General features: G+C 61.1%; 48 protein-coding genes (1 of these 48 running past the window's edge). 9 read left to right on the top strand and 39 right to left on the bottom strand.

Annotation, left to right across the window (positions count from 1 at the left end):
- Positions 1-571 carry the 5' portion of a MinD/ParA family ATP-binding protein gene (locus tag CH274_RS30095; protein ID WP_441344163.1) on the bottom strand. It extends 185 nt beyond the left edge of the window, so only the first 571 of its 756 coding nucleotides appear in the window; its start codon is at positions 569-571; the stop codon falls past the left edge of the window.
- Between the two features lie 1,066 nt (positions 572-1,637).
- Between CH274_RS30095 and CH274_RS21095 the strand changes: the two genes are divergently transcribed.
- Positions 1,638-2,504 (top strand): phosphoadenosine phosphosulfate reductase domain-containing protein, encoded by an 867-nt coding sequence (locus CH274_RS21095; protein ID WP_052049301.1) that lies wholly within the window; start codon positions 1,638-1,640, stop codon positions 2,502-2,504.
- 134 nt (positions 2,505-2,638) lie between these two features.
- Here the strand turns inward: CH274_RS21095 and CH274_RS21090 are convergent, their stop codons facing one another.
- The 3 genes from CH274_RS21090 to CH274_RS21075 form a co-directional block, all read right to left on the bottom strand.
- A complete protein-coding gene (locus CH274_RS21090; RefSeq protein WP_141215919.1) occupies positions 2,639-3,643 on the bottom strand; it encodes a DUF6615 family protein in 1,005 nt (334 codons plus the stop codon).
- A 52-nt stretch (positions 3,644-3,695) separates the two neighbouring features.
- Positions 3,696-4,265, bottom strand: a complete 570-nt coding sequence (locus CH274_RS21085) for a MerR family transcriptional regulator (protein ID WP_303396048.1) — start codon at positions 4,263-4,265, stop codon at positions 3,696-3,698.
- 681 nt (positions 4,266-4,946) lie between these two features.
- Positions 4,947-5,804: a LysR family transcriptional regulator gene (locus CH274_RS21075; protein ID WP_176460259.1), complete on the bottom strand. Its 858-nt coding sequence runs from the start codon at positions 5,802-5,804 to the stop codon at positions 4,947-4,949.
- A gap of 92 nt (positions 5,805-5,896) precedes the next feature.
- Here CH274_RS21075 and CH274_RS21070 point away from each other — a divergent pair, with 92 nt between their 5' ends.
- The 7 genes from CH274_RS21070 (at position 5,897) to CH274_RS21040 (ending at position 13,882) form a co-directional block, all read left to right on the top strand.
- Positions 5,897-6,889: a DMT family transporter gene (locus CH274_RS21070; protein WP_230591638.1), complete on the top strand. Its 993-nt coding sequence runs from the start codon at positions 5,897-5,899 to the stop codon at positions 6,887-6,889.
- A complete protein-coding gene (locus tag CH274_RS21065) occupies positions 6,840-7,676 on the top strand; it encodes a hypothetical protein (RefSeq protein WP_052049299.1) in 837 nt (278 codons plus the stop codon). The genes CH274_RS21070 and CH274_RS21065 overlap by 50 nt, the downstream gene beginning before the upstream one ends.
- A gap of 22 nt (positions 7,677-7,698) precedes the next feature.
- Positions 7,699-8,010: a hypothetical protein gene (locus CH274_RS21060; protein ID WP_032364824.1), complete on the top strand. Its 312-nt coding sequence runs from the start codon at positions 7,699-7,701 to the stop codon at positions 8,008-8,010.
- Complete coding sequence (locus tag CH274_RS21055; RefSeq protein WP_052049298.1) at positions 8,007-9,485, top strand: pyridoxal phosphate-dependent decarboxylase family protein; 1,479 nt, start codon at positions 8,007-8,009, stop codon at positions 9,483-9,485. Before CH274_RS21060 ends, CH274_RS21055 begins: the two co-directional genes overlap by 4 nt.
- The gene (locus tag CH274_RS21050; RefSeq protein ID WP_052049297.1) at positions 9,482-10,489 is read left to right on the top strand and encodes a cupin domain-containing protein; all 1,008 of its coding nucleotides are present in this window, start codon (positions 9,482-9,484) and stop codon (positions 10,487-10,489) included. Before CH274_RS21055 ends, CH274_RS21050 begins: the two co-directional genes overlap by 4 nt.
- Positions 10,486-11,220, top strand: a complete 735-nt coding sequence (locus tag CH274_RS21045) for a type 1 glutamine amidotransferase domain-containing protein (RefSeq protein WP_052049296.1) — start codon at positions 10,486-10,488, stop codon at positions 11,218-11,220. The genes CH274_RS21050 and CH274_RS21045 overlap by 4 nt, the downstream gene beginning before the upstream one ends.
- A 757-nt stretch (positions 11,221-11,977) precedes the next feature.
- Entirely contained in the window at positions 11,978-13,882 is a 1,905-nt protein-coding gene (locus tag CH274_RS21040; protein WP_032364823.1) for a hypothetical protein, read from the top strand.
- 516 nt (positions 13,883-14,398) lie between these two features.
- On the opposite strand, the gene CH274_RS21035 is transcribed toward CH274_RS21040, so the two are convergent.
- The 23 genes from CH274_RS21035 to CH274_RS20930 all read right to left on the bottom strand — a co-directional run bounded on the left by CH274_RS21035 (position 14,399) and on the right by CH274_RS20930 (position 46,444).
- The gene (locus tag CH274_RS21035; protein ID WP_032364822.1) at positions 14,399-15,472 is read right to left on the bottom strand and encodes a GAF domain-containing protein; all 1,074 of its coding nucleotides are present in this window, start codon (positions 15,470-15,472) and stop codon (positions 14,399-14,401) included.
- Positions 15,469-16,509 (bottom strand): sporulation-delaying protein SdpB family protein, encoded by a 1,041-nt coding sequence (locus CH274_RS21030; RefSeq protein WP_141214631.1) that lies wholly within the window; start codon positions 16,507-16,509, stop codon positions 15,469-15,471. The genes CH274_RS21035 and CH274_RS21030 overlap by 4 nt, the downstream gene beginning before the upstream one ends.
- Positions 16,506-17,165: an SdpA family antimicrobial peptide system protein gene (locus CH274_RS21025; RefSeq protein WP_052049294.1), complete on the bottom strand. Its 660-nt coding sequence runs from the start codon at positions 17,163-17,165 to the stop codon at positions 16,506-16,508. The genes CH274_RS21030 and CH274_RS21025 overlap by 4 nt, the downstream gene beginning before the upstream one ends.
- 116 nt (positions 17,166-17,281) lie before the next feature.
- Entirely contained in the window at positions 17,282-17,941 is a 660-nt protein-coding gene (locus tag CH274_RS21020) for a hypothetical protein (protein ID WP_141215920.1), read from the bottom strand.
- Positions 17,942-18,319: 378 nt separating this feature from the next.
- Complete coding sequence (locus CH274_RS21015; RefSeq protein ID WP_143544376.1) at positions 18,320-18,577, bottom strand: hypothetical protein; 258 nt, start codon at positions 18,575-18,577, stop codon at positions 18,320-18,322.
- A 50-nt stretch (positions 18,578-18,627) separates the two neighbouring features.
- Positions 18,628-18,957, bottom strand: coding sequence for a transcriptional regulator (locus CH274_RS29525; protein WP_032364819.1), 330 nt, complete (start codon positions 18,955-18,957; stop codon positions 18,628-18,630).
- The gene (locus CH274_RS29520) at positions 18,954-19,400 is read right to left on the bottom strand and encodes a hypothetical protein (protein ID WP_206539365.1); all 447 of its coding nucleotides are present in this window, start codon (positions 19,398-19,400) and stop codon (positions 18,954-18,956) included. The genes CH274_RS29525 and CH274_RS29520 overlap by 4 nt, the downstream gene beginning before the upstream one ends.
- Before the next feature lie 289 nt (positions 19,401-19,689).
- Positions 19,690-20,526, bottom strand: coding sequence for a hypothetical protein (locus CH274_RS21005; RefSeq protein WP_052049293.1), 837 nt, complete (start codon positions 20,524-20,526; stop codon positions 19,690-19,692).
- Between the two features lie 390 nt (positions 20,527-20,916).
- Positions 20,917-21,069, bottom strand: coding sequence for a hypothetical protein (locus CH274_RS29365; RefSeq protein ID WP_155290193.1), 153 nt, complete (start codon positions 21,067-21,069; stop codon positions 20,917-20,919).
- Positions 21,066-22,265, bottom strand: a complete 1,200-nt coding sequence (locus CH274_RS20995; RefSeq protein ID WP_032364816.1) for a hypothetical protein — start codon at positions 22,263-22,265, stop codon at positions 21,066-21,068. Before CH274_RS20995 ends, CH274_RS29365 begins: the two co-directional genes overlap by 4 nt.
- Positions 22,266-22,473: 208 nt before the next feature.
- The gene (gene mce, locus CH274_RS20990) at positions 22,474-22,908 is read right to left on the bottom strand and encodes a methylmalonyl-CoA epimerase (RefSeq protein WP_015586177.1); all 435 of its coding nucleotides are present in this window, start codon (positions 22,906-22,908) and stop codon (positions 22,474-22,476) included.
- Positions 22,909-23,220: 312 nt separating this feature from the next.
- Positions 23,221-23,976, bottom strand: coding sequence for a methylmalonyl Co-A mutase-associated GTPase MeaB (meaB, locus tag CH274_RS20985; RefSeq protein ID WP_015586176.1), 756 nt, complete (start codon positions 23,974-23,976; stop codon positions 23,221-23,223).
- Positions 23,973-24,428 (bottom strand): cobalamin B12-binding domain-containing protein, encoded by a 456-nt coding sequence (locus CH274_RS20980; RefSeq protein ID WP_015586175.1) that lies wholly within the window; start codon positions 24,426-24,428, stop codon positions 23,973-23,975. The genes meaB and CH274_RS20980 overlap by 4 nt, the downstream gene beginning before the upstream one ends.
- On the bottom strand, positions 24,425-25,747 hold the full coding sequence (gene ccrA / locus CH274_RS20975; RefSeq protein ID WP_015586174.1) for a crotonyl-CoA carboxylase/reductase: 1,323 nt from the start codon (positions 25,745-25,747) through the stop codon (positions 24,425-24,427). The genes CH274_RS20980 and ccrA overlap by 4 nt, the downstream gene beginning before the upstream one ends.
- Positions 25,731-27,575: a condensation domain-containing protein gene (locus CH274_RS20970; protein WP_015586173.1), complete on the bottom strand. Its 1,845-nt coding sequence runs from the start codon at positions 27,573-27,575 to the stop codon at positions 25,731-25,733. Before CH274_RS20970 ends, ccrA begins: the two co-directional genes overlap by 17 nt.
- A complete protein-coding gene (locus CH274_RS20965; RefSeq protein ID WP_015586172.1) occupies positions 27,572-29,155 on the bottom strand; it encodes an AMP-binding protein in 1,584 nt (527 codons plus the stop codon). The genes CH274_RS20970 and CH274_RS20965 overlap by 4 nt, the downstream gene beginning before the upstream one ends.
- Positions 29,152-29,412 carry a phosphopantetheine-binding protein gene (locus CH274_RS20960; RefSeq protein WP_032382025.1) on the bottom strand — a complete coding sequence of 87 codons (261 nt, stop codon included), beginning with the start codon at positions 29,410-29,412 and terminating at the stop codon, positions 29,152-29,154. Before CH274_RS20960 ends, CH274_RS20965 begins: the two co-directional genes overlap by 4 nt.
- Positions 29,413-29,510: 98 nt before the next feature.
- Positions 29,511-30,974: a methylmalonyl-CoA mutase family protein gene (locus CH274_RS20955; RefSeq protein ID WP_032364855.1), complete on the bottom strand. Its 1,464-nt coding sequence runs from the start codon at positions 30,972-30,974 to the stop codon at positions 29,511-29,513.
- On the bottom strand, positions 30,943-42,555 hold the full coding sequence (locus CH274_RS20950; protein WP_254923896.1) for a non-ribosomal peptide synthetase: 11,613 nt from the start codon (positions 42,553-42,555) through the stop codon (positions 30,943-30,945). Before CH274_RS20950 ends, CH274_RS20955 begins: the two co-directional genes overlap by 32 nt.
- A 108-nt stretch (positions 42,556-42,663) precedes the next feature.
- The gene (locus CH274_RS20945) at positions 42,664-43,848 is read right to left on the bottom strand and encodes an NAD(P)/FAD-dependent oxidoreductase (RefSeq protein WP_015586168.1); all 1,185 of its coding nucleotides are present in this window, start codon (positions 43,846-43,848) and stop codon (positions 42,664-42,666) included.
- A gap of 346 nt (positions 43,849-44,194) precedes the next feature.
- A complete protein-coding gene (locus tag CH274_RS20940; protein ID WP_202902192.1) occupies positions 44,195-44,857 on the bottom strand; it encodes an FMN-binding negative transcriptional regulator in 663 nt (220 codons plus the stop codon).
- Positions 44,854-46,128, bottom strand: coding sequence for a lysine N(6)-hydroxylase/L-ornithine N(5)-oxygenase family protein (locus tag CH274_RS20935; protein WP_015586166.1), 1,275 nt, complete (start codon positions 46,126-46,128; stop codon positions 44,854-44,856). Before CH274_RS20935 ends, CH274_RS20940 begins: the two co-directional genes overlap by 4 nt.
- Positions 46,129-46,132: 4 nt before the next feature.
- Positions 46,133-46,444 (bottom strand): MbtH family protein, encoded by a 312-nt coding sequence (locus CH274_RS20930; protein ID WP_015586165.1) that lies wholly within the window; start codon positions 46,442-46,444, stop codon positions 46,133-46,135.
- A gap of 203 nt (positions 46,445-46,647) precedes the next feature.
- Here CH274_RS20930 and CH274_RS20925 point away from each other — a divergent pair, with 203 nt between their 5' ends.
- On the top strand, positions 46,648-47,601 hold the full coding sequence (locus CH274_RS20925; protein WP_080730065.1) for a UbiA family prenyltransferase: 954 nt from the start codon (positions 46,648-46,650) through the stop codon (positions 47,599-47,601).
- A gap of 12 nt (positions 47,602-47,613) precedes the next feature.
- Here the strand turns inward: CH274_RS20925 and CH274_RS29790 are convergent, their stop codons facing one another.
- The 12 genes from CH274_RS29790 to CH274_RS28935 all read right to left on the bottom strand — a co-directional run bounded on the left by CH274_RS29790 (position 47,614) and on the right by CH274_RS28935 (position 57,205).
- The gene (locus tag CH274_RS29790) at positions 47,614-47,874 is read right to left on the bottom strand and encodes a helix-turn-helix domain-containing protein (RefSeq protein ID WP_080730074.1); all 261 of its coding nucleotides are present in this window, start codon (positions 47,872-47,874) and stop codon (positions 47,614-47,616) included.
- 611 nt (positions 47,875-48,485) lie between these two features.
- Complete coding sequence (gene def, locus CH274_RS20915; protein ID WP_015586162.1) at positions 48,486-49,052, bottom strand: peptide deformylase; 567 nt, start codon at positions 49,050-49,052, stop codon at positions 48,486-48,488.
- 145 nt (positions 49,053-49,197) lie between these two features.
- Positions 49,198-49,365, bottom strand: a complete 168-nt coding sequence (locus tag CH274_RS29360) for a hypothetical protein (protein ID WP_155289036.1) — start codon at positions 49,363-49,365, stop codon at positions 49,198-49,200.
- Positions 49,366-49,390: 25 nt separating this feature from the next.
- Positions 49,391-50,281 carry a hypothetical protein gene (locus CH274_RS20910; protein WP_015586160.1) on the bottom strand — a complete coding sequence of 297 codons (891 nt, stop codon included), beginning with the start codon at positions 50,279-50,281 and terminating at the stop codon, positions 49,391-49,393.
- 168 nt (positions 50,282-50,449) lie between these two features.
- Positions 50,450-50,758: a hypothetical protein gene (locus CH274_RS20905; protein WP_015586159.1), complete on the bottom strand. Its 309-nt coding sequence runs from the start codon at positions 50,756-50,758 to the stop codon at positions 50,450-50,452.
- A gap of 36 nt (positions 50,759-50,794) precedes the next feature.
- Positions 50,795-51,226, bottom strand: a complete 432-nt coding sequence (locus CH274_RS20900) for a hypothetical protein (protein WP_015586158.1) — start codon at positions 51,224-51,226, stop codon at positions 50,795-50,797.
- A 78-nt stretch (positions 51,227-51,304) separates the two neighbouring features.
- Positions 51,305-52,054, bottom strand: a complete 750-nt coding sequence (locus CH274_RS20895; protein WP_015586157.1) for a hypothetical protein — start codon at positions 52,052-52,054, stop codon at positions 51,305-51,307.
- A gap of 76 nt (positions 52,055-52,130) precedes the next feature.
- The gene (locus tag CH274_RS20890) at positions 52,131-52,910 is read right to left on the bottom strand and encodes a hypothetical protein (RefSeq protein WP_015586156.1); all 780 of its coding nucleotides are present in this window, start codon (positions 52,908-52,910) and stop codon (positions 52,131-52,133) included.
- Positions 52,900-53,592 (bottom strand): hypothetical protein, encoded by a 693-nt coding sequence (locus tag CH274_RS20885; RefSeq protein ID WP_052047787.1) that lies wholly within the window; start codon positions 53,590-53,592, stop codon positions 52,900-52,902. Before CH274_RS20885 ends, CH274_RS20890 begins: the two co-directional genes overlap by 11 nt.
- 715 nt (positions 53,593-54,307) lie before the next feature.
- Positions 54,308-54,640: a hypothetical protein gene (locus CH274_RS20875; protein WP_015586153.1), complete on the bottom strand. Its 333-nt coding sequence runs from the start codon at positions 54,638-54,640 to the stop codon at positions 54,308-54,310.
- 40 nt (positions 54,641-54,680) lie between these two features.
- A complete protein-coding gene (locus CH274_RS20870; RefSeq protein WP_015586152.1) occupies positions 54,681-56,933 on the bottom strand; it encodes an FtsK/SpoIIIE domain-containing protein in 2,253 nt (750 codons plus the stop codon).
- Positions 56,930-57,205 carry a hypothetical protein gene (locus tag CH274_RS28935; protein WP_141214633.1) on the bottom strand — a complete coding sequence of 92 codons (276 nt, stop codon included), beginning with the start codon at positions 57,203-57,205 and terminating at the stop codon, positions 56,930-56,932. The genes CH274_RS20870 and CH274_RS28935 overlap by 4 nt, the downstream gene beginning before the upstream one ends.
- Positions 57,206-57,671: the final 466 nt, after the last annotated feature.

Below are 57,671 nucleotides of genomic sequence, written 5' to 3'. Positions count from 1 at the left end.
CTGCGAAGTAGGACTTGAGTTGCTCGACATCGAGGGCGGTCGAGCCCTTCCGTGATTCGTTGATGACGACGACGGTGCGTTTGACCAGGTCGTCGAAGCCGTGTCGCGACAGCCATTCGAGGGTCGCCCCAGCGCTGCGTGCTCCGTCCTTGGCTGCGGAGGAGACCAGGACCAGTGCGTCGGCTTCTTTGAGGACGCCTGCCATGGCCGAGTTCATGAGACCGGTGCCGCAATCGGTCAAGATGATGTTGTAGAACTGTTCGAGGATGCGCAGTGCGGCGGTGTAGTCGTGCTCGTTGAATGCTTCGGAAACGGACGGATCACGCTCGCTTGCAAGAACTTCGAGCCTGCTTCGCGCTTGCGAGGTGTAGCTCCGTACGTCGGAGTAGCTGTGTACTTCTTTGTCCGCGAGCAAGTCTCGCACTGTGCGGTCACTGTCTCGGTGAATGCGGTACGCGAGCGTCCCGAAATCTGGGTTGGCGTCATAGGCAATGACGCGGTCGCCCCGCAGTGCTGCGAAGGTCGATCCAAGCCCTGTTGTCGTGGTTGTTTTTCCGACCCCGCCCTTCATGGAGAGGACTGCGATCTTGTAGTTCCCTCGAACCGGTTGCCGTACGCGGCGCAGGAGCTGCTCGTACTCGAGTTCAGCCGGCGACTGGCCGGGATTGGCTGAACCGAAGGAGAGTCGGTAGAGCCATCGTCGCCAACCTTTGCTAGGTGGCAGTTGCGCACGGCGGATCAGCTCCAGTTCGTCGATCGACCGCGGAGGGGCAACAGCTGCTGTCGGCCTTGCTGTCGGAATTGCTGTGGGCACTGGTTCTACCAACTGAACGGGCTGCGAGGTGAAGGGGCGATGAGCTGTCACTGCCGGAGAGTCGGGGGCGCTTGTTGGCTCCGGGTGAGATGTCGGTGCTGAACTGCCGGCCGACTTGTTGGTGTGCCATTGCTCAACAGCGGGTGCGGAGCCGCCCTGCCCTGGCCAGGCCGAGGGCCGGTCCGGTATTGGTACCTGACCATCGTTGACGCGCGGCGGCCGTGGGGCCGGCTCCGAGGTGGGTCGATGAGCACCAGAATTGGGCTGGCTCGCCGAGGGGGAGCTGCTGGGTGCGGCGCTGGGCCGGTCTCTCGGCACGATTTCGGATGCGACTTTGGACCGGGCTTGGGGTACGTTTTTTGACACGTTTTCATCAGCGTTGTCGGCTGCGATTCTGGGTGCGTCGATTGGCACGAATTCGCTGGCTACAGGCTGTTCACGGGCGGGTTCTGGCTGACCTGCACCTGAGTCCTGGAGGAGGTCACTGTCCTGCCCATCGTGGCGATCTTCCGACCCCCCTTCTGGCTCGGAATCGTTCGACTGATCGGTCGCATTGTTCGCCGCCGACGGATCAACTACCCACCGGGGCAACGCGCTGCCTGGGTCGGACTCTGTGGGACTCATCGGTCGCCACCTCTTCCTCTTGCTCATTCAACGGACGATATCCGGGCGAACATAACACCGGCACCGGACACCTCGAACAACCCGAAAACTGCTGCCGAGCGACCACACGGACGCCCATTGTGTAACCGGTAATTCCGCCTGTTCGGGGTAGCAGCTTCTGCTTCGTCCAGTCTGAAGTGTCCGTGTCCCGACTATCGTTGTGGCGGTGCGTAGCAACGATTTCGACGGCCTCGATCTCACTCGCCTGCGGTCCCTTCGATCCTCGCGACATGACATTTCGACGATCGTCGATCGCGTGGCCGAACACCTCGACGAATTCGATGGGTACGTCGCATTCAGCGGTGGAAAGGATTCCGTCGTTGCTGTTGATCTCGCCCGTCAGGCGGACCCAGATGTCCCGGTAGCTTTTTTCGATTCCGGTCTCGAATACCCCGAGACCTACGCCTACGTCGAGCAGATTGCGACGAAGCTGGGACTGGACCTGCACATCATTCGCGCTGAACCAACGCTGTTGACTGTGATGGCCCGGACCGGGGAATGGGACCACGGCGGTAGCCCGTCGGCTCATGTACCCGCGCGAGGCTTCGAGACCTTGATTGCGCAGCCTGCCCGGGCTGCGCACACCAAATTCGGTGACGGGGAGGTCTGGGGCGTGCGGGCAGACGAATCCAGGAAAGGAACCGGCAGGTGGTCGATGTACTACTCCGCTCTCGCACGTGAGATCAACGAGCGCTGCCAAGGCGCGAGCTGCTGCAGCAACAAAGCGGAGCAGCGTCGACACCACGGGGGGACGGTTCGCCGCAACGATGGAACTGTGGCCTATGGTCCGGTGTGGGACTGGTCCGCGGACGATGTGCTGGCCTATTCCCATCAGCACGAGCTTCCGAGCAACCCTGTCTACGCCAAACTGGCCGCGCTGGGCGCACCTGCAGCGAATCTGCGGGTTTCACACATTCTCGACGGAAATTTTCTCGAATCGGGCAGGGTCACTCGTCTGCGTCGAGGTTGGCCGAGCCTGTTCGAGGAGATCGCCGCAGTGCTCCCTCGAATACGCGAGTTCGTGTAGATCGCCATATCGACTGTGCGCGTGTAGCATTCCTGGTACTGAGATTGCACAGGGTGAGTCGGAGGCACACCACACGGTGGCCTCCGACTACTTTTTCGTGTCGAACCAGGAGATCTCACATCCGGCGACCGCCGCTATCCCTGGCTCATGAAAAATGAGCTTTCAGGGTTGAGCTCCAACAACAGTCGATATCCCGGTCCTGTCCGCTCGGTCTCATCTGTCAGGTTCAGCATCCGACCCACGAGATCGTCTCTGCCGATCTCGCGAGCGAATTCCCTCGCGGTGACGAGACGTTCAGCATGGCGCGCTTCATCGACTGTGGTGAGAGATTTCCGGATCGAGAACCCGCCGTTGTAGGCGGCCTGCTCGGCTGCTCTTGACGGCAGAGGATGGGTCATTTCCTCGAAGGCGTCGTCGGTGAGCGGCGATCTGTTTCCCTCCATATGGTGAAGATTTTCGGCCACCTGTCGAATTGTGGGTGTCGCGCCTCCAGATCCGGAGTGCAGGAGGTATGCCCAGGGGGTCGAGTGCACGAGATAGCGGGGGATGTAGCGCTTGTTTTTGCGGCGTCTCCTGGGGATGAGAGCCGCCGGGAAGTCCGATACCGATGGATCGCCGTGGATCGCTTTGACTTTCTGCGCCGCGGCTATTGCACACCCCCAGTCCAACGAGCCCCACAACGGGTACGGAACGTGCCCACCGTGCACCGCTCTGAGGTTTTGTGCGATCGCATCGTGATAGTGGCCTCCCACGAGAAACCTGTCCTCGGGCCACCCGTTGAAAAAGACGTACAGCGGAATTGCATCTTCGGTCAGGCTCTTGAAGATCAGGTTGTCGTATTGCTTGACTCCCTTCACTGTGTGTCCGAGCTGCTCGTACATGTCGGCATCGTGACTTGCGCGTTTCGCTTGAATTCGGAGCTTGATCCACCGCTCCTCGGCCGAAGAACCGATCCACCACTCCCAATCTGCGCCGTTTCCCGCTTCGACAGCCTTGTCGAACTTCGTCACTCGCAACGACGGAATGTGAGTCTGCAACCGAATCAAATTGAGATCGGTGAGCGTCTCTTCTCCAGGTCCGATGCCGCCTGCAATTCCCGTCTCCATCAGGTCCCACGTGTCGGAAGCAGCGAAATTCATTGCATGGACCATATGGTTGGTCCGAGGGTGTCTACTCATTCCGTAGTCGATTTCAAGCGGTCCTGCGGTCGCGTCGCGATCGCAGTTCGTCGATCCCGGCGACCTTGCCGCTTCCCGCAGCGACTGCAGGGAGCGCACGGATATCGGCAGCCACGTCCGCGACTGTATGCCCGAGCGCGATGCCGAACACGCCCTGCCCACCGCGTAACAAGTCCACAATCTCGTCGTCAGATGTGCACTCGTACACCGAAATACCGTCGCAGAGCAGGGTCACAGATGCCAGACCCTGGGCGTCACGCGCACGCAGGCACTCGATCGCAATGCGTACATTTTGCAAAGACACTCCGGCCTCGAGCAGGCGACGAATCACTTTGACCACCACGATATCGGAGAAGGCATACATCCTTTGCGATCCCGAACCGGATGCAGCGCGGATCGACGGTGACACAAGCCCTGTACGGGCCCAGTAGTCGAGCTGGCGGTACGTTACCCCAGTCACTTGCTGGACCTGGGGCGATTTGTACCCCGGACACCCGTTCACGGCGTCGTCGGCGATGCCGTTCGAGGTCTTGAAAAGCCCCGGCACGATGTCCTCGAACGAACCCTGTTCGCTGCAGCTCACAACTCGCACCCACCCTTTAATCGATCGTTCGATGCACGATACCGCTCGACATCACTCTCCTTTCTCTCCCGGCCAGCGGGCCAGCTCTGCACGTTTGGCCCGCACCGTTACTCGGTGGACAAACCGAGCAGCCATCCGATGAACGGCGTAAGACGAGGAACACCGAACCTGAAGAGCAGAAACACCGCGAGGAAGACGGCTATCGTGACCCGCCTGGATCGGAACTCCGTGAAGGAACGGATCGCTATAACGGCAGTGACTGCCACTACCAGGGAGCAGAAGTTCAGCACGTCGTCGCCGCTCGTCCGAGCAAACCTGCCGATGCAATCGGGCTGAGTGGGGTCATTTCATGGGGCGTGATGCTGTTCATCGCCGCACCGTAACGATTGTGGCACCGATGGCGGAGGTCTTGAACGGAACGTAGAATTCCCCGAATAGGGGAATTCTACGAAGCTTGATCCCACGGGCGTGTCGGACAGTGTTCGGCCACCACCGTCGCCCTGCCGACGTTCAGCATTCGCGATCTCCCGCGCTTCCGGTGGCCGTGAACCCGGATCTAGCGCATACCTGCGCCCTGACAATCACTGCCATACAACCTGTTTCGCAGATGTCATATGCCTGCCCGTTACCTTTTGAGCAGTCCTGAGAACCGAGCGTTACGGGTGCAGGTCGGCCGCGGAATCAGCCTGCGAGAATCACGTTCATCGCATTCAGGAGCGCGCCGACAGCCGGGATTCGGGTCGAGCTCGCCGCACGCAACGAACGCGTCACGGCCGGCTCGGTCGGCAGATACCGCACCCCGGCCGTTCGGACTCGCGCGGTGTCCGGAACCAGCGCGACGGCCAGACCTGCTTCGACGAGGGCCAGTTGGGTCGAATAGTCGGACACCTCGTAGCGGATCGTCGGTTCGACTCCAGCTTCGCGCAATGCGTGCACGAGCGCGGAGTGCGCATCCGACCCTGATGGGCATACCGTCCAGATCGATTCCGTTTCGCCGGAGAGGGTTGCCATCTCACGGCTATCCTCGATCGGTACCGCGAGGTGTACATCCTCGGTGTGGAGGGTGTGGACGTCGATACCTGCGGGGACCGTCGCCGGCCGATGGTCCCAGGACTCGAAGACGACGAGATCGAGGGTGCGGTGCTGGAGGCGGTCGAGCAAATCGATTCCTTCTCCGTCGACGACCTCGGGGCGCAGCAGTGGATACGTGCGAGCGAGGTCTGCCAGAGCTGGGACCACCAGCCGACGTAATGCACTTGCGACCGCGCCTACTCTCAGCGCTCCGGCAACGTCGGTATCGATCGAGGCAAGGTCGTCTTCTGCGGCTTCGGCGAGAGCGGACATGGCGGCCGCACGTGTCGCCAGTGCGCGACCGGCGGGGGTCAGCCGTATCGACCTTCCCTCTCTCTCGACCAGGGTGGTGCCGGCTTCCTTCTCCAACTTGCGGATGTGTTGCGACACTCCAGGTCCGGTGAGGTGTAAAGATTCTGCAGCTCGAGTGACAGAACCTTGTTCGGCTACTGCGGCGAAAACTTTCATCCGATCCCACGACAACATATAAGTGATACTACTGTTTTAGCGGTAGAACTGGCTAGTAGACTTATCGGTTTGTAACTGGTTGCCTTGACCAGGTGACCAGAACCGCGATACCGAGAGCTGACGCCGCCGATCGGGGGGTGGGCGGGAATGCGGCGCTGGTCATCGCCGGTGCCGCGTCGCTGTCGCTGTCCGCCACCTTCGTCAAACTCGCCGATGTCACCTCGGGGACGGCGGCATTTCTACGATGTCTTATCGCGCTGGCGGCTCTCGTTCCGATGGCGCTGTGGGAACTTCACCGACGCGGCGCAATGCCGACGAGGTTGTATCCCATGGCCATTGGTGCCGGAGTCTTCCTCGGAGCGGACTACGTGATGTGGACCGCGAGCATCCTCGACGTCGGTGCCTCGATCGCCACCGTCCTTATCAATGTCCAGGTCGTCGTGCTGCCGCTGATCGCGCTCGTCGTCGATCGAACCGCAATCCCCCGACGATTCCTCATGGCGGTGCCTTGCATGCTGCTCGGCGTTGCACTCGCCGGCGGACTCATCGGCGGAACAGGAGCCGACAACGCGCTCCGCGGGTCCATCCTGGGAATCTCCGCCGGTGCCGCGTACGCGGCCTACCTGTTCCTGAACCGCCGCTCCACCCAGCGAAGCCCCAGCCATCTGGTCACCCCGATCTGTGTGGCCACCGCATCGGCAACGGTCACTGCCGGCATTGTCTCGGCAGGCCTCGGAGACCTCGATCTCGACATCTCCGCGGCCGCGTGGGGATGGATGATCGCGCTCGCTTTGCTCGGACAGGTTGCCGCCTGGCTGTTCATCAGTTCGGGATCCCGATCGCTGGCGGCTAATACCGTCGCGGCCTTACTCCTGCTGCAGCCTGTGCTGGCTATCGCGTTCGGATTCGTTGTCCTCAGCGAGCGACCCACCTGGATTCAACTGGCCGGAGCCGCCGTCGTCGTCGGAGCCGTCTGGACCGCAACCCGACACCCCCACCACCCTGACTCCACTTCAAGCCACGGAAGAGGCCTTCATGACCCCATCTCCGACGAGCATCGATCGAGTCGTCCTACCCACCGATAGCACCATCCCCGTCGCCCGCAGCGCCGAATACGACACCTACTTCAGGATCTCCCGCAGCGCCGACCCGCACGCGTGGGCGGTCAGCGCACTGACCGTCGTCACCGCCATCACCACAGATCTGCCGCAGTCCACTCTGGACAACGACTCACGACTCCGCCTACTCGACGCCCTGGCCGTAGTCGTCGGCGACGCCTCCGCCGCAGCAGCTGTGGCCGCACAGGGACGAGATCCTTCCCCGCTGGCAGCGCCGGCAGACCACAGCACGGACGATCGCACCCCGCAGGCTCCCAACGACGCTGCACGACAAGCGATCACACGCTGGAAGAAGGGCCACCACCTGTTCCACCTGTTCGTCATATCCATGAACAGCCGGCTCGCGGCAGTGCTGGAGTGCCTTGCAAACAAGCAGTGGCCCGCTCTCGCCCACCAACTCACCGAACTAGGGACTCTCTACGCCGGGGCGACCGAGAGCATGCGGTACGCGTCCGATTTCTCACCGGAGATCTACCGTGACTTCGTCCGGCCATCCATGGAACCGCCCTGGCTCGAACCCGGGTTCTCCGCCGTGTTCAACCGGGATCACGACGTGATGCTCACCCGCGCCAAGATCGTCCGTACAACACTCAAGACGGCTGAACTTCCCGGCGTCGCAGCAGATTCCGCACGACGGCTCTGGAAGAGCCAGGCCGAGAACCGGCGCGCCCACCAACTCATCTGCCAACGATTCGTCCCCGGCGGCGATTCACTGCTGCAAGAGCACTTCGACAGCACCGGTCAGAGCAACTGAAACAGAAAGGCTTCGCCCTCTCATGATCACCGTCATCGAAACCTGGCACCTGACCGCCGAAGCGGCCGAGAACGCCCTCTCGGTCCTGCAAGAAATGGACGAACTCCTCGACGACAACGCACACCACCACCCGGGGTGGGCGGGCCACGCGCGCTTCTTCCAGCACGCATCGGACCCCCAACGCGTAACGATGACCTACCCCTGGGAAAGCGCCGAGCACGCCACGCACCTCATCGAATCGGAGACGCCACTACTCGAAGATTTCTACCGCCGGTACTGCGAACGCCCCCGCGAGGTCGTCTTCGCCCACGAGCTGCCGGTCGACGTCGAATGACCCCCGACCCAACAAAGCCGACTGGCGACTGGACTCCCGAGCAGCTCAAAGCCTTCGGCACCGACACCCTCGATCGAATATGTCGACACTTCGCCGCGCTCGACGACGTGCCCGTCACGACGCCGGCCGATGCGGCCGATGTCGCCGACGCGATCGACAGCGAGCTGCCATCCGAGGCAACAGATTTCGCCGACATACTCGACGACACCTGGAACAACGTCGTTCCGCATTTGACGCACTGGAACCATCCACGATTCCACGCCTACTTCAGCAACAGTTCCTCCGGACCGGCCATCCTCGCCGAGATGACCGCTGCGGCATTGAACGTCAACGTCATGTTGTGGAAGAGCGCGCCCTCGGCTGCCGCCGTCGAAGACACCGTCACCAGATGGCTCGCCGAACTGCTCGACTACCCCGCCGCAGACGCACTGCTCGTCGACGGTGCATCACTGGGCACGTTCTACGCGTTGGCCGCCGCCCGCCACCGGGCACAGCCCGAGGTTCGACATCACGGAACATCCGGCCAGAAACCCGGCCGGATCTACACCTCCGACCAGGCCCACTCGTCGGTCGACAAAGCTGCGATCGCTCTCGGCATCGGGCTCGACAATGTCGTACGCCTACCCACCGACGCTAGCGGCCAACTCGATCCTGCTGCTCTGTCGACTCGCATTGGATCGGACGTCGCGGACGGTTACACACCGATCGCTGTTGTCGCCACCGTCGGTACGACCACTTCAGGTGCTCTCGACCCGGTCGAGGCGATTGCGGCCGTGTGCCGCGACCACCGAGTGTGGCTGCACGTCGACGCCGCGTACGGAGGCTTCTGGCGCATAGCCCCGGCCATCGCGCAGGTCCTTCCGTCACTCGCGGCCGCCGATTCTCTCGTCGCCAACCCACACAAAGTGCTCTTCACCCCTATGGAGTGCGGGGCACTGTTCTGCCGTCACCCCGGAGCACTCGAAGCCGCCTTCACACTGGTTCCCGAATACCTGCGTACCGACACCACCGGCGGTATCGACTACATGAATTACACCCTCAACCTTGGGCGACAATTCCGAGCTCTGAAACTGTGGTGGACCCTGCGCGCCTTCGGAATACGAGGCATCCGAACTCGACTCGAACACAGTCTCACCCTGGCGACGAGGCTGCGAGACGCCCTTGCCGCAGACCCGCGGTGGCATCTCGCGAACGATTCGCCGCTCCCCTTGCTCTGCCTCCGGATCTCCTCTGCCGACGGACAGGCGACGCGGAAGATCCTCGAGACCGTCAACAGCACCCACCGGACGCTGCTCTCCCACTCCGAGCTCAACGGCCACTACGTCATCCGAGTGTCCATCGGCAACATCCACACCACTGCCGACCACATCGACCAACTGGTTGCCGAGCTCACCGAGGCAGCCGACGCCGTCGTCGGCACACCCCGTCCACTCGCTTCAGTGACCGTCACCCAACAGGAGGTATCCGCGTCGTGACCACCACCATTTCCACCGAGGCCATGCTGCACGAGAAGGCGGCAGCAATATCCGCCATCGGGCGGTGGTCCGCGGCCAACGAGAACTTGCCGTGGGCCCCGGCCCCCGACTCCCATGCCGTGCACTGGAGTTATGCCGAGCTTCGACCGCTCGCGATCGCGGCAGCCGACATGGTCAAGGGCGACCGAGCAGCTCTACGGGTACTGACCCTCGCCAATCCGGGCCATGCCCGCGAGGCCGCCGTCGGATATCTCTATTCGGGGCTGCAGATCATCAACCGCGGTGAAGGTATGACCCCGCATCGGCACGCGCCGACGGCCCTGCGCTACATGCACGAGGGTGACGGGGCATGGACGGCCGTCGGTGGAACCAAGATGTATCTCGAGCCTCGCGACGTGGTGATCACCCCCGCCGGCGAATGGCATGAGCACGGCAACGACAGCCCCACCGACTCCCCCGCCATCTGGCAGGACTGCACCAACGACCCCCTCGTCGCCGCCCTCGCCGCGACACAGTTCGAGCTCCACACCGACAACACCCACCTCGAGCCCCACATTTTCGCGCAGGACAGACACCACCGAAACCTGAGCGAGCCGCTGCTCTACAAGTGGGACAACGTACTTCGCGCCCTCGGTGAGCAACAGCGGACCCACGAGGCCGACCCGCACCACGCATACCGACACACCCTGCACGCAGAAGGAACCCACGACCCTGTCACACCGGTCATCGATGCTGCATTCACACTCCTACCTGCAGGGATCCGAACACAACCGATGCGGCGCACCGCTTCCGCCGTCTTGATCGGGGCACAAGGGTTGTCCACCATCCACGTCGACGGAAAGCCGTTCCGGTGCAGCGAAGGAGACAGCATCGCCGTTCCATCGTGGTCGACTGTCAGCTACGTCAACGACACCGACATTCCAGCCGTGCTGTTCGAGTTCAACGACGCGCCCGCGATGACCGCCCTCGGTCTCTACCGCGAAGAGAAAGACGCACAACGGTGACACCAACGTCGACCATCACGATCCTGCTGTCCGAAGCCCACATCCTGACGCTCAATGACGGCTCCACTCGACCATGCGGCTTCTGGGCCGAAGAGTTCATCACAGCCCATCGAATCTTCACGGCCGCAAACATACGGACGATCATCGCGACACCCGGCGGCGGCGCTGCGCACGTCGAACCCGACAGCATGCACGCCCCTCACAGCCCAGACCCTGACGGGTACAGAACGTACCTATCCGGTCTGAGCGAGAATTTGCGCGCGCCGGCCGCGCTCGAAACGGTTGACCCCTCTACCGTCGACGGGATCTTTGTGCCCGGCGGCTACGGGCCAGTGGTGGACCTGCACAAGAACTCTCACGTTGGAGAGTTTCTCCGCGCGCTCCGACGGGAGGGGACCCCGATCGCGACGGTCTGCCATGGAACTGCGGCGTTGCTTGCCGACACCGCATCCGGAGCAACGTGGCCGTATGCAGCCCTGACGATGACGAGTTTCTCGGACCAAGAGGAAGCCGATGTAGGACTGCTCGGCACGCTCCCCTTCACCGTCGAGCAGGAAATCCGGCGCCGGGGCGGCACGTACACCGCAGGACACCCGTGGCAGCAGCACATCGAAATCACCGACACCCTCATCACCGGACAGAACCCCGCCTCCACCGAGGCGGTCGCAGAACAGCTGACCCAACGGATCGCAAACTACTCCAGTTCGACTACCCGTTCAGGAACTCGCTAGTTCACCGGCCGGTTGACCTCTCGGCTTTGTCCCTGGATGGAACTGCTCGGAACGCTGTAACGTGCGTGGGATTTAGAATTTTATAGGCCTATTCTGTCTGTCAGCACCTGATTGACGTCTTGGCCGAAGTCGCCACGACCAGCATTCTTAACCACTGACCGACCGAAACGAAAACACGACCATGACAACTGACATTACAGATACAGAAAACCCGCCACCCTAGGTCGAGTGACGGGTCTTTCCATCGATTAAAGCGCCGAAATAATGCAAATCAACATTAATATCGAAGGGATCAATGTAGACGCTGCTACAACCAATCCCGTTGTTGCCTTAATTACTTCTGTCACGGCAACAATGATCGCCGCTAAGGTGTATAATTTATCTATCACGATTCAAATAGGTCCTCCATTCAATAGATTTACCGATGCTTTTCCGGCATCCACCAATTATAGCAGGTAATTCACCTTTTCGCTTGAGCAACCCATTCCTCCAAACGATGATAACGAACTCTGCGAAGAGTAGAAGGCAGATACTTTAAGTAGTCCTATTGTCGCATCAATTCTGCCGCGCCGCTGCCCGGCAGACCTTACGGAATTGACCGCTTCGATACCTGCGATAGCACTTCCCGGATCACCGGCCAAAACGATTCAAGACCTCGCCTCAATCACCCCGGAGGCGTCGTGCATGCTGGGACCACTCTACAGCTGGCTGACTGCATTCGGCGACCTAGCATTGCTCGACCTCGTAGGCTGCACGAATGGACAGAGCAAGCATTCCGTCGCCTGGCGATATGGACCATCTGAGCAGCGCAGAACGCAAAGCGAAGCGCAAAGATGACCGTGGACGGCGAGTCGGCACCAACGTGCGCGATTACGAGCGCATGTGCGGATCTGGACCCGATCGATTGGCCGAGACTCTGATTGCGCGCCACAACGTCAGGATGAAGAACACGGAGAAGCTGCCGGATGGATTCCGATTCGAAGCAATCCTTTTTCTGGCACCGATAGCAATACTGGATATCGCGCATCGCAAGCTGAACCTTACTTTGGATCGCGCACCGTCAGCCTATTATGGCAAATGGCCTCACGACCTCGGCTGGGGAGTGGACAGCTGCGTCGCGGCCACCCGACTGCTTCTCGCAGGACAAGTGGTGGCCGCTGCCACGATCGCCCGACAACAACTCGAACGATGGACTGCGGTCATGGCACCTGTCGTCGGAGTCGAGCAACATCCGTCTGAAAAAGTGGAGGACTTCATTGCGCGTGCGTGGACCGCATACGCCGAGCGCATGCCAAATCCTGGCGCACCGCCGGAATCATCCAACATCGAGGGCGACGCAGACCCGACTACTGCGCAAGATATCGAGGGCGACGACAGCTCCGCAAGCACAGAGGAGCCAACCGCGCCTCATAAGCACGTCGTCCTGGCGAACGGACGTGAAGTATGCCCAGCCGTCGTCTACGGCGTTCTCAGCGAAATAATGCATGCGCGACTCTTCGAGGAAGCCATGTGGTGGGAGTCGGCCGCGCTCCTGAGCAGATTCGATGTACCAAGTGTCGTATACGGCGCGGTGGACTGCATAGCGGATGCGTTGAGCTTGAGCCTTACCCAGATTCAATACATGACGGCTGCTGGCCTGTATCGGCAGGGCGATCCCGAGGACGCCGTGACGTTGATAGCAAGTATCAACCTTGCCGTACGGCCTTCGGCTGACGTCGCGGGTGAAGAACCACCAGACGATGCCCTCCCGTATTCGTCATCGTTCGTACTGCCGAGATTGCCTACCGTCATGCCATTGTCGCCCGATGAAGGCCTCTTGCCGGTGTTTGTTCGCTACCTAGACGATCAACGATCCACGTACGAGTCGCTGGCCTGGAATCATCGGCCCGCAGGTCGCTTGTATCGGGACGACGAGCTTGCGACGTTAGCCTTCGGCGCTCATCGCCAGGCGAGTGCATCGTTTGCGCTACGAGCCCTCGCCGCCGAGCGAGACGAACTAGGCGACGATTTCAACATTGACTCGGTGGCCTCGCGCGGGACGAACTACATCGTGGTTGCCGAGTTGGCGGCTCTTGCTGCTCTGTGGACACGCAACGGTCCTCTGATACCAGCAGCATCGACTCCCCTGGCTCTGGTGTCGTCGACGTTGCGGTCCGCATACTGGTTGTGGTTGGAAGACGACGACCGGGCGATGGCTTCGCTTCGATGCACGCTAGAGCAAATCGCTCGATCCAGGGTCCACCGGACGAAACCGGCGAAAGCGGAGCGCCTTGAAGAATCCGTGCACAACAAGCCTCAGCGGTGGATAGAGGCCGCCGGGTGGGGTCGACTGTCGGCTTGGAATCGAGTGTTGGGCGCGTACGCGCACGCCCACAAAAAGCCTAATTGGGAAGGCGCTAGAGAGCTCCTGAAGGACTTGCAGCTCGACGCGGACGAGCCGTACGCCTTGCAGCGAGCGCGTGGTGACGCACTGAATGTGGTGACGACTCTGGTGGCGCACGAGTCAATCAGCATTCTGGCTCTCTTCTCACAGAAGGTGGCGGCTACCGCAGCTGAACTGCTGGAAAACCACTCAGGCTTGGACATGACACGGGAATGGATGGATGCGTTGATGAGTAACGCACTTGCCCATCGGAAAACACCGATTACAGAACAAGACTGATCGGCCAGCCCGAACACCCCGCTCCGGTAGCTACTCGACGGGCTGGGCGGCGTCGGCGGGGCACCATTGGTGATCGAGCTGAAGGTACCCCTTGCCGTTGCCGATCGGAATTTTGAAACTTAGGCAGCAAATCCACTGTCCCCGTCCAGTTTTCGCCCATGCGTGAAGAAGCCCAGGGGCCTTGACGTCCATCGCGAGACCTTCCGATCTCTCGCCTGTCCGTCGCTGTTGCTGAAGCGGGTCGAATAGAGCTAAGTGGCTCGAAGGTCACGGGCCAGTTCTCTCACAGTTCGCTGGTCAAATGCACGACCGCTCGCCTGTGCGGCCGGTGGGCGACAGACATGTCCGCGCCGGCGGGCCTGCAGCGCAGTAATCTGCTCGCCGAAACGTGGGTGCGCTGTGTGATGCCGCGTCCGTGAACGGTGGTTTCGATGGTAATCGACCAGATACGGCCCCTCCCTGCTCGATACCGCCGTGGCCGACGGCCTGAGAGAACCTCATCGACGTCGTTCAAGGTCACGGCGAACAGTATGCCGCGGTCGGAAAGGTGTTGTCGTATAACACGACATCTGCGGAGCTACCGGCTCCGACCTCACCCACTCTGCGTACGGTGACCAATGCTGCGCGCGCTTTCGCACCCAGAGGCAATGGGGCAGCTCTGATTTCGTACTTCTCGTAGTGGCCGGTTTCGTGGAGCAACCGAATTGTCTCTGGCGTTCGAGCAGTGGCCGCAGGTTGTTGTACGGCTGTCGCCAGAAGTCGTGCGCACGGCAGGTCTTCGGGGTGTATGACGGGCCGCGCTTTAGTGGCGATGCTTCTCCACGCCAGTCCGGGCGGCGGTGCGGTGTGCCAAACCAGCAACATCAGCGTGGCGGGATCGACGATCGCAAGGTGTTCTTGGGGACGTAAGAGCGAGTGAACGATGAGGTCCGACAAGTGAGTAGCGGCGCTCTGGGGTGGCAGCGGGGAGGGTCCGAGGTCGTGCGAGAGGCCGTGGAACACACGGTCTCCTGTCGCGCGGTCGAGGCGAATGCGACCGGTCACGTTCACTCGGCGCTGCGCATGGTCTGCAGTGGCCTTCACTGTGGTCAGTTGCACTGCTGTGTCGGCGTGTGCGGCCACGAGGTGTCCCAGAGCTGGGGCGGCGTCGACGCCGAGATCATGTGGCTCGATGGCGTCGGCAACAGTACGCTGTCGGCCGTGGTGGGGCGCTGCCATCGTGATTGCGGTTCCTCGCGTGAGATTCCATTCGAAGGCGTGAGCGGACGGCGGAGCTGCAGATGCCTCCTCGACAGGTGAAATGAGCAGCCACACAGCTCGTGTACGACCGCGGTGATCGAGGATCGGCTCGGCGGTCACCCTCTTGCGGCCGGCCGTGACGTCGTGACGTCGTCCCGTATCGGATGCCGAGCGGACCGCATCGAGTGCCGCGGTGCGGTGGGAACCGCGGAGAAACTTCTGTAGTGGAGTTGCCCGGCGTGAGGTGTCGCCCACTCCCACCACGGTGTGTTCGTGCGGTCCGAGGGTGTCGATCAACAGCCACTGATGGCGCGTGTCGCGGCTGGCGTGGTGAGTGGATTGGGTCGTCATCGCTCGTCCGACCCGATGGCTTCGGGAGGGCCCGCTGTAGCGGTGATGGGGTCTGTGACATCGGGGCGGCGGCTTCGGTCGCGATCGAGCTCGCTCACGTCGAGGGTTGATCGTGTGCCGTCCGTCGAGAATGTGGTGCGCCGGCGGGTGGGCATCGCGGCGATGATCGCGGATCCGATCATGATCGTGGAGAAGCTCCACAGTCCCATGGTCGCGATGATCCCGACGTGTAGCACGATGTCGAGTGTCAGGCCCACTTTGCGCCATCGTCTCGTGCCTAGAAACAGGATTCCGATCAGCAGTTCGATGACCAGTGCTCCCCAGGTCATCGAGATCACCAATGCCGGTATGTTCGAGGTCCAGATCAGCATCGGTTCGAGTGGGTAGCTTGCTCCGAATGCGTTGTCGCGCAGGAAATAGTACTCGGCGGTCCCGTTGACCCAGTCCGAGACACCGAACTTGCTGATCGCACTGTCGAAGTAGATGAAGGCCAGCTGCAGTCGCAGCGCGAGCAGGCATGCGTACGAGAGGGGTTGAATCCACCGGTTGGGTTCGGTGGTGGGGTGTTGCCAATGCCAGCCTCTGTCGTCGAGGAGGGCAAGGGGGACGATCAGGATGCAGACGATGCGCACGACCGATTCGCCACCGTCGGGCAGTGCGATGCTGCCGGCGATCGAGTAGGCGACCCAGGCATGTGGGAGTGCGGTCACTCGGGGACGCCACCCTGTGGCCACCAGCAGCAGGATTGCGGCCATGCCCCAGTGTCGCCACTCCAGTGGGATGGCGTCGTGTCCGAGGCAGTACAGAGATGCGCTCTGCACTCCGGCGCAATGCGGAGCATCGTTCTGTCCGATCACCGGCACCATCAACGCAGCTGGGGTGGTGAAGAGCAGGATCGACAGCTGAGCTAGCGCCAGGACGGTGCGGCCGGTCCCGAACCACCTGTTGCGAGGATCGTGCTCGGAGACTTTTCGGTAGACGTACTCCACTGTGTCGTTGATGGTGCCTGCGGTCTCGAGCCGAGCGGTGGTCATCATGAGCACTGCACATTCAGGTGCGCGGTTGCGGTGACTTTCCGATATTCGTCCGTGAGACGTCGGAAGCTCCAGGGTGTGGTGTGCTCTTCGGTCAGGACGACGTCTCCACAGACGGTCGGTATCGGTGAGTTGCTCGTCACCTCGTCCGGAACAGACTCGGCAGCGGTGACAATGCATGTGGCCGTTGGGTCGTCGCAGGGCAACCAGGTTCGGACGGCGGCGTTGAGGAACCCGAGTTCGGGGCCTTGCGCCCGTTGGGTGCGCGATAGCCCGTAGAGGTTGGTCACCGCTCCCTGTGGGGTCTTCATCAGGCTGTAGACAGCATCGGCACTGTCGACGGTGTAGGCACCGACCTGGGTTCCTTCCGGATCGCGGGTGAAGAATGCCCAGTCCTGTGGATCCAATGCGTTGAACGCCGTCCGGACGGGGTGATCGCCGTCGCGTGTGAACAAGACGTTGCTGGGCAGTGTGAAGACTATGGCGAAGGCGAAACCGCCGACTACTACTGCCGCGGCGACCACGAAGAGCAGAACAATCAGCACCTTCGGTGGCCGACGTTGCGCCCCAATAGAAGTCGAGTACTCGCCGCGACCGGCCTCGATTGTGCTCGCTGTTGCCTCGTCGATCTGGTGCAGCTCGGGTCGAACGTCTGTCATGGCGGGCTCTCATGCTCGGACGTGGCTGATCGGATGGGTCGACCACCCCTGGGTGCGGTGCACGGATCGAAGCGGGATCGAGGCAACGCACCCAGGGGCGAAAGCGTTGACGGGTCTCAGAGCGCTGAGGTCACCAACGCAGCAGTCTCGGTTCGCTCGAAGTCGCCCTTTCGATTCAGGTCGAAGCCGTAGGAGATCGCATCGGGGACGACGTAGAGCACGACCCCTACTTCGGTCGCAGCTGCGACGTTGGCGTACCCGACTGCGTTGAGGACGCCGGCCACATTGATCTCTACAGCGATGTTGGAGTCGTGGTAGAAAAATCCGTCGGTATGGACATCTCCGCCGGACTCACTCGCGCCACTTTGCGCGGCCAACGTCTTCAGATCAGCCGAGATGGTGTCGATACCCTTCTGAGCCTGGTAGGGATCGTTCGCCTGAACGGCGTGGGTCACCGAGGAGTGGAAGTTCGGATCGACAGAGACCAGGGCATCGGTGAGTTGGCCGATCTGTTCGTCAGTGGCGGTAGGTGCTCCTTCGACCTTGAATTTGGCGGCGACGTCCGGATGGTCCTGCGCCGCACGGCCGCTGGCGAGCGCGAGTAGCCCCACCACGTCCTGGTCGGTGTATTTATCCTGCTTCGGACCGGTCGCCGATGCGGCCTGCACCGGCGCGTCGTGAACGGTCAAGGCCTGAGCAGTCCCTACTGCCCCGAGACTCAGGACCACCAGCGGGGCGGCAATAGCGGCGGCGACTTTAACTTTACGTGGGAACACAATTCATCCTCGAAGGGTGTGTTTCGACGAGACCCCTATACCGGCGGGCGACGCCGAGGCGGCTTCGATCGACGGGTTCGCCGACTCGAGCGCTCGATTTGCCACGCCGATGACCGCGTGGACCACCCCAGACCGTGCCGACTACGCAGCTCCACGCAACTGCTATCGCGCACCGATTTCCCCACCATGCCTACGCAGCAACGGCACATGCGGGTCGCCTGGCCGGTTCGCCGATGGACAGTCCGTCGGCGAACAAAACAAACCGAACAAGCTGATACTAACGACGAGACAGGCGGGTGTAAACCTTTACGAAGGACTAATTAACGAGACAAACGATCCGAATGGGACGACTGACGTGAAACCTCGCTATTGGGATTTCTACGGCTCGATGATGTTGAACTGTGCAGAGTTTCGCACTCCCAGGCGTGCAGTGATGCGACTACCGATTCGATGGTCGAGTAGCTTTTCGCTCAATGCGAGGCGCTGCGCGGGCCGACCTCGGTAGTGAAAGTAGACGCCGATTCGGTTGGCGGTAGACGGGATCTCGACGTCGTTGGTGCCCCAGTTCAATTCGTGGCCGCGCCCATCGACTTCGAGGCCAGGTTTGGTGAACAACGCGTGAAACCACGTATTCACCCACGCTGGCTTCACAGAGACAGTTGCAGTAATGGTGTCGACGGGAGAAGTCATGTGGGTTGCTCACCTTCCGGTACGAACTTGATGATGTCCTGCAGGGCTTGCATGTGTTCACCGAGCGCGGTACGTCCGCGGTCGGTGGCCCGTATCCATGTGCGCGAGTACCGAGCGGTTCGACCCTTCTCTACCGCAACGTACCCGGCCGCTTCGAGAGCTGACACATGTTGAGAAAGTAGAGAATCACTGATCTGAAGTGCCGATGCGAGGATCTTGAACTCCACCGCAGCCACACCTTCCCTCGACGCAGCCGCCAGAATCGACAGTCGAATCGGCTGGGTCAGTGCTCGATCGAGTTGGTGCCGTGGATGATCGACCGTCACGACGTTCGCACTCCGCGCACCGACACCAACACCGGGACGACGGCGACGATACCTGCGCCGGCCAGTACCAACGCACCGGATGCGACCGCCAGTATCAAGCCATGGGGCGCTATACAAAGAGCGATCGTGGCGACGCCGATCAACACCGTTCCGACGGTGGTCGACCCGGAGGAGTCCCGTCCCGGTGGCAATGGGACACCAATCGACTTGCCTATCAACAGAATCGCGCATATCGCCAGAATCGCTACAGCGGCGGGCAACCAGACCCAGCCAGGCTCGACGAACCCCATTACTGCATAACCAGCCGCCGCGACCACCACTGCCACCGACGAGAGCGTAAGTGAACGCCCACGGGATGAGGCACTGCGGTGATGGCTGCCGATTCGGCGTGAAGCCTGCTCGGACTCGAACAGCGCTCGCGCTGAGTCGAATTGCTCGGACATTTTTGCCTCCCTAGCTGATCTCCCACGAGCCTAACCGCTACTTTAAGATTCGTAAAGTAGTAATCCTCAGGGGACAGCGGCGACCAGAAATCAATCAACTGATTGCAACAACACTTCACTGGCTAGAGAACTTCGGACCGGACTTTGAGCGGCACCCCGTCACGGAAGGATCCTCCAGACGAGCCAGCCACGGTGAGCGCGACGCTGACCAAGACTCTCTGAGGGGGATCGACAACGAGGCGTGTGGGCGGATCGAAAGTGACGGGCCAGTTCTCGTACATCTCGGGGCTCACTGCGCGACCGCCAGACCGTGTGGCCGGTGCAGGACGGCCGCGTCGACGCTGGTCGGGGTCCACCGCAGGCCCTGTTCGCCGAACGTGGGCGCGGTGAGGGTGTAGCGGCCGGTGCGCTCGGCGATACCGCGCCCGTGCACGGTGGTCTCGAGGGTGATCGACCGGATACGGCCCCTGCCCTGCTCGATTCCGCCGTACGCGACAGGCCGCGAGGAGATTGCCAGGTCGAGACCGGGCATGCGTCCGTTCGTGATCGCGAGAATTCCTGCGTGCGTACGGTTTCGGGCCAACAGGGCACGCGCCCGGGTTGGCGGAACATCGCGTCCGTGCACGGTCGTCACGACCAGATCGAGGCCCTCGATACAGATGCTCGCAGCGTCGAGGGGGTCTGCTTGGCCTGGGTCGATCAGGTGGATTTTCGACAGGTCGCCGCCCTGCTCGTGGACGGCGAGGAGTCCGAACTTCGACTGCCCGATCAATGCGACGTGGTGGCCGGCCGCGCTGGCTGTAGCGACGAGACCGACGAGGATCGATCCGGCACCGGTAATCGAGATGGCCGTTCCGCGGGCCAGCGCACCGCGTGGGAGGAGTTCCGACAGTGGCGTGGGCACGGGGATGGTGCGCAGGGTCTGTGAACGCACAGGGCCGCTGAGGGTCTGTTCGTCGGCGGGCGGGGCCGTTGGCTGAGATGGGGCGAACAGGGATGCGTCGACGGGCTCGATGGGTGCGTGGACACGTCGTCCGGGGATCGCGGCCATGCTGCGTCGGAGCGCGGCGAGCTGTTCGGCCTTGCCCAAGCCGGTGAGGTCCCCGATTGCGTCGACGGTGGCCATGTGGATCGACCTTTCGCGCGCCGGTAGGAACCACCACACCGTATCGAACGCATGTTCGATTGTCGAACGTGCAGGTGGGCGCGTTCAGCGGTGGAGGGTGTGAGTGTCGAGGTCGTCTGCCGTGAAGGTCCAGGCGAGATGCCGGTATAGGTGAAGCGTTCGTTTCACCTGGTCGAGGGCGCTTACGACGGCCGGGTCGCTGGGGTCGCGCCCCTCGTCACGGATGGCTGCGCACTCGTCGTCGTCCATGCTGTGTTGGACGCACAGCGCTGCTTTGTGGTTCCCAGGCAACAGTCATTCATGTGAATGACTGGACGAGCTGCGTCGTTCTTTCCGGCATGACGGTGCATCGGTCTTCTCGAGCCTGCGCCGCGGGGTTCCGATCTACGTCTAGTTCGACGCGTCGGCCTCGGGGGCGGTTGCTGCGTCGTAGATCAGGTCGTCCGAGCCGTGGTAGCGGTAAGCACGCTGTCCACTGGGCAGAGTCACCCAGCCCGCCTGGCCGTGATCGGCGTCCGGATCGAAACTACGGTCGTTGGTCATTCAACACTCTCATTCTCCGCAGGCGGGCGCACCACAGTCACCTTGCTCTTGACGACAATCGGGGCATCCGCGGGCCCCTGCAAATGCTCATCGATCCACATGGGTAGATGACGCTTCTGCGATGGATACCAATGCCGACGCCAATGCCCCCGAACGACGTGGCGGTGCGAGAGCTTGCCAGATCCTTCCGACGATGAAGCACTGGATGCAGGCCGCGGCTGCCGGTACGACAAATACGTCACCTCACGCATCCGCTTGACTACGCCGTCGTTGTCTCGCATGCGCGCCGACTGCTGGCGGGTGGACTCCACGAACTTGTTGCCTCGCAGCATGTTCACCATCGAGAAGAACGTTCGCGCAACGTAATCCAGGTCATTCATGGCGGTCACGGAATGCGCAGGTTCGTCGGGACCGACGTCCGTGAAACCCGCGCCTCCTGATCGGTTCGGTGCACTGGGCGCAGCATCGGATTCGGCTGGGCTGAGCTGGACCTCGGCGAAAGGAAACACCGGTAGGTAGTCGTTGACGACGCGGTACAACCGGTTTCCGTCAGTAGGAATTGCCCCGTCGGCCCGCGCCAACCACCACCGCAAAGCAGGAACGGTAAGCATGGCCATCAGGAGAACATCGGTTCCACTTCCACTGTCGCGACCTGTCTCGTTCCACACCAGGACCCGCCCGTGGTCGGGCACTCCATCCGCTGGAGCGAGATAGAGAACTCCTCTGCTCGAGGGAAGATCTGCCACGGTCACAGCAACATCATGGTCTCGATCGGCACTCTGGCCGGCCTCGATCAACGCAGTCATCTCCGGCGTCGCATAGTAGGCATACCGGTCCGCCGTCGACGCGCGCAGAAGGAAGTGGCTGTAGTAGAGCATCTGGAACCAACGGAAGGGCTGCAGGCCGACATCGTGCGATTCCGGTTCGTCATCGAGCCAGAAGGGCAAGTGCTTGTGGGGCTCCCGCGCGACAACTTCGACCGGCAGCTTCGTCATCCGGGACAACCTGTGGAGCATCTCGCCCACGTCGGTCGGGTCGGACCGAAACCGGATGACGTCGTAGCCGCCCTTAAGGAATTTTCCCAGGTAGGTCTCCACCGGCCAGGCTGCGGCCTCGATGGCCTCGAGCACAAGGGGCCACCGCGCCGCGGTGACCTTTGCTTCCAGGACCTCGGCGGCCTGCCGGCGGATACGCATGTCGACCGAAAATTGTTGCCCTGGAACGAACTCACCGTCGAATCCATCACGGCGAACCCGAGTGCCCTTCGCATTCCGAGGCTTCTGCCCTCTTCTATCCGAACGCCGCGCCAATTTTCCCATCCCGCCCCCTCGTCTACCACTCCATGGCACAAATCCGCATCAACACTCTGACGATATGGACCATCGCAACATTAACTGGCAGTTGTCATTCGGAGTCTGGTGTTGCGGCGGTGACGAGTTCAGTCAAGACCCCGTGGCAATCCTTTGGGTGCAGGAAGTTGATTCGGGACCCCATTGAACCTTGTCTCGGCTCGTCGTAGAGTGCCCGGACGCCCTTACTCCGTATGGCTTCTGTTTCGCCACTCACGTCGTTCGTGCCGAATGCGATGTGGTGGACGCCTTCTCCGTTCTTGGCCAGCCACTTGCCTACTACTGAGTCGTCCCGGGTCGAGCCCAGCAGCTGGAGGTACGAGGCGTAACCGTCCGGGGTCTCGTTGATCTTCAACATCGCTTCACGGATACCCTCCTCCTCGTTCGATTCCAGGTGAGTAACCTCGAATCCATAGGTGGCACTGTAGAATTCGACGGTTTTGTCGAGGTCGAAACAAACAATCCCGATATGGTCAATTCGAGTCAGCATGCCTACAGTCCACCGCATAACTGCTCGCTATGCAACATGCTGACATGACCGAATCCGCTTGTCTGACTGATATTTACAAGATCAGTCAATCTGAACTCTGCCAACAGTCCCTACTTTGCTTGGTTGCCTAGGTCGTCAAATTCAGCCCAACCCTTGACTCGGGCCCAGTTCAAGCCGCTGCGCAGGTGATTTCGTGCCATGCAGGTGTCCCCGTCGATGTCGCAGACTTCGATCACCTAACGGTGGCCCAAAGCTTCGCTGCTTTGCAAAGCGCGGCAGAGGTAATGACTGGAGGAACGATCTGCTCCAGCTCTACGTCATAGGAGATTTTCGCTTGGCCTCAAGGGCTCTAACTACCTCGGCGGCCCCTTCTTGACGGCTGGCGGTAGTCGTCACAATGGGGACGTCGCGTTGACCAAGCTCGATCACGGCCTGGAGTTCGCGAAGTACTGCGTGGACTCCGTTCTGATCTGCCTTGTTTACGACGTAGAGGTCGGCGATTTCCAGAACACCAGCCTTGGCCATTTGGATGCCGTCACCTGCTCCAGGCGCTAGAACAACGATGGTGTCGTCCGCGATTGATGCGATTTCCACCTCTGACTGCCCGGTTCCGACCGTCTCGATCAAGATCCTGTCAAATTCGATCTCAGACAGGATCGCGATCATTGTCCTGGCCGTGGCCGAAAGTCCTCCGAGATGGCCACGACTGGACACTGACCGAATGAAAACTCCGGGATCATCTGAGTGCTCCTGCATACGGATGCGGTCACCGAGGAGCGCACCGCCGGTTATCGGCGATGACGGATCAAAGCAGAGCACTGCCACGCGCTGACCCCGCTTGCGGTACTCGGCGATAAGACATGAAATCAACGTCGACTTTCCGACACCAGGAGGACCTGTCAAGCCAATCACCGTACAGGCGGTTCGGGGGTGGTCCGGTGCAGCCGGAGAGATGACGTCAACCTCAGTGATGGCGTAGTTCTCCGCGCGAGTCATTAGTTGCGCCAGCGCCCTGATATTGCCTTGCCGTGCAGACTCCAAGGTCTGACAGTTCTGGTGCCTCGTCACTCCGTCTCCTTGAGCGGATGTAGGTTCGTTTGTGCCCAACGGGTGATCTCCTGAAGGGAATCCCGAGAGGTAAAGACCCGGAGCACTCCCATTTCAGCGAGCTTGCGTGCGTCTCCAGGTGGAATGACGCCGCCACAGAAGATGGGTATCTCCATCGCGTTATTCTCGGCCAACAGCTCGATTACGCGGGGTACCAGTTCCATGTGAGCGCCCGATAGCAGTGACAGACCGACAGCGTCGGCACCCTCTTCCAAAGTGGTGCGGACGATTTGCTCGGGTGTCTGACGCAATCCGGTGTAGATAACTTCCATGCCGGCATCACGAAGTGCGCGCGCCACCACTTTGGCACCGCGATCGTGGCCATCCAGCCCAGGTTTGGCAACCACCACTCGGACACGATGCACGCGGCCTTCGGCCTTTCCTGCGTCGAAGCTCGGGTTCGGAGCTGTCATGCCGTCACCAGCGGTGTGATCCGCGCCTCGCCGATCCGGGAACGCAGGTCGACGTCGGTGACACCGAGCCCACTCGAGGGTGCTAGGCAAAGTATGCCAACTTTGCCGAGGTGCTCGTTTAGTTGAATCCTGCGTGCGGCTTCTGGTGTCTCTTGAAACGGGTGCACTTCAGACAACATAGGTTGCACTTGGCCGCGCTGGATGAGGCGGTTCGTCTGCCACTGCTCGTACAAATTCGCCCCGTGGCTGCCTACTATTCTTTTCAGGCGCATCCACAAGTAGCGGTTGTCGAACGTGTGTTGGTAACCCGTGCTCGATCCACAGGTGACGATTGTGCCGCCGCGGCGGGCCACGAATACCGAGAGGCCGAAGGTCTCGCGGCCAACGTGCTCGAAGACGATGTTCGGATCCTCTCCGATCTCTCGCCTGATGATCTTGCCCAGCAGTTTTCCTGCCGCGACGGTGGCGTCCGGGTCAGCGGAAATCTCACCGATCTCGCGCCGATCGATGACCAGCTCACAGCCAAGCTTGCGGGCGACCTCGGCTTTTGCGTCCGAGCTGACTATGCCGATTGGTATGCCGCCGCCGTTGCGGACGAATTGCACGGCGTAGCCACCGAGGCCACCCGCCGCGCCCCAAATGAGGACTACATCGCCTTGACGCATGTTGGCACCGCGCTCGCTGACGAGCATCCGGTAGGCCGTTCCCGCGCACAATGGGTTGCTGGCAGCCTCTTCCCAGGTGAGGTGCGCTGCCTTGGGTAGTAATTGACTCGCGCGGACGACCGCATAGTCAGCGAGGCCTCCGAAGTTTGTCTCAAACCCCCATGCTCGCTGCTCGTGGCCGAGCATGCCGTCGTGATGGGTGAGCGGTTCCTGGTCATCGACATGAGCCGTCCCTACGGCGACATGGTCCCCGACCTTCCACTTGCGCACACCGGCCCCGACGCGCACGATCACCCCGGCTGCGTCCGACCCCAGTACGTGGTACGGCTGGTCGTGACGAGAGGCCCAGCCGCCCTGTTTTGCGTAGTGCCGCAGGAAGTTGAAAGTGGGGATCGGCTCGAAGGTAGCGGACCAGATTGTGTTGTAGTTCATCGCCGCTGCCATAACAGCGACCAACACCTCATCAGGAGCAAGTTCCGGCATGGGCACACTGCCGAGGTGAATCGACTTTCGAACGTCTTTGTCCTCGACGCCGGCGAAAATCTGGATGTCTTCTACATCTAGGTAGGCGGCGTTGTATTCAGGTGGGACGGGAAGGCTCTCAAGTACGTCCGGAGAGGCACCCGCGATTACAGCTTCAGAGAGTTCGTTCATTGTCATCCTTGTTCGTCGGTAGGGTGTCGGTACAGGTGATTTTGATACGTCCAGGCAGATCACTGGCGTGCAGAAAAGTCCGCAGATGTGCTCGGATTTCTCGTGCGCTCGGGACATTGCGAGTTGGTCCAGACACACTGAGCACCGCGGTGTCGGTACGGCCCCTCACCAGCTGCACTTCCGCCTCTCGTACCCAAGTGTGGGTTCGGGCGACGCGGGCGACTGCGGAGGCATCAATGAGGCTTCGGGTGCGGATCCACCGACCCTCCCGAGGTCCTAGGTGTCGCATCTCGCCGTCTGCCGCGACGTACCCACAGTCGTCGGTGCAAACCTCGCGGCCGTCGGCGAGATGAACCCAGATCGTGCCCGCTATACAACAGGGCAGTAACTGTTCCGACCGGCCACGCACGGTGAATCTCACACCGTCCGATGGCATCAAGCGCGGAGGGTGGGGAGCGTCGTCGTTACATAGTGTCCCCGCGCGGACGCCAGCACAGATGTACGGGGTCCCCGCGCCGGCTGCTCGGGGCCGGACTTTGCTCGTAGAGCTGACCAAGGATGTTTCTCGGTCTGAAGCGAGATCTGTGACAGCAGTGCGAAAATCGGCAAGAAATATTTCTGCTTCCGCTGCACCCATCAGATCCTGGCGATAGTCGAGCCGCACCCGGCACTGCGGCCAGTGCGCACGGATCTGCAGCGTTCTGGCCAAAGCAGCGTTTGTGTTTGGCGTGAAAAACTCCCACTCCGAACGTAGGCCGGGGATTTCCAGGTCAAGTTGGGCTGGCGGACGGGGAAATGACAGGCCGAGCTCAGTACTGAGCCGAGCGAGGGGTCTGCCGGGCACACCGGACACCAGGTCCACGAACGGGACGCGGCGATAGCGAGCCAAGTGTGTGAGCGCCCGGCGGGCCGAGGCAACGGATTTTTCCGTCGCCATCTGGCGGGAGGTTTCGATGGATACGGGGACCACGTTGGTTTGCAAGCCGGCGACATGTCCGGTGTGTTCGTCACTGACGTCCGAAGCCACAGACAACACCGGATCAATGTTGTCGTAAGCCGTCATTTGTCGAGTGAGCGCTGCGAAAAGCATCGTGAATGTGCTCACCTGCAGGTTTTGAGCGATCGCGCGAAGGGCGGCAACCGCTGAGGGCTCCAGTTCGATTGTCGGCGAGGCAGCAATGGACCGCTGCCCCAGACGGCCGCCCTCGGGAAGTGTCAAGGGCATCCGTTTGTCGATAGCAGTACGCCAAAATTCGATGGCCTCCGCGGTGACTGCCTCCGTGGCAACGGGCGTACTGGGCGCGGCCAGCGGCGTCGGATTCACTTGATGGCCGATTCTCAGTTTCCCCAGATAGTTCGAGAAATCGCGGGCGACAATAAACTTGCTGCGCCCGTCAAAGCCGGCGTGATGAGCCTCGAAGACCATCGAGCAGCGGTTGGGAGCATGGGTTAGAAGTTGGAAACGAATTGGTGCCTCGGTGGCTAGGTCCCAGCGCTTGTCCTGTTCGCGCTGCTTGCACCATTCTCGGACCGCCGCCGACTCGGAGCCGTCTTCGCATGGGATAGTGGCGCGCTCGAAAGAACATGCCTCAAGTGCCGGCAGGACGCACTGGCGCAACTGTCCCCGCACAAGCCGCAGCACCGACCGCAGCGGCTCGTGTCGTTCAAGCACGGCGCGCGCAGCGGCCTCGAGGTGATGCTCGTCAAGTACACCGCGAAAGGTCGCCACGAAATATCCGCCGCCACTAATCGAGGGATCAATCGTGGCTTCGGCCCAGAGTGCGTATTGGCCCGCATCGGCGGGCCTATCGTGCAGGATTGTGGTCATTCGTCACCGCCCTGACTGTGTCGGCGACGCCGCCGGCAGTCATCTGCGATGAGCTCAGCGACTCTCTCACGATTAACCTTCCCGCTGGGGGTCCTGGGCAGTTCGGGCAGTTCCGTCACCGAAACAGGGACCGAAACCTCGGGCAGTACCTTGCGTAGTCGCTTAAGAGCGTTGGCCTCGACTGGGCCGGTGCAGCCCTCACGAAGGACTACTGCGGCGCGCAGGCTGGCATGGCCGGACTTAGTCACCACCATGACCGTCGCCGCTGCAGCGAAGTCGGGAGCTGTTAGCAACTGCGCATCGATTTCTAGGAGATCAACGCGGATTCCCCGCACTTTGATCTGGCTGTCCATTCGGGATAGGAAGCGCAAGCCGCTGTCTGTCAGCTCCACCAGGTCACCGGTACGGAAGGCTCGGGTGTTACCGGCTGGTGAGGGAAGGATGCTGACGTAGCGCTCCACTGTCAGCTCGGGACGCCCCAGATATCCATCCGACAATGGATTTCCGGATACGAGAAGCTCTCCGATGTTCGGAGTTTCTGGAACTTCCGGCGCGATGAGTAGTTCGCATCCCGGCAGGGGTTCGCCGATTGGTGGCAGATTGGGCCAGGCATACGGATCGGGCCCCAGGATGTGCGAGGTCACCATGGCGGATTCGCTTTGTCCGTAGTGGTTGACCAGCCGGCAGCCGGGCATACATGCGAACATTGCGCGAATATCTTCCGAGCACACTACTTGCTCACCGGCGGTATTTACCTCGACCAAGCACAGTTGCGCCAGCATGTCCCGCTGGGCCGTCACTGCCAGCATCTGCAACGCAACGAATGGGACGAACAGCCGCTCGATTCGTTGATCGGAGAGCCATCGAAGCAATTGGGCTGGTTCACGGCGTAGCTTCTCCGGCATGATCGCAAGCGTGCCGCCGCCGCACAGCGTGCCCAATATCTCCTGGAACGAGACGTCGAAATTTAGCGGGGCGAACTGTGCGGTGCGTAGTTCGGGGTGGGGTGAGTGGGATGTTTGCCAATCGACCATTGTGTCGATGCAGAGATGGTTCAGCGCTACGCCCTTCGGCCAGCCGGTCGATCCGGATGTGTAGATGATGTAGACCGGAAGTGCGGCATCGCACGCGACGGCGCGCAGGTCGATCGGTTGGGTTACTCCGGGGGGCAGCCCGATGTCGACCAGCGGGGCGTGGTGGTTCACACGTGATCGCGTGGTGGCGATTAGGGCGCGAGGTGCGCAGTCATCCACCATGAACTGAATCCGTTCCACGGGGTACTCGGGGTCCAACGGGACGTACGTCGCTCCATGCAGCAGCACCCCGAGTAATGCAGCGACTGCACCCGCGCCTCGCGGAAGCGATACCGCAACCCGGTCTCCTACGTTCACGCCGGCCAGCGTCAAGTTGGACGACACCGTTTGCGCCCAAGCTGCCAGTTCTCCGTAGGTGTACGAACGATCGGCGTCGACTACAGCCGTACGCCCCGGATCGTGGGTGACACGGCGAACAAATCCAGTTAAGTGACAATCGGGTGTCGCCGGACCTCCCCACAGTGACTTGAATTTTGGGGCGGTCATGCATCTTCTCCCCGCGGCGCTACCCCTGCTAGTTCTTCATCAACGGCCTCCACGAATTCTTCGATGGTGGGGTTGTTAAAAATTAGATGCAATTCCGCTTGCAGCCCATACTCCCGCTGGATAAGGGCAAGGATTTTCGCGGCCGTGAGCGAATCACCGCCCAAATCGAAGAAATTGTCATCGAGCGTGAGATTTTCTTCGCCGAGAGCCCGTTCCCAGAAACTCGTAATAGTGGTAGCCATCCGTTGTTTGCTCATATTTCTCTGCTCCCCATCCGAGTGGTCAGTTGGCTGCACCCTTGAGTGTGTTTGGGTACGGGATTGACCCGGACTGCTGCTGCTCCGGTTAGATGCGGTCATTTCGATTCGAGCCCTTCTGCCACCGCCCGTTGCATTTGGCCGATGCTGGCCCGAGCCCGTGCTGCTGCGATCATCGAATTCATGACATTGCGGCCCGCGGCCACGTCATCGGTCACAGCACGTAGTTCTGCGCTACAAACCCCGCGCTCGAAGGGACGGCGGCGGCCCGGTACGACACCCGAACGCAGTTGCCTTTCAGTGAGCCACTCCTCTTCTTCGGAACTCTCGGCTTCGACGACGCCGACGACGGGGCCGCGGGTGGCGTAGGCCATGTCGTCAATGCGCGATTCCAGCCAGCCACTGCGCAGACAGTCCAACAAGCCACCATGGGCAGCGATGTCATCTAGCCACCCCGTAGCCTCTGCTTCGATTTCATCGGCGATGCGAGCTATTGCCTCGGACCCGCCGAGGGGGTCGACGTATCTGGCTAGATCGGTTTCCTTCAAGATGATCTGCTGAATCCTCAGCGCAATGCGTGCCGATAGCTGCCCAGGCGTTTGTTCGGCCTCGTCGAAGCCGCACACATGCAGAGACTGCACCCCGCCGAGGACGGCCGCTACGGCCTGAATGGTCGTACGCGCGATGTTGTTGAGCGGTTCGGAGGCGGCGAGAGCGGAGCCGAAAGTATTGACCTGAACACGCATGCGGCTCGACTTCGCGTCAGCAGCGCCGAAGAGGTCCACCATGCGGCGGGCATACATCCTGCGTAGGACACGGAACTTGGCCGCCTCGGCAAGAACCTCCATATGGGTCCCAAAGATGAAGCTGAGCCGGGGTGCGACCTCGTCGACGGTAAACCCCCGCTCCAGCATCCCTTGCAAGTACGTCTCCGCATCAGCGATGCCGAGCGCCACTTCCATTGCTCGGCTCGCACCGGCTTCACGGGCGTGTCCACCCGAGATCGATACCGGATTGACCTTGGGCAAGTTGCGTATGCAGTACTCGATAACGTCTAACGAGAAGCGGAAGCTGTCGTCCAAGTCGAACACGAACGCCTTGCGAGCCGCGTGCTCTTTCAGCATTTCGTTCTGCAAAGTGCCACGTAATAGCGCAGGGTTGACGCCTGATTCTTCGGCAACCACGATCCATAGGGCCAAGATCATCGGTGCGGTCGCATTGATGGTGAAAGAGACTGACACCTGATCCAGCGGTATTCCGTCGAACACTGCGGCCAAGTCGTCGACGGTGGACACCGAGACCCCGGCGCGACCGACCTCACCGGCAGCCGTTGGATCGTCCGGGTCGAGTCCGAGCTGGGTGGGCAGGTCGAAAGCCAACGAAAGACCTGTCTCGCCTTGGTCGAGGAGATAATGGAACCGCCTATTGGTGTCTACGCCGTCGCCAAGCCCAGCCAATTGCCTGATCGTCCATGGCCTAGACACATAGCCCTTGGGATGAATACCTGCCTCATAAGGAAACTCGCCTGGTTTACTCATAATCGTCGCCTTCCAGTTCTGCACGCAGCCGGTCGCCGTAGGCGTCCAACGCATCGGGACTCAACATGTCGTTGTGTTCGCACTCCACTGCGATCTCCGTGACTGGACGAGCGATAAAACGTGTCCAGTCTCTTGAATAACCTGGATCGCGTTCGTGATCGCTTCCCTGGAACACCACAGCGCCGCCCCCGAATAGGTCCGGTGTGTGGCCGTGCCAGAGGTCAGAATTGAATCGGAGATTGCGAACGACGTGGCTGATCATCCAAGCTGGCGGAATAGCTGCGCCGAGTGACGAATGAGTTTCCAGCCATTCCGTGGCCTGCTCGTAAGAGGTCAATTCTTTCAGATCGGGCAGGTCGACGTTCTTGGACACGAAATGCCGCAGGACGTCGGTCTCATTGAAATCCGCGTCTGGCGAGCGTGTCGTACCGGGTTCTACTAGAGCTGCGTCCAACAGTATTAGCCGACGTACGTGCGCCCCTCTCCGTTCCAGCACGGTAGCCATCTGGTGGGCGACGACACCACCGAAGGACCATCCCAGCAGGTCGTAGGGCCCATCGGGCTGGACTGACTGGACGAGGTCGGCATACTCGCCGGCCATTTCGCGGACCGTACGCGGACGTTCGCCGTCGACGGTTTGCTGAATAGCGAATATTGGGCGCTGCACGATGCTTCCCAAGGCGCGGTACGCCCAGCTGACGCCCCCACCAGGGTGTATGCAGAAAAGTGGACGCCCTGGCCCTCGGCACAACTTCACGACCTGAGGTATCTCGTCGGAACTGGACCAGTTGAAGAGTTGTTTGCTCAGGCCCGCTACGGTGGGGGCTTCCATGAGTGCACGGACGCTGATTTCACAGTCGAAGGTTTCCTGCACGGCGGCTACGACACGCATCGCAGAGAGCGAGTTGCCGCCCAGGTCGAAGAAGGAGTCGTCCACGCTGACTCGCGGCAGGTCGAGAACCTTCGTGAAAATGCCGGAGATAATTTCTTCAACCGGAGATGACGGCGCTCTGTGAACGCCGCTGGCGAATTGCGGCTCGGGCAACGCCCATTTGTCCAGCTTGCCGTTGACAGTTAACGGCAACTCGTCGATGACCATCACCACGGCCGGAACCATGTACGCAGGCAATCGCGCGGCAACTCGTTCGCGCAGCGCCCCACCATCGATTCCCGCAGACACCTCGGTAGGTACGACGTAGCCAATCAACTGCTTGCCGGTATCGGTATCACGGGCCACCACTGCCGCACGCTCCACTCCGGTCAAGGCAGCGAGTGTTGCTTCCACTTCACCGATTTCGATGCGGTAACCACGAATCTTCACCTGATCGTCAGAGCGACCCACATACTCCAGCTCGCCGTCGTGATTCCAACGAACCAGATCGCCGGTGCGATACATCCGCGAACCCAAAGGGCCGAGCGGACACGCGACGAATCGCGATGCCGTCAAGCCCGGCCGTCGCACATAACCGCGTGCCACACCCCGCCCCGCGACATACAACTCACCAACCACACCGATCGGAACCCGCCGCAAACCGGAATCCAACACAAACAACGCATCACCCGGCACCGGCGTACCGATAGGAGCTCCATGACCAGGCTTCATGGGCGCACTCATAGAGGCGTAAACGGTGCTTTCGGTAGGACCGTAGGAGTTGATCATTTCTCGGCCTGAAGCCCACCGATCGACAAGTTCGGGCGAGCACGCCTCACCCCCCACAAAAATGGTCCTCAATGCGCTCAGCCGCTGCGGTGACAGCCGGCCGAGGGCGGACGGGGTCTGGGTCAGAACCGAAACACTTTCGTTCACAAGTAGGTCATGAAAGTCGGTGGCAGAGTTGGCCGTGTCCTCAGAGGCTATGACTAAGCGGCCACCGTGCAGCAGAGCGCCCCACATCTCCCACACCGACACATCGAACGAGTACGAATGGAACATCGACCACACCTGTCCTGGCGACAATTCGGACGTCCGTGCGGGTCTGGTGAACAGTTGCGTCACGTTCTGGTGGGTGACCGAGACGCCTTTGGGTGTGCCTGTCGTTCCTGAGGTGTAGATGACATAGGCCGTCAGTTCTGGATGGGGGAATGGAAAGGTGACAGTGGGAGGTTCGACGGTGACCCTGCCCCCGAGGGTCACGACTGCCACTTTGCTCTCATCGACCCGGTGCAATTGCGCTACCGTTGTCACTATTGCTGCTGGTTTGGCGTCTTGTAGAACGAATGCCAGGCGCTCGTCAGGGGTGTTGATGTCGATCGGCAAGTAAGCAGAACCCAGCTTCAGCACCGAAAGTATGGCTATCACAGTGTGTTCCGAACGTGGCAGCAACAGTGCAACAACGTCCTCTACTCCCACCCCACGCCCAGCCAACAAATGAGCCAACTGCGTCGATGTGTCGTCCAACTCCTGATACGTCCACGACCGACCCTCGAACACCACCGCTATGACGTCCGGCCGCACCCTCACCTGCTCGGCGAACAACTCCGGAATCGACACGCCAGCAACGGACTCCGTCACAGCCGACCTGTTACCCAGTACGTCCAGCTGCGTCAGCTCATCCTCACCCAGGATGTCGAACGAAGCCAAAGGACGATCCGGGCCCGCCGCCATCGCAATCAATAGTGTCTGGAGCCATACCAGGATTTGCTTGGCCAACCGCTCGTCGAGGACCGCCATGCGGTATTCCAGCCGCACCCTCAGCTGTGGACCGGGCCAGATCTGTAAGGCGATTGGATAGTGAGTGAACTCGCGACTTGAGGCTATGCGTACGCTCAGTCCGTTTGTCTCGAGCTGCCCGCCGGACATCCTCAGTGGGTAGTTCTCGTAGACGAAGAGGGTGTCGAACAGTTGTTGATGTCCCGCGGCGCGCTGGATATCGGCCAGGGCCACGAACTGGTGGTCTAGCCCATCGTGGTAGTCGTCCCGCAGCATGCCGATCAGTTCAGCCGTGGTCGTCGTCGCGGTCAGGGATGCTCTTACCGGGACGGTGTTGATGAACATGCCCACCGCCGACTCGCTGCCGAACAGTTCTGCTGGCCGCCCCGATACGGTAGTGCCGAAGACGACGTCTCCGCTGCCAGTCAATGCGCCCAGCAGACGGCCCCAGGCGGCCTGTAGCACGATGTTCATGGTCGTGTTTTGCGAGCGAGCCAACTGCTCAACAGAACGCGTGACGTCGATAGGGAGGTCGACTCGCAACAGCGATCGCGCATCAGTGAAGCGATCTCCTGGATCTAACAAGGTCGGCGTTTGAAGTCCCGCCAGCAGCTTCTGCCAATGCCGCCGCGCCGCGCTCCAGTCCTGGGCGGATAGCCACTCGACGTAATTTCGGAAGGTGGGCGCGGGTGCCAGAGTCTCCCGTTCGTAGACGGCGAACATCTCTTTGAGCAGAATCTGGATTGACCAACCGTCCACCACGATGTGATGGACGGATAGCACCAGCGTGTGCTTATTCGTCCCAGTCTGATGAAGGAGAATCCGTAGCGGTGCCTCATCTACGAGGTTGCCGCAGGCGGCGAGCTCTGCATCCAGCAGCCTCTGATCGCACTCGTAGCCGTTAACTACCGTCCACGGTATGTCTGGGCGTGTCGGAATGATCTGCACCGGCTCGGGGAAACCCTCGGAGACGAACCGAGCCATTAGGTTGGGGTGGCGTCCGACGACTGTATGAGCGGCCTCGCGCAAGCGCGGCACGTCGAGTACGCCAGCAATCTCGATACCCAGTTGCACGGTGTACAGCTCTACGGGTTCATTACTGCCGGAACGGCGATGGAAAAGCAGCCCGGTTTGAAGCGGAGTCAGCGGGAGAAGGTCTGCTGGTTCCACGATTTGTGCGAGTTGATCGATCTGCCGCTGATTGACCACCGCCGGCAGGACGTCGGAGGGAGTCAGTCCTCCGCCGCCGTTCTGCACGTACGCCGCAATTCCAGCTAGAACGTCATACCAGCGCGCGTACAGCTCGGTGATATAGGAGCGATCCACCTGTGTGCTCGTCCAACTCCAGGACACGTGTAGTTCTGACTGCGAACCTTCGGCTAGCACGGCTGCATTGATGCCGACTGTGTGCGGCAACAGCATCGAGCGGGAACCAAAGCGTCGAGCATCAGGCGATTCAGTCGGTCCGAGGATCCGCCAATCTTCGAGGGGTGCGTCGAGCTGGCTCACGCTGCGCCGGCCGAGGTAGTTGAAGCCGATGGCGGGATCTACGCCAGACAGATTGTTGGTGCCTAGATACTTGAGAAGACCGTAGGTGATTCCGTCGGGGTGGGCACGCAGCTGTTCCTTGGCGTCCTTTATCCAGATACCCATGTCCGAGCCCCCGGTCAGAACAGTGTCACGGTCCATGGGTACGACGTTCAAAGCGACCGGGTGCTTTGCGGTGAACCATCCGACGGTGTTGGTCAAATCGATCCCACTGCCGATTTCATCGCGACGTCCGTGGCTCTCCACGTCGATGCGGAAAGGGACGTCGAAGTGCTGGTGCTGTTCAGCGAGGGCAGAACCGAGTGCGATGAGCAGCAGATCCTGAACGTTGATGTGCAGAGCCGCAGTCACGTCGGTTACCAGCACTTCGGTTAGCTCCGTGTCGATGCTGACCGACAGATGCTCCACATCGCGCCAGATACCAGGAGTCGGGTGCGGGCTGGGCAGCAGGGTGGCAACGGCTTCAATGCGCTGCCAATGCGGAAGCTGGTCAGTGACTTTCCGCTCGGCAGCGTACTGCGCCAACATCGTTGACCACTCACGGAACGAGGTGCCGCTGGCATCCAGGGTAATTTCTCGCCGCTCGGTGAGGCAGCGCCAACCCGTTGCGAGATCCCTTTGGATGATTCCCCAGGAGACCGCGTCGACCGCGAGGTGGTGGACGATGAGCAACAGCTGGCGGGTGCGCTCAGCCCACAGCCCATGCACCATGGCTCCTCGACGCGGGTCAAGACGGCTCAAGGCATTGGCAAACGTGGTATCGGAGAAGTCCACGACGGGGGTTACACAGTCGGCTGCGCTGATCGAGCCTGTTGGTAGGACGATGCAGTTGTCCGCGTCCTCAGTCGGGGCGTTGTCCACCTGCAACCGGAGCATGGCGTGCCGATCGACCAATGCCTGTAGTAACAACACCACGTCGCTGTACTTCGCCTGCTGCGGCCCCTGGAACAACATGGTTTGGTTGAACTCGTCTGTCGGTGCCGTGAGAGATGCCAGCCACCGCATGATCGGCGTTGCCGTGACGGGCCCAGCCTCAGCCGGCCGAAGGAGAGACTGCTCCGGGACCGAGAGCTGGAGAGCGTGGGCAAGTCGTGCCACGGTTCGCTCCACCAGGATGTCGCGGGGCTTGCAGTACAAACCGACTTGCCGGGCCCGGGACACCACCTGAATGGACGAGATGCTGTCGCCGCCTAGATCGAAGAACGAATCGTCGACTCCAACTTTCTCCACATTCAGTACGCGCGCGTAGATGTCAACCAGGCTCTCCTCGAGTGGAGTAGTCGGTGCTCGGTATTGGTTCGATTGTCCTAGTTGAGGTACCGGAAGCCTCTTTTTGTCAAGCTTGCCGTTACTCGTCATGGGCAATGCATCGAGGACCACGACCGCCGCAAGCGACATATATTCGGGCAGCCACGCGTCGGTCAAGCGGCGCAATTGGTTGCCATCCAACTCGCCCGCCCAGTCTGTGTGGGGAACGACGTAGCCGATCAGCCGTTTGTACCCTGGGTGGTCCTCATGGACGACGACCGCAGCCTGTCCTACTCCGGGGGCCGTCCGGAGCACCGATTCGATCTCACCGATTTCGATGCGGTAACCACGAATCTTCACCTGATCGTCAGAGCGACCCACATACTCCAGCTCGCCGTCGTGATTCCAACGAACCAGATCGCCGGTGCGATACATCCGCGAACCCAAAGGGCCGAGCGGACACGCGACGAATCGCGATGCCGTCAAGCCCGGCCGTCGCACATAACCGCGTGCCACACCCCGCCCCGCGACATACAACTCACCAACCACACCGATCGGAACCCGCCGCAAACCGGAATCCAACACAAACAACGCAGTGCCGGAGCCAGCGGCACCGATCGGCACTGCCCCTGTAGGGACTAGCGGTTCGGTCATCGAAACGTAGACGGTGCACTCGGTCGGGCCATAAGCATTGATCACGGCTCGCTCAGGCGTCACCCATCGCTCGATTAGCTGGGCTGGGCACGTCTCTCCCCCGAGTAGAAGTAGCGCGATCGACGGTAGCCCCTCGGGAGACAGCCGTGCCAACGCCGACGGTGTCTGGGTCAGCACCGTTACTTCTTCGTTTACGAGCAGGTTATGGAAATCGGAAGGAGAGTAGGCAACCTCTTCGGGAACCACGACCAGCCGTCCCCCGTGCAGAAGCGCGCCGCACATCTCCCAGACCGCGAAGTCGAATGCGTATGAATGGAACAGCGTCCATACGTGGTGGTGGGGTTCCAGAGTGCCGGTGGTCGGGTCCTCGACATTGGCGAGGCGCGCGATGTGGGTAGCGATGAGGTCATTGACGCCGCGGTGGGTGACCGAGACGCCTTTGGGTGTGCCTGTCGTTCCTGAGGTGTAGATGATGTACGCGAGGAGGTCAGCATTCGGCACCGGCAACGTCGTCGTCGGCTGTTCAGCGACCTTGGGATCCTCGACATCTATCAGTGGGACCCCGGACTTACTGACGCGACCAGCGAGGCTCACCGTGGTCAAAATCGCGGCCGGCGCAGCGTCTTGTAGAACGAATGCCAGGCGCTCGTCAGGGGTGTTGATGTCGATCGGCAAGTAAGCAGAACCCAGCTTCAGCACCGAAAGTATGGCTATCACAGTGTGTTCCGAACGTGGCAGCAACAGTGCAACAACGTCCTCTACTCCCACCCCACGCCCAGCCAACAAATGAGCCAACTGCGTCGATGTGTCGTCCAACTCCTGATACGTCCACGACCGACCCTCGAACACCACCGCTATGACGTCCGGCCGCACCCTCACCTGCTCGGCGAACAACTCCGGAATCGACACGCCAGCAACGGACTCCGTCACAGCCGACCTGTTACCCAGTACGTCCAGCTGCGTCAGCTCATCCTCACCCAGGATGTCGAACGAAGCCAAAGGACGATCCGGGCCCGCCGCCATCGCAATCAATAGCTGCTGCCACCGAGCCGCCATGCGCTTTACGGTCTCGGCGTTGAAGATGTCGGTGCGGTACTCGACGATTCCGCTGATCCCATCGGGCTGACCGTCCGCAGTGAACCGCTCGCGCAGGCTGAATGCCAGGTCCATTCGAGCGGCTCCGATGTCGACTGACGCCGTCTCCACGTCGAGACCCGGCACCGAGATGTCGGGGACCGGGTCGTTCTGCCAGGCGAACAGGATTTGGATCAACGGATGGTGAGCCTGCGTACGGACCGGATTGAGGCGCTCGACAAGCGCATCGAACGGCACATCTTGGTTCGCGAACGCGTCCAGGCTCCGCTCCCGTACCTCCTCCAACAAATCACCGAAGTTCATCTCGGCTGAAACCCGCGTACGCAACACCAGCGTGTTGACGAAAAACCCGACCATGCCGTCAAACTCGGTTCGCCCCCGCCCCGCCGTCGGCACCCCGAACGCCACATCCGCGCTCCCGCTCAAACGCGCCAACAGCACCGAAAGCGCCGCCGACATCACCATGAACGTCGTCGCATTGCGTTCCCGCGCGATCCGCTGCGCCAATTCATGGAAATCCGCGGGCAGGTCGACGACGACTCGACCCCCATTCGTGTCGGTCTCCGCCGGGTACGACCGGTCCGTGGGAAGCTCCAACCTGCTGGGTAGATCTTTCAGGGCGTGTTCCCAGAATTTCAACTGCCCGGCGAGCACGCTTTGCGAATCCGCTTCGTCACCCAGCAGAGCGTGTTGCCAAAGCGTGTAGTCGGCGTACTGGACGGGAAGTGGCGACCAGGAAGGCGACTCGCCCGCAGCGCGGACTCCGTAGGCGCTCCATAGGTCACGCAGGAGCGGAGGAAGTGACCCCCCGTCGACTGCAATGTGGTGCATGACCACGACCAGACGATGGTCAGTGGCAGACACGACAAACAGCGCCGCGCGGAAAGGAAGGTCTTCGGCTAGGTCGAAAGCATGCTGACCCCGAACACGCGCTGCGTCGGATATTTGAAGTTCCGTCCAGGTGGTGGCGTCAATGATGTCCCAGTCGAAGTCAGTCTCAGCTGCAAGGACACGCTGCTCCGGCACACCAGCCACCGCTGGAAACACTGTCCGCAGACTCTCGTGCCGCTCCACAACATCAGCGATCGCCGCGCGCAGCGCACAGACATCCAAAGAACCGGTAATCTGAATCAGTAGCGGTATGTTGTACGTCGCCGACTGCCCTTCCATCTGGTGGATGAACCACAGCCGACGCTGAGCGAACGACAACGGCAATCGCTTGGGACGAGCTACTGGGACCCATGCCACGCCGCCACCCGGCGATCCACCCACCAACCGTGCGAACCCCGATACCGTTGAGGCTTCCCAGAGCGCCTTCACGCCGATCGATGAATCAAACGACTCCTGCACGGCCGCGATCACTCGCATCGCCGATAGCGAATTTCCGCCGAGGTCGAAGAACGAGTCGTCCACCCCTACCCGCGGTAGGTCCAGCACACGCGCAAAGATTTCAGCCAAAATTCCCTCAACCAAGGTCGACGGATTTCGGTAGGATCCGCCTGCGAACTCTGGATTCGGCAATGCCTGCTTGTCTAACTTGCCGTTGACCGTAAGCGGTAGGTCATCGACGATCATCACCACTGTGGGGACCATGTACTCCGGTAGGTGCGCGGCCACATCACCACGCACCACAGCACCATTTACTTTTGGACCGGTCTCCGCAGGTACGACGTAGCCGATCAGCTGCTTGCCCGAACTCGAAGACCTCACCACGACCGCGGCGCGCTCCACCCCCGCGACACGGGAAAGAGCAGCCTCGACCTCACCCGGTTCAACACGAAAACCACGGATCTTCACCTGGTCGTCCGAGCGGCCCACATACTCCAGCTCGCCCTCGCGGTTCCACCGCACTACGTCACCCGTCCGGTACATCCGCGAGCCCGGCGGGCCGAGCGGAGAAGCAACAAACCGCGACGCCGTCAGCCCCATGCGTTTCAAGTAGCCCAGGCCGACACCATGACCTGCCACATACAACTCTCCGACTACTCCTACCGGCACGCGGCGGAGACCGGTATTCAATACGAAGAAGGCAAGGTCAGCAAGCGGACCGCCCACGGGACTGACATGGCTGTCGAGGTCAGAAGAAACGATCCTCCGGAACGATGCGTGGACGGTGGTCTCTGTGGTGCCGTACATGTTGATCAGGTGCGGCCAGGAATCCAGCTGATCTAGCCAAGGTCGCAACTTCGACGGTTCGAGAGCTTCGCCTGCGAAGACAATCGCTTCTAGACCGCTCAGCCGAGACTCGCCCGGCCGGCGCATGTCGACTGCCTGCAGAGCATAAAATGCTGACGGTGTCTGACTCAGAACGGATACGTTCTGGTCTCGCAGTAGTTGATGAAAGTCGTTGGCGGACTGGGCAATTTCTCCAGGTACGACAACCAGTCGGCCACCGTGTAGCAGCGCGCCCCACATCTCCCATACCGACACATCGAACGCGTAGGAGTGGAAGAGTGACCACACCTGGTTTGAGGACGGCACGAACCCCGGAGCCGTCGAGCTGAACAATCGCGTGACGCTCGCCTGGGTAACGGCAACCCCTTTGGGGACACCGGTGGTACCGGAGGTGTAGATGATGTACGCGACTTGGCCGGCCTCTGGCGCAGGCAGAGCCGTAACCGGCTGCACGGCAATCGCGTCGTCGTCGACATCCACAACTTCGATACCAAAACAGTCTACCCGGCAAGTCAGTTCGGCAGTGGTCACGAGGGCAGCTGGAGCGGCATCGCCCAAGATGAACGCCACCCGCTCATCGGGGTGCTTGATGTCAATGGGTACATAGGTTGCGCCCAGTTTCAACACTGCCAGGATCGCGATTACTGTCTTGTTGGAACGCGGGAGCATGAGAGCAACAACTTCTCCTCCGCGTACCCCACGAACGGCTAGTAGATGTGCCAGTTGCGTGGAGGCCTCGTCAACTTCCCTGTAAGTCCATACCTGATCCTCGAAAACCATGGCGTGCGCTTCCGGCGCTCGATTCGCCTGTGCTGCAAACAGTTCGGCTATGGATATACTGGCGGCAGTCTGAGAGTGCGCAGAACGATTGCCCAGGCGGTCAAGATGAGTGTGTTCGTTTCTGTCTAGTACGTCGATCGAGATGACTGGCTGGTCGATCACGGCGATCATCTCGGCGATGATTCGCCCAAGCCTGACGATCATGGTCTCGACCGATGCAGCGTCGTAGACGTCAGAGCGGTACTCGACCACTCCGTCGATTCCCTGCGGCTCGCCGAACTCGGAGTACCGCTCCCGGAGACTGAAGGTCAAGTCCATCCGGGCCTGTCGAGAAATGGTGGGTACCGCCTCTGCCAGCACCCCCGGCAAGTCCAACTCCGTGGAGATCTGGTTCTGCCATCCGAGCATGACCTGGACCAGTGGGTGATGCGATTGTGACCGAGCAGGTTTGACGAGATCCACCAGCGCGTCGAACGGGACATCCTGGTGGGCCAATGCGTCCAAAACCGCGTCCCGTACTTTTTGCAAGAGGCGACGGAACGTCGAACTGGCAGACACATCAACGCGGAGCACTACTGTGTTGGCGAAGAAACCGACCATCTCCGCAAGATCAGCGTCACGTCGGCCCGTAGTTGGAACACCGAAAGCGACATCGGAGGTGCCGCTTAGTTCGGACAACAGCACCGCCAGCGCCGTCGAAATCACCATGAAGCCGGTAGAACGATGCTCCCGGGCCAACTGTCGCACCTGCTCTTGCATCGACACGGGCCATTCGATGGGGATTCGATTGCCTCGATAGTCGGCCACGACCGGATAAGGGCGGTCGGTTGGGAGCTCAAGCCGCCCCTCGTATCCGGCTAGCGTGTTCTTCCAGTAAAGGAGGTGCCGGCTCAGCGCACTGTCGGGGTCGGACTCGTCGCCGAGCGACTCACGCTGACGGAGCGTGTAATCCCGATATCGCAATGGCAACGGCACCCAGGCAGGCACCTCTACGCCCACATGGGCCCTGTACGCCAGCCCGACGTCGCGTACGAGGGGCGTGAGGGACTGGCCGTCTGACGCGATGTGATGCATCAGGAGCACCAATACATGCTGATCGGCCGATAGTCTGAAGAGCTGCGCTCGGAACGGAATCTCAAAGCTGAGGTCGAATTTGTATCCCACTGCCTGTGCGACTGCATCGTTCAACGCGTCTGTCGACCACCCTGACGCTTCGACTACGTCCCAGCCGAAGTCTGCGTCGGCCGAGCCAAGAACACGCTGCTCCGGCACACCCTCATGGGAGGGGAAAACAGTCCGCAAACTTTCGTGTCGACTCACGACATCGCCGATTGCCCTGCCCAGCGAATGAACACTGAGCTCACCAGTCAGGCGTAAGACCAGAGGAATATTGTAAGTTGACGACAATCCCTCCAACTGGTGGATAAACCACAGCCTACGCTGCGCAAAAGACAACGGGATCAATGCTCAACCCTTTCAGCGCCCAGCAAAACACTTCCTTGCGAACCACTCGGGTGACCACCCTCAGCGTTAGATTCAGACCCGAAATATTTCATCAGCAAGCTACAACAAGTCGACGAGCTCGGCCGACATAAATTCGCGCATCCCGATGGCCCCCGAAACCAAACCGAAGTACCGAGATGTAAGTTCGGGCGAATTGGCAATGGCATGCAGCATGCGCAACCGGGACTTCGTCGGTTGAAGCTTCGCCAGGGCGAGAGTACTCATGTACGGCTCCTCTAGAACAGCTCCTGTCGACAGTGCAAAGTGCACCATCGCCTCATCTACTGCGACCGAGTTCCCGACATCCACCCCGGAAATAGAATCGGTGAGCAGGTCGGCTTGAATCAGCGCATTGGTGATGCCGCGGGCGCTGATCGAGTCAAGGTGGTGAGCCGCATCCCCCGTCAATGCCCAGCCCGGACCGTGCGATTTACGGAAATAGTTGCGTTGGTCCCCCGTACCCCACCACCGATCCACTCGGTCGAGTGCCATAATTTGTTCGTATAAATCCGGCGCTGTCGATTCGATCGCGGACAAGTACGCCCTCTGCGGGTCCCGCCGAACGACCGAGAATTCGCTCTGCGGCAGGTAAGCTGCCACAATTGTCAGGTCGTCATGTGTTGGAATACGGGCTATCCAGCGGCCGACTCGCTCATGGAATCCGAATCCTGTTCGCAAGCCTTGCCAGAAGGTGTAGTACACGCAGCTTGCTATGGGTGCCGATCGGAGGATCGGTGCCTGAACAAGTTCCGCGACCTTTGATCGCATACCGTCGGCCCCAATAACCAATCGAGCAGACACCGATGTGGTCGAATTTCCACTCCGGAGGCGAACTCCGGCGACGCGTTCGTCGTGCCAAATCAATTCTAGGACCGACGTCCGATCCGAGAACTCCGCGCCCGCTGACACGGCAGCTCGAATGAGTAGATCGTCGAGTATGTACCGCCGTGGTGCGTAAGCGGCATTAACACCGTCCTTCGCCGGGGTAGCAGCGATCAGACTCAGTCCATCCACATCGTGACTAATAGTGCCCAAAGGCGGACAACCGGAGGCCACAACATCATCGAGCATCCCCCACTGTGCGAGTCTCACGACCCCAGGGTGCTGGATATACAACGTGGACATGGTGTCCGCCGGAAAGGAGGCCCTATCGACCAGCAGAACACTTCGCCCCTGTCTGGCTAACAGCAGTGCCACCGAAGCGCCGGCACATCGCGCCCCAACAACAACAACGTCGTAATCCATTACCAACCTTCTGGCTTTCTCTGGCGATGACACCGACTTGGTCACGTTCGCCGGTCGGCTCTTTTGCCGGATTTTGGTCCGGAAGCAATCCCCCGGAATCCCAACTTCATTCCGAAGGTAGAACGATTGACCTGCTCGACGAGTCGGAATGGCGGCGGACAAGGTGCGTGAGAGCAGTAGCACAATTTATAAACTCCGCTTGCATCCGTAAACCGATGAACAGACCAGGCCGAAATGGCTGAGCCGGTGCGAAATTGAAGGTTTACAAATGGCGGGCACGGAATGCTCTTTTGGCGCAAAAGGCTCCCGGGCCGTGGGTTCCGTCGGTGCGTCCGACATGTCCCCATCAGAAGTTGTTGTAGTCACCATGGCTGTACTCCCGCATGAACGAAGCTAGTTCTTTGCCTCGCCCGGCGTGGTTCGCGCTGAAGTGGTCCGCCACCCGTCGCCTGGTCTCGAGGTTCTGCTCCTGGCTGAGCTTGAACATGCCATCCGCCGATTCCACCTCAAAACTGAATGCACCCACAGCCGGACCGATCCTTCGGTAGTGGTCCAGCGAACTGTCCATCTCCCACCCGCTGCCGAATTTCTGCTCGTACGTACTGACTGTCAATTGAACGACCTTGAGCGTCTCCTCGAAATCGGCAACAGGTTGCAGCTTTCCTCGGAGATGTACCGAGACGTAGTTCCAGGTCGGTGCTACAGAATCGCGTTGGTAGACACTTGGGGTGACATACCCATGAGGCCCGGTGAAAATAAGTTGGGCATCCGCACCGTCGACGAGCGAGTCCCAGTGGGGATTGGCCCGGTTCATGTGCCCAAACAGTGTCGATCCTTCTAAGTCCTCGCTCTCTGAAGGGGCGCAGGGAGCACAGATGACTGGCAAATGGGTGGCGTACGGGGCCTTGGGGCCGTTTGAGATCAGAGCCGCAAAAGGGTACTGCGCAACCACGCGGCGCAGCCATGTCCGATCACTTGCCTTGTAGATCCGGGGGACGTACATGGTCATCTCCTGAGAATGGATTGGGCGATTTCACCGGATCTGACTGCAGTGTTGGACAGGAGACCAGCAGAAAGTCCATGGCTGTGTTCGGTACTGGCACCGTGCACATAGATACCGGCGCGCACCGCATCCGACGTCGTCACTCGGTAGTCGCGTCCCACGCTGAGCCGTCCCTGCTCGTCGTGCTTACATTCGCGCATCAGGCCCTGGAGTAGCGGTGCCGGGTCACTTGGCCGGTAGCCGGTGGCGTAGACGATCACGTCTGCTTCGATGGTATGGGTCAGACCGGTGGCCGAGGATGTGACCTCGACCCGTACGCCGTCTGTGTCCTCGTCGACGGATGTGACGCGCGAGGTGTTGATCATCCGTAACCGCTGTTTGCCCAGGACCTTCTCCTGGTAGCTCTTGAGATACAGCGACTGTGAAATATCGAGATCGACCACTGAGTAATTGGTGTTGGCGTGGTATTCGAGGAGCCTCTGCTTCTCGTCGGTCGGAGCGGAGAAGAACCGGTCAACTCCCTCCGGATCGAAAATTCCATTCGCATACGGGCTGTCATCGGCGACGCTGTAGCCGTAGCGGGACAGGACGGTGTGCACATTGGCGCGAGGGAAAGTCCGATGAAGGTAGTCAGCAACTTCGGCGGCACTTTGGCCAGAGCCCACGACGACAAAATTTTGAGGGACGTATGTAACTGCGGCTGCTCTGCCCAGCAGTTGGGAGCTGTGCCAGATCCGCTCAGATCTGTTGACACCATCGGGAAGTCGAGGCGTCAAACCCATTCCGATCACGATGTTCCGCGCCCGCTGAACAACGTCATCTGGGCCGACTACATCGACGTACTCCACCACGCCATTCTCGACTACTGGTCGGATGTCTTTGATCTCGGACCCGTACGAGACGTTTGACTGAAATTGGCTAGCTGCCCACTCCAGGTAGTCATGAAACTCCACCCGCAGTGGGTAGAGAGTTTTGCTGTTGATGAACTCAGCAATTCTCTCTTTCTCTCGGAGGTAGGACACAAACGTATACCGACTCATCGGATTGCGCATGGTGGCAAGGTCTTTGAGAAAAGAGACCTGCATGGTCGCATCCTCCATGAGCATCCCACGGTGCCAGCCGAAACGAGGCTGGAGCTCGTAGAACTTCATGCTGAACTTTGCCGGCACCGGTCCGGGCTGGATGGACTCTTGAAGAGCTATCGCGAGAGCGAGGTTGGAGGGTCCAAAACCGACCCCAACAACGTCCGCGACGGACGAGCCTGACTGTGCTCCCATCGAGCTACGACCTAATTTCGTTGTGGTAGGCATCGGCTGGGATGCCCTCAACCGAATTGGTCGTTCCCGGCCGCATAGTTGGTCCGACATTAGTTGTCTGGCTGCGGTTTTCGGCCTGAGCAATGGCGAGTGACTTGGGGCGCAAATCGGTCCAGTGGGTGTCGACGTACTCCAGACAAGCAGTCCGCTTGGCCTCGCCGAACACTCTTGACCAACCGGCCGGGACGTCGATAAAGACCGGCCAGAGAGAGTGCTGCCCCTCCTCGTTGGTGAGAACGAAATAGCTGCCGTCTTCATCGTCGAACGGATTGCTCATGGTCCTCGCTTACTCGGAGAGTTGCAGTACGCCTGCTGTGCATTTCGGTACCAGTCGAGTCTGCCTAGCAGCGAATACGTTGGTCCCCTTTGTGGCACGAAGGGAGTAGGTAATACCTCAGAAAACTACAACTTTGGATGTAGTTTTAGCGAAGACAAGTCCGGGCAGAAACCTTCGTGCACTGCGACAGCTAGGCTCCGGCTGTGTCAGATGGGTGGTCGTATCGGTGTGAGTCGGTCAAGCACGGCACACAGGTAGGTCGTCCTGGGGGCGCGTCGAGTCCCGCAAGAAATGCATGGTTGTGCTTCGTGGAGGCCAGACCGCAGGTCCAAGGTGTCTATCTGCTTCGATTCGCGGTTGGAATTGCCGGCGTATCAGCGACTGCAGGGCCTGTCGGTGTCGGACAATTAGCGGCCGGCGCGTTGACCTGGTGGGCCGTCGTGATATCGACGTACTTGTTCAATGGTGTGACTGACGTCCTTGAGGATGTGGCAAACGCGTCGCAGCGACCGATTGCGCGGGGGGAACTGGCAGTCCGTACAGCCCGGTGGGTCAGCGTGGCTACGGCGATCACAGCCCTGCTGATGGCTGCAGTTGCGGGGCGCGAGATGTGGTGCTGGACCTTCGCCTTCCTGACGCTTGGGTGGGTGTACTCGGCACCGCCACTGGCTGCCAAGCGTTGGAGTTTGTCTTCTTCTGTAGTGATATTCGGCCTCGGCTGGGCAAGTTATGCTGCCGGAGCGGCCGCCGGCGGCGGAGGATTTGGGCGTACGGAACAAGTCTTCTGCGCATCGATGGCAACATGGATGGCGTTGGTGGGAGCGGTCGTGAAGGACCTATCCGATGCCCACGGGGACGCCATTGGTGGGAGGCGCACTCTGGCAGCGCAACGTGGACTCAGCTCTGCACGGCGGCTGGCCATATTCGGAACGACTGTCGTTGGAGTATGCGCACCGATCGCCTCACTGCTATGGGCACCGCTCGCACTGTTCGGAACATTGCCGTTGACTGCTGGAGCTCTCTGGGTGATGGCGCTATGCGCGCGGGCGAACGACTATGACCTGAAGGCACGGCGCTGCGGGTACCGCGCTTTCATGGCCACCCAGTACGCAGCAAACCTCGCGATGCTCGGCACCCTCCTGGTGCGCGCGGTATGAAATTGCGGGCCGCTAGATGCGGCTGCCGAATAGCCTGTGCAACGCGTCCATACGGGACGACGCCCCAAGTTTCAGATAGGCGTTGGACAGATGCCGCTTGACTGTGAGCTCTGAAATATTCAGAGTGCGAGCGATCTGCCGGTTGGTCATCGCGAACGCCACAGCCTCCAAGACTTCAAGCTCCCGGTTGGTCAAAGATGCGTCTGACGCGGCCTCAAGCACTCGAAGTTGCCTGTCCCTCAAATGGCCTCGGGTCTCCTCGTAGCTGAGCATGCCCGTGTGAAGGCGGCCACCGGCAGCAAGGCGAAAAGCGGCGTTGATGCGTCTCCAGACCCCAGGTCGGTGTGTCAAGGGTGCCTCTTTGGCGGCCAGCTCTATTGCAGGCTCAAGGGATGACCACAGAATCTCCACAGCTCGCACGGACTCCGAAGCCGGTATTGCCTGTAGGGCTCGATGCGAGCCGAGCAACCGGGTGTACTCGTCTGGAATCGCCGACCGAGTAGTCGAAGACGTGGGAAGGCCTAATGCATCTACGCACTCGTTGAGGATTGCCAGTGCTTGGCGGCGGCACTGTGACCACACCCCCGGATTGATCCCGAGGGGACTATTCTCGCGTAGCAAAGTGGTTCTGTACGCCGTCACTACCTCTGGAATCGCGGCCCGTAGCGACGCCGCAGCCATTGCGTAAGGCATATGTTCCCCGAACTCCTGTTCCCTAGCCCAGGATACAAGACCATATGGTCCGTTGCCGTGCAATAGCGAGCCATGGATGCGTTGAGGGTTCGACCTACTGTTTCGTGTAGATGAATGTCAGGCTTCGTGAAGGTCTTGACGTCACCGGGTGGGTAGGCGGAGCAGAGCGGTCACTGCTTCCGGAGCAGAATCTATCGTGTTGGCCAATCGTTGCTGTACTGCTCAGAGACCGTCTCGTGGTCACGATAGAGCTGTTTACGTTTGCGCTTCGAGAGGCGGTCGCCGAAAACGATACCGTTGATGTGATCGGTTTCGTGTTGGAAACAACGCCCGAGCGTGCCGCCTGCGTTGAGTTCGATCTGGTTACCGTACTGGTCCTGTCCTCGACAGATAGAGAACTCTGGCCGTGCGAGGTCGGTGTATGCGCCGGGGAGGGACAAGCATCCTTCACCGAAATCGATGAGGTGTCGATCGTTTCCTTCGGCGAGTTCGACTACCGGATTGCAGACGACACCAGTTCGCCGTGTCCCGGTCTCGTCACTGCAATCGTAGATGAACACCGCAAGGTCGATGCCTACCTGCTGAGCGGCGAGGCCGGCACCGTCCGCAGCAGTATTGGTCGCGAACATATCGGCAAGCAGACTTTGCAGATCAGGACCGAAGTCGGTCACCGGTCGAGCCGATGTGTGCAGGACAGGGTCGCCCCATCGGACGATTGGTCGAGCATTGCCGAGGCGCAGAAGTTCAGAGACAGGCATGACTCGTATGCTCCACCCTGGCTACGTTAGAAGCAACCGATGAGGTTTGTTTTGGGCGCGTATCACGTTTTGTGGCCGTCATCATGGTGCGGAGTGGCTCGACGAGAGCATCCGATCGCGCAGGGCCCATGACAAGTGACCGTCTCTATTCCGATTCTTCGCCGGTGTCGATGGCTCCGTCGATGGGTCCGGTCTGGGGGTCTTCGGCTTGGACGGCGCGAAAGTCGGCGCGCGGCATGATGTCTGGATGAAATTGCCATGGTGCGCGGCGTTCTCGTCGGTGTGGTGGCGGTGAGGCCTTTTCGGTGGGCATGTCTGTTTGTTCCTTTCGCTGATGGTCAGTCCGTGTCGATGTCTTCGAGTTGCACGACGAGCCTTTCCCTGACCCTCTGACCTGGTCGCTCGTAGGGGACGAAGTGCGAGTTGACGACTCGGTAGCGGGTGCCCCGTGGGAGGAGGTGGCTCGTGTCGTCGCCCTTGTCCGATGCTCCGAGGTACAGCCCTCGTGTTGTTTGGATCTCGAATACGGCGTCCGTCGGATGGCTGTGTGCGTCGAGTTCGTGGATCGAGTGGCGGGCGCCGGTGAAGCGGTCGAAAGCTATGACCGAGCCGGGTGAGAGGGTCTCGGGTAGCTCGGATGGATGGATGACGGCGTGGGGCAAGCTCACAACGGTGTAGACCAGGTGTCCACGTCCGGACTCACGCTCGTATCGCTGGATTGCGCGGTCGACTCTCTGGATGTGGCGGCGCTGGTCGTCGTCGAGCCGAACTGCATCACCGTTGACATCGGACAATGCGTCGTTGGTGCGTTTCCAATTTTCTGGATCTCCGATCAGTGTGCTCATCGCACGGTGCTGGGCTCGGGGAACGCTCTGCTCGACAGTCCTTTTGGTGGCTGATCGCGCATTGCGCTGGCGGGCGCTGAGGCTTCGACGGAGTTCGATCGCGGCCGGCAGCGAACGTCTTTTTCGTTCGTTCGTGATCGGCGCGGCGGTGTTGCGGGGGAAGGCGCGTTCGAGGTCGCGGCGCGCGCGTGTCAGACCGGGCAGTCCTTCGATGTCGGTATCGAGGCCGCGGGCATGCTCGCGATTCGCGGCTCGGTCGGCGAAGGATGCGTGCGGGAGCACCACCCCTTGCTTCTTCTCCAGCTCTCCGCTGGATCCTCGATCGGGGTCGAACGCGCCCCCGTCTGGGGTGACGCGGTTACGACTACGGCGCGCGGAGGACATCGGACCTCACCCGGAGGGGGTCTTGCGGTCCCGGATACAGAGTCGGTACTGCGGCCCCGCGGGGGGCGGCGGTACCGACTCGACCTGCAGCGCCGCCGAAGTATTCGACAGCGCTGCAGCAAGTGCACGCTCGGCGGACGCCTCCACCGAGCAGTGCGACAGCTTGGGTCATCGTCCCGGCCGGCCGGGCAGGTCGGTTCCGGTTCCTATCGTCCATGCGACATCGACGACGTCGGACAGGGTCCGGCTCAGGTGGCCACAACTCGTGCATACGCCGGGCAGCTTCTGTGAAATCAGATCGAAGAAGTGCTCGTCGCACGCGAGGTGGGCCATGAGCTGTCCGCCGGCGCAGCAATCTTTCATGGCCACCGCCCACCATGCGCCCCGCGGTCCCGCTCCCCCGTCCCTGGGTTCCAGCGCGCAGACGTCGCAGGCCAGCTCGATATGGGTGATCGCGTCGGTTCGGTCGGTGCTCATCGCACAGCCCCCTCTGGTTGTCGACGGGATGTCATGTCAGCTCGCCATGGCGTCGTGCTCGCCGTGCTCGTTGTGGTGATCACTCCGGTGTTCCTCCGACGCCGGTGCGGCATGGTTCTGCTGCCCACTGTCGTGCCCGTGGGGTTCGCCGCCGGTGGCGGCGGTTTCTGCCGGCGGGGTCTGCGTGGGTTCTTTCTTGCTGGTGGCCGGTTTTGCGACTCCCTTCAGTGATGGCCGGACGTAGCCGCCCTTCTTCAGTTGGGCGGTGGTGAAGCCTGCAGCTTTGGCGGCGTCGTAGGCCACGATGAATTCGGCGGTCGAGTCGACATGTTCGGCCTGCGCTTTGGCGACTGCTTCGGCCTTCTGCCGGCTGTTCTCGGCTGCTTCGACAAGGTTGCGCATTGCGGTGAACTGCGGGCCGAGGATCTCGCGGGTGGTTGCATCGGCCTGGTCGGCGGTCTTGGGCATGAGATTCCTTCTTTCATGTTGTGTGCGAGGGACTTTCATTTCCTCTTGGGGAGGAGATTTGTGTGGCCGATCGTGTGGTCAGTTCGCCGGTTCGGTCTCGCCCGCAGTTGTCACCGCGGTGTTGCCGAGACCGCAGAGTTGCGTGGCCGCGACAGCATCACCGCGGGTGATGGGCAAGGCGTATGTCTGCGCCACACGAAGATATTTCGCCGCAAATGCACATGCGAGGTCGTCGTTGCTCGGATGCCACTGAGAAAGCCCACGTTGGGCTCGATGTTCAACTGCCTGCGCGCTGGCGACGATGATGTTGGTCTGTACGTCGCTGACAAAGCGTTGCTGCTGTTCGGGTGCCCATGCAGCAGCACCCAACGCCCACGCCGCGTCCAGCGGGTAGACGTAATCGCTTGCTGCAGCATCTTTCTCAGATGCTGCATCGAATTCGACGGTGACACCGGTGTATGGATCATTCAACACGCCCTGTGCCACAACGCAATTGTCCGTTCCGGCAGCGAATGTGACGGCCTCGAGCTCCGCTGCCAATGCGATGTTCCTGGTGTCGCATCCGTGATCGCTGCCTGGCGGCCGCACGAGAAGTTCCGCCAAGCGCTGACCGTCGGGCCACCTGGCCGTGCTGTCGATATCGTCGACGACGGGCAGGGCGTCGAGAAGGCTCGCAACGGTGATGACGTCGTGGAAGACCTGGGGTGGTGGTGGCGCAGTGTCGGCCTCGTGGTGATCCGTCGTGATCACCACGGCAGCCGCGGCCGCCACAGCGACCATCACGGCTGCGGCAATGGCTGTCCATGCGGTCTGATGTGTCTTCGCCATGATGGCAATCACCTCTTCGGGAGCTGTCGAGTTCGGGGAGGGAAGAAAAAGCAGGACGCAACTGCGCGCAGGCGGATCAGGATGCGACGAGAGTGAGCGCGGTGCCGAGTGCGAGGTACGGGCCCAGCGCGATATGCGACCGTGCAGGCTCGGATCTGATCGCTCGAAGGACCCGCACGACTATCACTCCGACGAAAGCCGTCAGGATCGAGAACACCAGCGCCGCACCGAGGGATGTCCAGCCGACGTAGCCTAGGACCATCGCGAGCGAGACCACCAGTCGCGCATCGCCGATACCGATTCCGCCGCGCAGAAGCACTGCAAGCGCGAAGAACAATATGCCGGCGGCCAGGCCGGCCAGAAGGGCGCGACCGACCGCGCCCCAGGTGCCGTGAACGACACCGGTGAGCAAGATCATTGCTGCAGTTCCGCTGGCGGCCAGATACGCAAGAGCAGTCGGAATCCGTTGCACGCGTTGGTCGATCCACGCAATCCAGGGCACTACCAGAGCCAAGAACAGCATTGCCGCCGGCGGCGCACTCGTCGGAGTACTGACGAAAGCGGAGATGACGCCCCACACGACACCGGAGACGATGACGGGAATTTTCGTCCCCAGCGCCGCCTCGTCGACGGAGATCTCGACCCGTGCACACACCGCGATGACGGTGGTCCGCAGCGCGGCCGACAGAGCTACCCCGACGATCACTGCTATCGCGACAATCGAGACGCGGCCGACAGTCGCAGCAGTTGATGCCTGAGTGCTGGCCCAGGATGCCGACGACGCCTCGATCAAGGCCCATAGGACGCCTGCCGCCAGAGCGACCACGACACTTCTGACGTAGTCGCTACGCAACATCGGCTTCTCGTTCACCATCGGAGCGAGCGGCGTGCACGGCCATCCGGGCACGGTAGCGGACCTTCTTTTTCACCGCTGAGTCGAGATCGATTCCGAGTACGTCGGCCAGGTGCTCGGTTGACCACCGCCGACGGAGCGAAATTCCTACGATCTCGGCTTGCTCTGCAAGAGTGAGCGGCAGTCTCCATTCGCCGCACAGGCGACGGTAGACGGCCGCCTCGTCCACGCCGCGGATGCCTCGGGGCGAATGTGGACGTGCTCGGGGGTCGTCGATTTCGTCATCGTCCCAAGCAAGAGGCGTCGCCCATCCCTGCTCACGGGCTGCATTCCGGACCTGCTCGTCGGGGCCGGGTGTCATGGAGATCTGGTCGTAGACGTCGTTGATGACGGACCAGAGTTCACTGGGGACAACTTGATCCGATGGCAACGTCGAAAGCTTGGGCACCGACAGCCCGGTCAGTTCGGACAGCGCTTGCACCGAGTAGCCCATCGCGACGAGGGCCCGGATCCGTCGCTGAGCTCCGACACCTAAGGTCATCGCCCGTCCCCGGGTGGGGTGGAAGGTGACGTCGAGAATAGCTTTCGAGATGCTTGCGGTGGTCTCGAAGCATTTGTGGTTGGCGACTGTCTCCACATCACTGAGGCTGAGCTTCGTGAGATCGAGGATCATTTGGTCGGGCATACCGCCGAGCCGCAACGACAGCAGGTGGCGGCGGGCGGGTCCGGAGGGTACCGACGAGGCACTCCCGCGGCGGGATGTTCTGTTAGATCCCGCCGCGGGAGTGGAGCGACGTCGCGCACGCGCAGCGTCACTGCCGTCGCTCGTCGGGCCGAAGGAACCACCCCTCGACGTCGTCGAGCGACTCCATGAACCGGTATTCCGGTCAGGATTCATTGTATTGCTATCGGGCACTGCATCACACAGTGCGGGGGAAAGATTGTTTTGCGTACGCGAAACCACGTCGACGTCAGTCATGGTGCATCCCTTTTCAGTTGATGCGGTTGGTCAGACCGCACATCAGATGTTGGGGACACTACCTCGCGGGAGTGCATCGCGTCCAGACCGTCGGGTCGTTTTTCTTCGGTGATGAGAGTTCCTCGGTCGTACAGTCCGCCTGCCGCGACGCCGGTATAGCTATCTGCCTCGGCTCTTGTGCGGCATGCGACGAAGGCCGCGAGCGGGCAGGTCTCGCACGATTCGAGGAGATGCGCTGCAGCGACGGTTGCTTTCCGGCGCCGTTCGAGACGTGGGATCCGTGACTGCAGCAGCTCTGCGACCGCCGTTTCGCGGGCGGCCCAGTTGCTGTCTCGGACACACTGACCGAGCGGCATCGTGAACGATTCTCTGCTCGCGATCGCGCGTAGTTCTGCGCGGCGACCACTGGTGGCTTTCGTTCTCATCCCCGGTCTCCTCGGTGCAGTCGAGCCTGTCGGGCTGAGTAGGCCGAGCGGCCGGCGCTGATCGCGACGGCACCGAGGGCGACGACGACGGCGAGAGCGATGATCAGTCGTCGACCGTCGAGCCCGGCACCGTCCGATGCTGGGATCTGCACCATCGGGGATGCCTCGCTGGCGATCAGAATGGAGTGCTCGACCAGCCAGGCGATTGCCGTCGACCACCACAGGCCTGCGGATCCGAGAGCCATGGTGGCTGCGAGTGGGGCGATCCAGATCAGCGCCATCTGATCGTCGTCGGAGAGGGCTTTGCTGTTGTTGCCGTGTTGGGACATGTGGTTGTTCCTCTTCTGATCGTGTGTGTCGCAGAGTGATTCAGGTGGCGAGGGCAAGGGGGCGACGAACTTGAACAGTCGCGTCGAGAGGAATGTCGAGCACCCCCTCGTCGTCGCCGTCGCCACGCCAGGTCAGCCCGACCATGTCGTCACCCGACTCGTCTCCGTAGATGTCGGGTTCGTTGTCGACGACGACCCAGATCCCGGCGTCCTCGTCGAGGAGAACTAGGTCGCCGGCAACGAGGTCGACCGGAGCAGTGTCTTCGGATTCGCCGTAGCCCTCCCAGTCGTCGACGTCGGTACCGGCGTCGGGGACCACCTGCAGGTGCGGGCGGTCCTTGTGCATCGGAGAGCCCGGGACGCCGGACACGGCTTTTTCTTTCGGCGTCTGCGCGTCGGGCTTGGGCTGGCGAACGGTGGGGGTGTCGAGATTGAGCATTGCCATCGGCGACGATGCGCGACGAGCTGAATCACTGTCCGCGCGCGTCTTTCGCCTGGCGACGGGATCGAGATTGGGATGGTCCGACGCGCGCGCCCAGGGCGCGCCGGAGACGTGATGGAAACGGATCTCTTCGTCGCCGTCCACGGTGCCGCCGGGATCCGGGTCGAGGATCACCAACCGCTCGTGCCGCACTTCGAGAGGACGCAGGCGGTCCAGCACCGCTGCGTCGTCGGCCCCGGGCTCAGTCTTGCGGGGGTCGGGAGTGAAGTAGGTCTGAATTTCGACCGCTTGGTTGTGGTCGTTGACACTGGTCGCCCGCCCACGACATCCGCGCGGGATACCGACTCCAGTGGTTGCCGATTCCCACATCATCAACGCGCCCTGCGGACTCAGACGGCCCATCGATACGCGCTGGCGAAAGTTGTCTCGCATGTCGCCGCCGAAGTACTCGGCATCGGGTCGCTGCGTTCCCAGCACCATGTGGCACTTCGCTGTGCGGCCTTTTCGTCCGATCGACGCCACTTCCTGGAGGGTCTTCGGCTTGGTGGGATCACCCTTACCTTTGATGCTCGAGTACCAGTTGAGCAGGTTGCCTCGGAAGTCGGCGTACTCGTCGATGAACAGAACGACGGGCTCAAAGTCGGCCTCGGTAGCTTCTCCGTTGACGATCAGCGAGTACCGGGTTTCCATGAGATTCCAGAACCGATAGATGACCGCGACCTGGTGCTCCATGTGGCTGGCGACGATCTGTACATTCGGCCAGTCCTGGAAGCCCAAGAACTCGACCCCTTTTCCGTCGACGACCCATACCGGCCAACCGTGCGCGGTGAGCTGTGTCAGCAGGGTGTGTGCGGTGACGGTCTTTCCGGTTCCGGATGCACCGACGAGCATGAAGTGTGGGTCGATCGCCGGCCGCCACACCATGGGGTTGCCGTCCTCGTCCTCGCCGTACGAAATCGCGACCGAGTCGTAGTCGGAGTGCGCGAGGTCGCCGAGATCGGTCGTGGATTCCGCGTCGCCGAGGCCGGCCGGGTTGTAGAGCTTCTTCGGAAAGGTCGGGCGCACCTCGAAACGCACCCAGTCCGTTTCGAGGTTCCAGCGAGCACGCCACCGACCGGGCAGATTGACGCTCACTACTCGTTGTACTCGGGCCCGATAGCCCTCGGACTCGAGTCGATGTCCGACCTCATGGGTGGCTTCGACAGCTACAAGATCCCCGGTGCTCGGGTCCGTCTCGTGTCTGGTGATCTTTCCGGTCGGCCCTAGCAGCGCGAGAATCGTGCGCGTGGCTTTGACGAGTTCGGGCGAGACATGCGTCTCGGAGACGGACCGTGTGTCCGGGACGAGAACGAGACGGCGTTTGCGTGTGTTGTGCTTCTGGATCCGGTACCGGCCCCAGCTCTGCTGGGAGAGCAATTCGACGACGCGGGGCTCCCACTGTTCGTCGAGAAGGAGCGCGGCCGACTGGTAGCGGACGGTGATTCTGCCCGGACGGCCGGGCCACTGGCCGCTCCACCGAGTCGCCGTCAGGACATCACGGGTCGGCGGTGACGCGGTCAGCCGGCAGAGCTGCTCGATCGCACGATCGGTCTCTTCGGCTCGGATCGTGGCGCGATAGCCGTTGTAGCTGACGGCCGCGCCCGCGCCGACGCCGAGTGCTGCTCCACCCCATGCGATCGCTGTGTCGAGGTTCAGGATCGGGCCCAGTGCTGCCGACACGACTCCACCGGCAACGTAGAGCACACAGTTGCGGATCCACGGATTGTTCTGGGGGTCGAGCGAGGGTGCATCACGTAGCGACCGGTATCCGTCGAGGGGTGCCTGAGTCGGGTTGGGTAGCGCGCACATCATGCATCCCGGGTGATCGTGATCAGGATCCCGTCACCGGAAGTTGGGCGCATCGTTGCGGTCAAGGCCACGCTGCGTCGGCCGACTTCGTTGTTGAGATGGGTCGGGTTGTAGTCGAGGGTGAAACGGCACGCGGCGTGAGGCTGGCAGTGCGCAGCGCGGAGAGCCGCATCGACAAGTCTGATCAATCGTTCGTCTTCGGTGTCGACGAGCAGGTTGCTCGAATTCCACTCGACGACGAGCGACCAGACCTCGTCGGTGGTTGCGAGGGTCACGATCCGGTTGGTGGGATCGTCGAGCCTGAGGGTCTCGATCCGAGCGAAGTTCGGCAGCGCTCCTCGATCGATGACAGGACTCAGGGGGCCGGCCGTAGATCGACTGCTCCTCGAACGTGCCCTCGCTACGTGTAGTCGTGTCGGTGCGCTCATGGGGACTCCCTGTCTCGTCGTGCCTTCTCGAGAACAGGTAGATCCAGGTGCGTCGACTTCTGTGACAGCCGCGGTGAATCTTTTTCCGACAACCTTTCATCTCGCGCTGCAGCGCATGCGTTCATGGCCCCATCAGTGGCGCACCGATCGGTCACCAGTGCTCTATCGGTGAGGGTGCGATTGGGGACGGGCAAGTCGCGTTCCGTGTTGCGACTGTGGGTTGTCATCCGATATGGCGAGGCTTACTGGATTGACCTGCGGTCCGCCACATTCGCGGGATGCAACGGCCGATGATTCTTCTCATCGAATGTGG

Source organism: Rhodococcus sp. 06-418-5, assembly GCF_002258285.1.
Lineage (GTDB): Bacteria > Actinomycetota > Actinomycetes > Mycobacteriales > Mycobacteriaceae > Rhodococcoides.
This window is presented reverse-complemented; position numbering and strand designations above follow the sequence as displayed.

Excerpts from the sequence above, each read along its gene's own strand:
- CH274_RS21090 (WP_141215919.1), bottom strand. The coding sequence starts at position 3,643 with ATGAATTTCGCTGCTTCCGACACGTGGGACCTGATGGAGACGGGAATT.
- CH274_RS21075 (WP_176460259.1), bottom strand. The coding sequence starts at position 5,804 with ATGAAAGTTTTCGCCGCAGTAGCCGAACAAGGTTCTGTCACTCGAGCT.
- CH274_RS21065 (WP_052049299.1), top strand. The coding sequence starts at position 6,840 with ATGACCCCATCTCCGACGAGCATCGATCGAGTCGTCCTACCCACCGAT.
- CH274_RS21060 (WP_032364824.1), top strand. The coding sequence starts at position 7,699 with ATGATCACCGTCATCGAAACCTGGCACCTGACCGCCGAAGCGGCCGAG.
- CH274_RS21055 (WP_052049298.1), top strand. The coding sequence starts at position 8,007 with ATGACCCCCGACCCAACAAAGCCGACTGGCGACTGGACTCCCGAGCAG.
- CH274_RS21040 (WP_032364823.1), top strand. The coding sequence starts at position 11,978 with ATGGACAGAGCAAGCATTCCGTCGCCTGGCGATATGGACCATCTGAGC.
- CH274_RS21035 (WP_032364822.1), bottom strand. The coding sequence starts at position 15,472 with ATGACGACCCAATCCACTCACCACGCCAGCCGCGACACGCGCCATCAG.
- CH274_RS21030 (WP_141214631.1), bottom strand. The coding sequence starts at position 16,509 with ATGATGACCACCGCTCGGCTCGAGACCGCAGGCACCATCAACGACACA.
- CH274_RS21025 (WP_052049294.1), bottom strand. The coding sequence starts at position 17,165 with ATGACAGACGTTCGACCCGAGCTGCACCAGATCGACGAGGCAACAGCG.
- CH274_RS29520 (WP_206539365.1), bottom strand. The coding sequence starts at position 19,400 with ATGTCCGAGCAATTCGACTCAGCGCGAGCGCTGTTCGAGTCCGAGCAG.
- CH274_RS21005 (WP_052049293.1), bottom strand. The coding sequence starts at position 20,526 with ATGGCCACCGTCGACGCAATCGGGGACCTCACCGGCTTGGGCAAGGCC.
- CH274_RS29365 (WP_155290193.1), bottom strand. The coding sequence starts at position 21,069 with ATGACCAACGACCGTAGTTTCGATCCGGACGCCGATCACGGCCAGGCG.
- CH274_RS20995 (WP_032364816.1), bottom strand. The coding sequence starts at position 22,265 with ATGCGTATCCGCCGGCAGGCCGCCGAGGTCCTGGAAGCAAAGGTCACC.
- mce (WP_015586177.1), bottom strand. The coding sequence starts at position 22,908 with ATGCTGACTCGAATTGACCATATCGGGATTGTTTGTTTCGACCTCGAC.
- CH274_RS20980 (WP_015586175.1), bottom strand. The coding sequence starts at position 24,428 with ATGACAGCTCCGAACCCGAGCTTCGACGCAGGAAAGGCCGAAGGCCGC.
- ccrA (WP_015586174.1), bottom strand. The coding sequence starts at position 25,747 with ATGAACGAACTCTCTGAAGCTGTAATCGCGGGTGCCTCTCCGGACGTA.
- CH274_RS20970 (WP_015586173.1), bottom strand. The coding sequence starts at position 27,575 with ATGACCACAATCCTGCACGATAGGCCCGCCGATGCGGGCCAATACGCA.
- CH274_RS20965 (WP_015586172.1), bottom strand. The coding sequence starts at position 29,155 with ATGACCGCCCCAAAATTCAAGTCACTGTGGGGAGGTCCGGCGACACCC.
- CH274_RS20960 (WP_032382025.1), bottom strand. The coding sequence starts at position 29,412 with ATGAGCAAACAACGGATGGCTACCACTATTACGAGTTTCTGGGAACGG.
- CH274_RS20945 (WP_015586168.1), bottom strand. The coding sequence starts at position 43,848 with ATGGATTACGACGTTGTTGTTGTTGGGGCGCGATGTGCCGGCGCTTCG.
- CH274_RS20940 (WP_202902192.1), bottom strand. The coding sequence starts at position 44,857 with ATGACCATGTACGTCCCCCGGATCTACAAGGCAAGTGATCGGACATGG.
- CH274_RS20935 (WP_015586166.1), bottom strand. The coding sequence starts at position 46,128 with ATGGGAGCACAGTCAGGCTCGTCCGTCGCGGACGTTGTTGGGGTCGGT.
- CH274_RS20930 (WP_015586165.1), bottom strand. The coding sequence starts at position 46,444 with ATGAGCAATCCGTTCGACGATGAAGACGGCAGCTATTTCGTTCTCACC.
- CH274_RS29790 (WP_080730074.1), bottom strand. The coding sequence starts at position 47,874 with ATGCTCAGCTACGAGGAGACCCGAGGCCATTTGAGGGACAGGCAACTT.
- def (WP_015586162.1), bottom strand. The coding sequence starts at position 49,052 with ATGCCTGTCTCTGAACTTCTGCGCCTCGGCAATGCTCGACCAATCGTC.
- CH274_RS29360 (WP_155289036.1), bottom strand. The coding sequence starts at position 49,365 with ATGCCCACCGAAAAGGCCTCACCGCCACCACACCGACGAGAACGCCGC.
- CH274_RS20910 (WP_015586160.1), bottom strand. The coding sequence starts at position 50,281 with ATGTCCTCCGCGCGCCGTAGTCGTAACCGCGTCACCCCAGACGGGGGC.
- CH274_RS20905 (WP_015586159.1), bottom strand. The coding sequence starts at position 50,758 with ATGAGCACCGACCGAACCGACGCGATCACCCATATCGAGCTGGCCTGC.
- CH274_RS20900 (WP_015586158.1), bottom strand. The coding sequence starts at position 51,226 with ATGCCCAAGACCGCCGACCAGGCCGATGCAACCACCCGCGAGATCCTC.
- CH274_RS20895 (WP_015586157.1), bottom strand. The coding sequence starts at position 52,054 with ATGGCGAAGACACATCAGACCGCATGGACAGCCATTGCCGCAGCCGTG.
- CH274_RS20890 (WP_015586156.1), bottom strand. The coding sequence starts at position 52,910 with ATGTTGCGTAGCGACTACGTCAGAAGTGTCGTGGTCGCTCTGGCGGCA.
- CH274_RS20885 (WP_052047787.1), bottom strand. The coding sequence starts at position 53,592 with ATGCCCGACCAAATGATCCTCGATCTCACGAAGCTCAGCCTCAGTGAT.
- CH274_RS20875 (WP_015586153.1), bottom strand. The coding sequence starts at position 54,640 with ATGTCCCAACACGGCAACAACAGCAAAGCCCTCTCCGACGACGATCAG.
- CH274_RS20870 (WP_015586152.1), bottom strand. The coding sequence starts at position 56,933 with ATGATGTGCGCGCTACCCAACCCGACTCAGGCACCCCTCGACGGATAC.